Annotated in this window: 57 protein-coding genes (2 of these 57 running past the window's edge); 21 read left to right on the top strand and 36 right to left on the bottom strand. The window is 70.7% G+C overall.

Features of this window, described 5'->3' with window-relative positions; genetic code table 11:
• On the bottom strand, window positions 1–254 hold the beginning of the coding sequence (locus ACIA8D_RS16095; RefSeq protein ID WP_399232486.1) for an aldehyde dehydrogenase (NADP(+)). The gene continues 1,279 nt to the left of window position 1, outside the view; 254 of the gene's 1,533 nt are visible here — the first part of the coding sequence; its start codon is at window positions 252–254; its stop codon lies off the left edge, out of view.
• Between the two features lie 131 nt (window positions 255–385).
• Between ACIA8D_RS16095 and ACIA8D_RS16090 the strand changes: the two genes are divergently transcribed.
• The 5 genes from ACIA8D_RS16090 to ACIA8D_RS16070 all read left to right on the top strand — a co-directional run bounded on the left by ACIA8D_RS16090 (window position 386) and on the right by ACIA8D_RS16070 (window position 5,032).
• The gene (locus ACIA8D_RS16090) at window positions 386–1,168 is read left to right on the top strand and encodes an IclR family transcriptional regulator (protein ID WP_399232484.1); all 783 of its coding nucleotides are present in this window, start codon (window positions 386–388) and stop codon (window positions 1,166–1,168) included.
• A gap of 126 nt (window positions 1,169–1,294) precedes the next feature.
• On the top strand, window positions 1,295–2,755 hold the full coding sequence (locus ACIA8D_RS16085) for a peptidoglycan D,D-transpeptidase FtsI family protein (protein ID WP_399232482.1): 1,461 nt from the start codon (window positions 1,295–1,297) through the stop codon (window positions 2,753–2,755).
• A gap of 123 nt (window positions 2,756–2,878) precedes the next feature.
• A complete protein-coding gene (locus ACIA8D_RS16080; protein WP_399232480.1) occupies window positions 2,879–3,457 on the top strand; it encodes a SigE family RNA polymerase sigma factor in 579 nt (192 codons plus the stop codon).
• Window positions 3,454–4,110: a hypothetical protein gene (locus tag ACIA8D_RS16075; protein WP_399232478.1), complete on the top strand. Its 657-nt coding sequence runs from the start codon at window positions 3,454–3,456 to the stop codon at window positions 4,108–4,110. Before ACIA8D_RS16080 ends, ACIA8D_RS16075 begins: the two co-directional genes overlap by 4 nt.
• A gap of 94 nt (window positions 4,111–4,204) precedes the next feature.
• A complete protein-coding gene (locus ACIA8D_RS16070; RefSeq protein ID WP_399232477.1) occupies window positions 4,205–5,032 on the top strand; it encodes a pectate lyase in 828 nt (275 codons plus the stop codon).
• Between the two features lie 53 nt (window positions 5,033–5,085).
• Here ACIA8D_RS16070 and ACIA8D_RS16065 read toward each other — a convergent pair whose 3' ends face one another.
• Complete coding sequence (locus tag ACIA8D_RS16065; protein ID WP_399232475.1) at window positions 5,086–5,880, bottom strand: HAD family acid phosphatase; 795 nt, start codon at window positions 5,878–5,880, stop codon at window positions 5,086–5,088.
• Between the two features lie 242 nt (window positions 5,881–6,122).
• On the opposite strand from ACIA8D_RS16065, the gene ACIA8D_RS16060 reads away from it, so the two are divergent.
• A complete protein-coding gene (locus ACIA8D_RS16060) occupies window positions 6,123–6,359 on the top strand; it encodes a hypothetical protein (protein WP_399232474.1) in 237 nt (78 codons plus the stop codon).
• 13 nt (window positions 6,360–6,372) lie between these two features.
• Here ACIA8D_RS16060 and ACIA8D_RS16055 read toward each other — a convergent pair whose 3' ends face one another.
• The 14 genes from ACIA8D_RS16055 to ACIA8D_RS15990 all read right to left on the bottom strand — a co-directional run bounded on the left by ACIA8D_RS16055 (window position 6,373) and on the right by ACIA8D_RS15990 (window position 22,691).
• Window positions 6,373–7,482, bottom strand: coding sequence for a pectinesterase family protein (locus ACIA8D_RS16055; RefSeq protein WP_399232472.1), 1,110 nt, complete (start codon window positions 7,480–7,482; stop codon window positions 6,373–6,375).
• 179 nt (window positions 7,483–7,661) lie between these two features.
• Window positions 7,662–8,972, bottom strand: coding sequence for a polysaccharide lyase family 1 protein (locus ACIA8D_RS16050; protein WP_399232470.1), 1,311 nt, complete (start codon window positions 8,970–8,972; stop codon window positions 7,662–7,664).
• A 61-nt stretch (window positions 8,973–9,033) separates the two neighbouring features.
• Complete coding sequence (locus ACIA8D_RS16045; RefSeq protein WP_399232469.1) at window positions 9,034–9,870, bottom strand: rhamnogalacturonan acetylesterase; 837 nt, start codon at window positions 9,868–9,870, stop codon at window positions 9,034–9,036.
• A 115-nt stretch (window positions 9,871–9,985) separates the two neighbouring features.
• Window positions 9,986–11,356 carry an ABC transporter substrate-binding protein gene (locus ACIA8D_RS16040; RefSeq protein WP_399232467.1) on the bottom strand — a complete coding sequence of 457 codons (1,371 nt, stop codon included), beginning with the start codon at window positions 11,354–11,356 and terminating at the stop codon, window positions 9,986–9,988.
• The gene (locus ACIA8D_RS16035) at window positions 11,353–12,924 is read right to left on the bottom strand and encodes a family 43 glycosylhydrolase (protein ID WP_399232465.1); all 1,572 of its coding nucleotides are present in this window, start codon (window positions 12,922–12,924) and stop codon (window positions 11,353–11,355) included. Before ACIA8D_RS16035 ends, ACIA8D_RS16040 begins: the two co-directional genes overlap by 4 nt.
• Entirely contained in the window at window positions 12,921–13,796 is an 876-nt protein-coding gene (locus ACIA8D_RS16030; RefSeq protein WP_399232462.1) for a PmoA family protein, read from the bottom strand. Before ACIA8D_RS16030 ends, ACIA8D_RS16035 begins: the two co-directional genes overlap by 4 nt.
• Window positions 13,793–15,028, bottom strand: a complete 1,236-nt coding sequence (locus ACIA8D_RS16025; RefSeq protein WP_399232460.1) for a Gfo/Idh/MocA family protein — start codon at window positions 15,026–15,028, stop codon at window positions 13,793–13,795. The genes ACIA8D_RS16030 and ACIA8D_RS16025 overlap by 4 nt, the downstream gene beginning before the upstream one ends.
• 8 nt (window positions 15,029–15,036) lie before the next feature.
• Window positions 15,037–15,882, bottom strand: coding sequence for a carbohydrate ABC transporter permease (locus tag ACIA8D_RS16020; protein ID WP_399232585.1), 846 nt, complete (start codon window positions 15,880–15,882; stop codon window positions 15,037–15,039).
• A 77-nt stretch (window positions 15,883–15,959) separates the two neighbouring features.
• On the bottom strand, window positions 15,960–16,901 hold the full coding sequence (locus tag ACIA8D_RS16015) for a carbohydrate ABC transporter permease (protein WP_399232458.1): 942 nt from the start codon (window positions 16,899–16,901) through the stop codon (window positions 15,960–15,962).
• Window positions 16,902–17,075: 174 nt separating this feature from the next.
• Entirely contained in the window at window positions 17,076–18,830 is a 1,755-nt protein-coding gene (gene araD, locus ACIA8D_RS16010) for an L-arabinonate dehydratase (protein ID WP_399232456.1), read from the bottom strand.
• Window positions 18,827–19,753 (bottom strand): dihydrodipicolinate synthase family protein, encoded by a 927-nt coding sequence (locus ACIA8D_RS16005; protein WP_399232454.1) that lies wholly within the window; start codon window positions 19,751–19,753, stop codon window positions 18,827–18,829. The genes araD and ACIA8D_RS16005 overlap by 4 nt, the downstream gene beginning before the upstream one ends.
• The gene (locus ACIA8D_RS16000) at window positions 19,750–20,421 is read right to left on the bottom strand and encodes a GntR family transcriptional regulator (protein WP_399232452.1); all 672 of its coding nucleotides are present in this window, start codon (window positions 20,419–20,421) and stop codon (window positions 19,750–19,752) included. Before ACIA8D_RS16000 ends, ACIA8D_RS16005 begins: the two co-directional genes overlap by 4 nt.
• A gap of 168 nt (window positions 20,422–20,589) precedes the next feature.
• On the bottom strand, window positions 20,590–21,750 hold the full coding sequence (locus ACIA8D_RS15995; protein WP_399232450.1) for a hypothetical protein: 1,161 nt from the start codon (window positions 21,748–21,750) through the stop codon (window positions 20,590–20,592).
• Window positions 21,747–22,691, bottom strand: coding sequence for a 5-dehydro-4-deoxyglucarate dehydratase (locus tag ACIA8D_RS15990; RefSeq protein WP_399232448.1), 945 nt, complete (start codon window positions 22,689–22,691; stop codon window positions 21,747–21,749). The genes ACIA8D_RS15995 and ACIA8D_RS15990 overlap by 4 nt, the downstream gene beginning before the upstream one ends.
• 214 nt (window positions 22,692–22,905) lie before the next feature.
• On the opposite strand from ACIA8D_RS15990, the gene ACIA8D_RS15985 reads away from it, so the two are divergent.
• The 6 genes from ACIA8D_RS15985 to ACIA8D_RS15960 all read left to right on the top strand — a co-directional run bounded on the left by ACIA8D_RS15985 (window position 22,906) and on the right by ACIA8D_RS15960 (window position 29,115).
• Window positions 22,906–23,751: an NAD-dependent epimerase/dehydratase family protein gene (locus ACIA8D_RS15985; RefSeq protein ID WP_399232446.1), complete on the top strand. Its 846-nt coding sequence runs from the start codon at window positions 22,906–22,908 to the stop codon at window positions 23,749–23,751.
• A gap of 283 nt (window positions 23,752–24,034) precedes the next feature.
• Window positions 24,035–24,796, top strand: coding sequence for a DeoR/GlpR family DNA-binding transcription regulator (locus ACIA8D_RS15980; protein WP_399232445.1), 762 nt, complete (start codon window positions 24,035–24,037; stop codon window positions 24,794–24,796).
• A gap of 138 nt (window positions 24,797–24,934) precedes the next feature.
• Entirely contained in the window at window positions 24,935–26,311 is a 1,377-nt protein-coding gene (locus ACIA8D_RS15975; RefSeq protein WP_399232443.1) for an ABC transporter substrate-binding protein, read from the top strand.
• Complete coding sequence (locus ACIA8D_RS15970) at window positions 26,308–27,243, top strand: carbohydrate ABC transporter permease (protein WP_399232441.1); 936 nt, start codon at window positions 26,308–26,310, stop codon at window positions 27,241–27,243. Before ACIA8D_RS15975 ends, ACIA8D_RS15970 begins: the two co-directional genes overlap by 4 nt.
• Window positions 27,243–28,076: a carbohydrate ABC transporter permease gene (locus tag ACIA8D_RS15965; protein WP_399232439.1), complete on the top strand. Its 834-nt coding sequence runs from the start codon at window positions 27,243–27,245 to the stop codon at window positions 28,074–28,076. The genes ACIA8D_RS15970 and ACIA8D_RS15965 overlap by 1 nt, the downstream gene beginning before the upstream one ends.
• A gap of 49 nt (window positions 28,077–28,125) precedes the next feature.
• Window positions 28,126–29,115 carry a zinc-dependent alcohol dehydrogenase family protein gene (locus ACIA8D_RS15960; protein WP_399232438.1) on the top strand — a complete coding sequence of 330 codons (990 nt, stop codon included), beginning with the start codon at window positions 28,126–28,128 and terminating at the stop codon, window positions 29,113–29,115.
• Between the two features lie 67 nt (window positions 29,116–29,182).
• Here the strand turns inward: ACIA8D_RS15960 and ACIA8D_RS15955 are convergent, their stop codons facing one another.
• Window positions 29,183–30,124, bottom strand: a complete 942-nt coding sequence (locus tag ACIA8D_RS15955) for a PRC and DUF2382 domain-containing protein (protein WP_399232436.1) — start codon at window positions 30,122–30,124, stop codon at window positions 29,183–29,185.
• A gap of 248 nt (window positions 30,125–30,372) precedes the next feature.
• Window positions 30,373–31,623, bottom strand: coding sequence for a TerD family protein (locus ACIA8D_RS15950; protein ID WP_399232584.1), 1,251 nt, complete (start codon window positions 31,621–31,623; stop codon window positions 30,373–30,375).
• 145 nt (window positions 31,624–31,768) lie between these two features.
• On the opposite strand from ACIA8D_RS15950, the gene ACIA8D_RS15945 reads away from it, so the two are divergent.
• Window positions 31,769–33,262, top strand: a complete 1,494-nt coding sequence (locus ACIA8D_RS15945) for an amino acid permease (RefSeq protein WP_399232582.1) — start codon at window positions 31,769–31,771, stop codon at window positions 33,260–33,262.
• A 4-nt stretch (window positions 33,263–33,266) separates the two neighbouring features.
• Here ACIA8D_RS15945 and ACIA8D_RS15940 read toward each other — a convergent pair whose 3' ends face one another.
• Window positions 33,267–34,706 carry an alkaline phosphatase PhoX gene (locus ACIA8D_RS15940; protein WP_399232434.1) on the bottom strand — a complete coding sequence of 480 codons (1,440 nt, stop codon included), beginning with the start codon at window positions 34,704–34,706 and terminating at the stop codon, window positions 33,267–33,269.
• Between the two features lie 116 nt (window positions 34,707–34,822).
• On the opposite strand from ACIA8D_RS15940, the gene ACIA8D_RS15935 reads away from it, so the two are divergent.
• The 4 genes from ACIA8D_RS15935 (at window position 34,823) to ACIA8D_RS15920 (ending at window position 37,675) form a co-directional block, all read left to right on the top strand.
• A complete protein-coding gene (locus ACIA8D_RS15935; RefSeq protein WP_399232432.1) occupies window positions 34,823–35,587 on the top strand; it encodes an SDR family NAD(P)-dependent oxidoreductase in 765 nt (254 codons plus the stop codon).
• A gap of 176 nt (window positions 35,588–35,763) precedes the next feature.
• Window positions 35,764–36,003 (top strand): hypothetical protein, encoded by a 240-nt coding sequence (locus ACIA8D_RS15930; protein WP_399232430.1) that lies wholly within the window; start codon window positions 35,764–35,766, stop codon window positions 36,001–36,003.
• A gap of 50 nt (window positions 36,004–36,053) precedes the next feature.
• Window positions 36,054–37,208, top strand: coding sequence for a hypothetical protein (locus ACIA8D_RS15925; protein ID WP_399232428.1), 1,155 nt, complete (start codon window positions 36,054–36,056; stop codon window positions 37,206–37,208).
• Between the two features lie 20 nt (window positions 37,209–37,228).
• Complete coding sequence (locus ACIA8D_RS15920; RefSeq protein WP_385766068.1) at window positions 37,229–37,675, top strand: hypothetical protein; 447 nt, start codon at window positions 37,229–37,231, stop codon at window positions 37,673–37,675.
• 129 nt (window positions 37,676–37,804) lie between these two features.
• Here ACIA8D_RS15920 and ACIA8D_RS15915 read toward each other — a convergent pair whose 3' ends face one another.
• Entirely contained in the window at window positions 37,805–39,235 is a 1,431-nt protein-coding gene (locus ACIA8D_RS15915) for a hypothetical protein (RefSeq protein ID WP_399232425.1), read from the bottom strand.
• A 319-nt stretch (window positions 39,236–39,554) separates the two neighbouring features.
• On the opposite strand from ACIA8D_RS15915, the gene ACIA8D_RS15910 reads away from it, so the two are divergent.
• On the top strand, window positions 39,555–41,393 hold the full coding sequence (locus ACIA8D_RS15910) for an endonuclease/exonuclease/phosphatase family protein (protein ID WP_399232424.1): 1,839 nt from the start codon (window positions 39,555–39,557) through the stop codon (window positions 41,391–41,393).
• A gap of 30 nt (window positions 41,394–41,423) precedes the next feature.
• On the opposite strand, the gene ACIA8D_RS15905 is transcribed toward ACIA8D_RS15910, so the two are convergent.
• The 4 genes from ACIA8D_RS15905 to ACIA8D_RS15890 all read right to left on the bottom strand — a co-directional run bounded on the left by ACIA8D_RS15905 (window position 41,424) and on the right by ACIA8D_RS15890 (window position 43,401).
• Complete coding sequence (locus ACIA8D_RS15905) at window positions 41,424–42,173, bottom strand: SRPBCC domain-containing protein (RefSeq protein WP_399232422.1); 750 nt, start codon at window positions 42,171–42,173, stop codon at window positions 41,424–41,426.
• Window positions 42,174–42,287: 114 nt separating this feature from the next.
• A complete protein-coding gene (locus ACIA8D_RS15900) occupies window positions 42,288–42,953 on the bottom strand; it encodes a hypothetical protein (protein WP_399232420.1) in 666 nt (221 codons plus the stop codon).
• Window positions 42,950–43,105: a hypothetical protein gene (locus tag ACIA8D_RS15895; protein ID WP_399232418.1), complete on the bottom strand. Its 156-nt coding sequence runs from the start codon at window positions 43,103–43,105 to the stop codon at window positions 42,950–42,952. Before ACIA8D_RS15895 ends, ACIA8D_RS15900 begins: the two co-directional genes overlap by 4 nt.
• Window positions 43,102–43,401, bottom strand: a complete 300-nt coding sequence (locus ACIA8D_RS15890) for a hypothetical protein (protein WP_399232416.1) — start codon at window positions 43,399–43,401, stop codon at window positions 43,102–43,104. Before ACIA8D_RS15890 ends, ACIA8D_RS15895 begins: the two co-directional genes overlap by 4 nt.
• 136 nt (window positions 43,402–43,537) lie before the next feature.
• On the opposite strand from ACIA8D_RS15890, the gene dapA reads away from it, so the two are divergent.
• Entirely contained in the window at window positions 43,538–44,425 is an 888-nt protein-coding gene (dapA, locus tag ACIA8D_RS15885; protein ID WP_399232415.1) for a 4-hydroxy-tetrahydrodipicolinate synthase, read from the top strand.
• On the opposite strand, the gene ACIA8D_RS15880 is transcribed toward dapA, so the two are convergent.
• A complete protein-coding gene (locus ACIA8D_RS15880) occupies window positions 44,412–45,635 on the bottom strand; it encodes a WD40 repeat domain-containing protein (protein ID WP_399232413.1) in 1,224 nt (407 codons plus the stop codon). The two genes, dapA and ACIA8D_RS15880, sit on opposite strands and share 14 nt — an antisense overlap.
• Window positions 45,632–46,201 carry a SigE family RNA polymerase sigma factor gene (locus tag ACIA8D_RS15875; RefSeq protein ID WP_399232411.1) on the bottom strand — a complete coding sequence of 190 codons (570 nt, stop codon included), beginning with the start codon at window positions 46,199–46,201 and terminating at the stop codon, window positions 45,632–45,634. Before ACIA8D_RS15875 ends, ACIA8D_RS15880 begins: the two co-directional genes overlap by 4 nt.
• Window positions 46,202–46,320: 119 nt before the next feature.
• Here ACIA8D_RS15875 and ACIA8D_RS15870 point away from each other — a divergent pair, with 119 nt between their 5' ends.
• Together ACIA8D_RS15870 and ACIA8D_RS15865 are read left to right on the top strand one after the other, a co-directional pair.
• On the top strand, window positions 46,321–47,004 hold the full coding sequence (locus ACIA8D_RS15870; RefSeq protein WP_399232409.1) for an SMI1/KNR4 family protein: 684 nt from the start codon (window positions 46,321–46,323) through the stop codon (window positions 47,002–47,004).
• Between the two features lie 43 nt (window positions 47,005–47,047).
• Window positions 47,048–47,371, top strand: coding sequence for an SCO4225 family membrane protein (locus ACIA8D_RS15865; RefSeq protein ID WP_399232407.1), 324 nt, complete (start codon window positions 47,048–47,050; stop codon window positions 47,369–47,371).
• Window positions 47,372–47,441: 70 nt separating this feature from the next.
• Here the strand turns inward: ACIA8D_RS15865 and dapD are convergent, their stop codons facing one another.
• From dapD to sufB, 10 genes are all read right to left on the bottom strand, one after another.
• Window positions 47,442–48,434 (bottom strand): 2,3,4,5-tetrahydropyridine-2,6-dicarboxylate N-succinyltransferase, encoded by a 993-nt coding sequence (gene dapD / locus ACIA8D_RS15860; protein ID WP_399232406.1) that lies wholly within the window; start codon window positions 48,432–48,434, stop codon window positions 47,442–47,444.
• Between the two features lie 99 nt (window positions 48,435–48,533).
• Window positions 48,534–49,073 carry a TetR/AcrR family transcriptional regulator gene (locus tag ACIA8D_RS15855; protein WP_399232404.1) on the bottom strand — a complete coding sequence of 180 codons (540 nt, stop codon included), beginning with the start codon at window positions 49,071–49,073 and terminating at the stop codon, window positions 48,534–48,536.
• Between the two features lie 13 nt (window positions 49,074–49,086).
• Window positions 49,087–49,407, bottom strand: a complete 321-nt coding sequence (locus ACIA8D_RS15850; protein WP_399232402.1) for a DMT family transporter — start codon at window positions 49,405–49,407, stop codon at window positions 49,087–49,089.
• Between the two features lie 108 nt (window positions 49,408–49,515).
• Window positions 49,516–49,854, bottom strand: coding sequence for a metal-sulfur cluster assembly factor (locus ACIA8D_RS15845; protein WP_356388343.1), 339 nt, complete (start codon window positions 49,852–49,854; stop codon window positions 49,516–49,518).
• Window positions 49,851–50,309: a Fe-S cluster assembly sulfur transfer protein SufU gene (gene sufU, locus ACIA8D_RS15840; RefSeq protein WP_399232400.1), complete on the bottom strand. Its 459-nt coding sequence runs from the start codon at window positions 50,307–50,309 to the stop codon at window positions 49,851–49,853. Before sufU ends, ACIA8D_RS15845 begins: the two co-directional genes overlap by 4 nt.
• 19 nt (window positions 50,310–50,328) lie before the next feature.
• Window positions 50,329–51,585: a cysteine desulfurase gene (locus tag ACIA8D_RS15835; protein WP_399232398.1), complete on the bottom strand. Its 1,257-nt coding sequence runs from the start codon at window positions 51,583–51,585 to the stop codon at window positions 50,329–50,331.
• Entirely contained in the window at window positions 51,582–52,346 is a 765-nt protein-coding gene (sufC, locus tag ACIA8D_RS15830) for a Fe-S cluster assembly ATPase SufC (protein ID WP_385766119.1), read from the bottom strand. The genes ACIA8D_RS15835 and sufC overlap by 4 nt, the downstream gene beginning before the upstream one ends.
• Window positions 52,347–52,353: 7 nt before the next feature.
• Window positions 52,354–52,677 carry a non-heme iron oxygenase ferredoxin subunit gene (locus ACIA8D_RS15825; RefSeq protein WP_399232396.1) on the bottom strand — a complete coding sequence of 108 codons (324 nt, stop codon included), beginning with the start codon at window positions 52,675–52,677 and terminating at the stop codon, window positions 52,354–52,356.
• The gene (sufD, locus tag ACIA8D_RS15820) at window positions 52,677–53,861 is read right to left on the bottom strand and encodes a Fe-S cluster assembly protein SufD (protein WP_399232394.1); all 1,185 of its coding nucleotides are present in this window, start codon (window positions 53,859–53,861) and stop codon (window positions 52,677–52,679) included. Before sufD ends, ACIA8D_RS15825 begins: the two co-directional genes overlap by 1 nt.
• Before the next feature lie 73 nt (window positions 53,862–53,934).
• On the bottom strand, window positions 53,935–54,313 hold the 3' end of the coding sequence (gene sufB, locus ACIA8D_RS15815) for a Fe-S cluster assembly protein SufB (protein ID WP_399232392.1). 1,046 nt of this gene lie beyond the right edge of the window; 379 of the gene's 1,425 nt are visible here — the last part of the coding sequence; its start codon lies off the right edge, out of view; the stop codon is at window positions 53,935–53,937.

Genomic DNA, 54,313 nt, shown 5'->3' with positions numbered 1-54,313 from the left:
TCGCCGGTGAGCCGGACCGGGCCGAGCGCGGTCTCCGCGTCCGCCGCCTCGACGAGGTGGTCCTTGGCCTCTTCGAGGCGGTCGGCCGCGGTGCGCAGGAACGCGGCGCGGACGGTGCGGTCGGCGAGAGCGGCGCGGGCGTCCTGCGCGGCGCGCACCGCCTCGTCCACTTCCTGCGCCGTGGCCTCGTCCGCGACCTGCTCCCGCTGCTTCCCGGTTCGGGGGTCGACACTCCAGACTGGTGTTGCTGCCACGGCACATTCCTCCAGCTTTTCTCGCCGCGCACCCGGGTGAGCGACGAGCATCGTTCGATATACTGAACGCTGTCTCTGATGATGAACTACTCACCGAGACTATTTCTCGTCGAACGAAGGGGTCAAGGGCGATGTCGGCAGACGAGACGGGGGCCGCGGCAGGCGGCGGGCAGGTCAAGTCCGCGGTGCGCACCGTGGAGTTGCTCGAGTACTTCGCGGGCCGCCCCGGGATGCACTCCCTGGCCGCGGTGCAGGAGGCCGTCGGATACCCGAAGTCCAGCCTGTACATGCTGCTGCGCACGCTCGTCGACCTCGGCTGGGTGGAGACGGACGCCACCGGCACGCGGTACGGCATCGGGGTGCGCGCCCTCCTCGTGGGCACCTCGTACATCGACGGCGACGAGGTCGTGGCGGCGGCCCGCCCCACGCTCGACCGGCTCTCCGACGACACGACGGAGACCATCCACCTGGCCCGGCTCGACGGCACGAACGTCGTCTACCTCGCCACCCGTCAGTCGCAGCACTATCTGCGCCCCTTCACCCGCGTCGGCCGCCGGCTGCCCGCGCACTCCACGTCGCTCGGCAAGGCGCTGCTCGCCACCCACACCGACGAGCAGGTGCGCAAGCTGCTCCCGGAGACGCTTCCCTCGCTGACCGAGCACACGGTCACCGACCGTGAGCGGCTCATCGAGGAGCTGCACCAGATCCGGGAGCAGGGGTTCGCGGTCGACCGCGAGGAGAACACGTTGGGCCTGCGGTGCTTCGGTGTGGCGATCCCGTACCGTACGCCGGCCCGGGACGCGATCTCCTGCTCGGTCCCGGTGGCGCGGCTCACGCCCGCGCATGAGCAGATGGTCACGGACGCGCTCTTCGACGCGCGTGACCGGTTGACCCTGGCGACACGGAGGCTGTGACCCGGTCACGGGGCTCCGCCCCGGACCCCGCGCCTCAATCGCCGGCGGGGCTTGATTGATGAACGTACGGTGAGAAAACGCACGGTCAGGAACGATTCGCGCCGACTCGCTCGTCTTCCGTACGCGATGAACAAGACGATCAGGCGCGCCTCCGTCTTTACGCTGCTCCTCGTGTTCGCCCTGCTGGTCAGGGCGACCTGGGTGCAGTTCTATGACGGCCAGGCCCTCGCCAACAGCGACGACAACCGGCGGAAGACCATCTCGCAGTACGCGAATCCGCTCGGCGACATCATCGTGGGCGGAAAGGCGGTGACCGGCTCGACGAAGACGGGCGACTCCAGCGACCTGAAGTACAAGCGGACCTACACCGACGGTTCGCTGTACTCGGCGGTGACCGGCTTCACCTCGCAGGTGTACGGCGCCACGCAACTGGAGGGGATCTACCAGAGCGCGCTCGACGGCACCGACACCCAGCTGAAGAGCCCGCTGGACACGCTCACCGGCAAGAGCAGCGACCCCGGTGACGTGATCACGACGATCGACCCGGGCGTGCAGAAGGCCGCGTACAGCGCTCTCGGCGACAAGAAGGGCGCCGCCGTCGCGATCGACCCGGACACCGGCAGGATCCTCGGCATGGTGTCGACGCCGTCCTTCGACCCCTCGAAGATCAGCGGCTCCGGTTCCGAGGACGCCGCGGCCTGGCAGCAGCTCGCCAAGGACAAGGAGGCGCCGACCGTGAACCGGGCGCTCAAGCAGGCGCTGCCGCCCGGTTCGACGTTCAAGCTGGTGGTCGCCGCCGCGGCGCTGGAGGACGGCCTGTACTCGTCGGTCGACGAGAAGACCCACTCGCCGAACCCGTACAAGCTCCCCGGCACCAGCACGTACCTGAAGAACGAGAGCGCCTCCGCGCCCTGTGAGAACGCGACGCTGCGGACGGCGTTGCAGTACTCCTGCAACAACGTCTTCGGCAAGCTCGCCGCCGACCTGGGCAAGGACAAGGTCCGGGCGACAGCCGAGAAGTTCGGCTTCAACGACGCCAAGACGGATGTACCGGTGCGGGCCGGCGTGAGCAAGTACCCGTCGAAGATGGACGACGCGCAGACGGCCCTGTCCGGCATCGGCCAGTTCGACGTGACGGCGACGCCGCTGCAGATCGCGATGGTCTCCGCGACCATCGCGAACGGCGGCGAGCAGGCGTCCCCGCACATGGTGTCCCAGGTGACGAACGCCGACGGCGACGCGGTCAAGGAGTTCGCGGACGACGACAGCACCCGGGTGGTCAGCGAGCGGACCGCCTCGCAGTTGCAGTCCGCGATGCAGACCGTGGTCTCGGAGGGCACCGGCAGCAACGCGCGGATCGACGGCGCGACCGTCGGCGGCAAGACGGGCACGGCGCAGCACGGCGAGAACAACAGCCAGACGCCGTACGCCTGGTTCACCTCGTACGCGAAGGACGACTCGTCCGGCAAGAAGGTCGCCGTGTCGGTACTCGTCGAGCAGTCGAACGCGGCCCGCTCCGAGGTCAGCGGCAACGGCCTGGCAGCGCCGATCGCGAAGGCGATGATGGCGGCGGCGTTGAAGAACTGACGCTTCCTCAATCCCAGTTCCACCGAAGGGTGTCCGGTATCACGGACACCCTTCGGTGCGTCGTACGCAACGCTGGTACGCTCACGCCTCCCCCATCGGGCCGCCACTGTGAGGAGGGGTCGGGTGAGCACGGTCGATGACGCCGGGGACGATTCCGCTTCTGCCGAGTTCCACGCCTTCTTCGAACGGCACCACCGCGAACTCGCCCGGCTCGCCCACCTGTTGACGGGCGAGCCGGACGCCGCCGACGACCTCGCGGCGGACGCCCTGCTCGCGCTCTGGCACCGCTGGGACCGGGTGCGGGACGCCGAGCACCCGGTGGCGTACGCGCGCGGTGTCGTCGCCAACCTCGCGCGCACCCGGATCCGTAGCGCGGTGCGCGAGCGGCGGCGCGTGGCCCTCTTCTGGTCCGGCAGGCAGGACCGCACGGACGGGCCGGACGTTCCCGCGGTCGTCGACGTGCAGGGCGCGCTGCGCGAACTCCCCTTCCGCAAACGGGCCTGCGTGGTGCTGCGGCACGCCTTCGACCTGTCGGAGAAGGACACCGCGCTCACGCTCGGCGTCTCGGTCGGTACGGTGAAGAGCCAGACCTCGAAGGGCATGGCCGAGCTGGAACGACGGCTGGGGCACGGTGAGCCCGCATCCGGGCGCGTACGGTCGGTCGGCGCGCCGCTCGATGCCACGGAAGGGGGCCGTCGATGAGCGAGGAGGACGTGCGGCAGCGGCTGCGCGCGGCCGCCGACGCGCATCGGCCCGACCGGGCGCGGATGCTCGCCCGCGTCGAGCGCGGGATGCACGCGCCGGGGCGGCGGCCCGCGGTGGGCTGGGTACGGATCGCCGCGCTCACGGCGGGCGCCGCGGGGGCGCTCGCCGTCGGCGGTTTCGCGGTCGGCTCGGCGCTGCGCCCCGATCCGGGGCCGCAGCAGCGGCAGGTCGCGGTGGAGCCCGCGGCCGACCCGCTGTGGGCCGATGGCTCGGTGGACCCGGGGTCCAACGCGTACTGGGCACAGTCCAACGTCACGTTCAAGACAAGGCGCGAACTGACGTCTCTCACCGTCGAGTTGCGCGTGGCGCAGACCGGGAAGGTCAACAGCACGGGCCACTGGCGCTCGCTGCCCGCCGGCGACTTCAAGGAATCCGTCGCCGAACGGGACGGGTTCCTCGTGTACCGGTGGGCGCTGAGGCCGGGGCGTACGGTTCCGGTGGGTCAGCATGTGTTCGCCGGGCAGTACAACCACGCCGAGGGCGGCCGGGACGCGGGCGCGGACGAGTACTCCGTGAGCGGGCGGACCGGTGGCGGCCAACGAGTTTCCGCGGGCGGGGACTTCGCGCCTGTTTCCGGGCATCGGGGTTGACGTCTCGGGGCTCTGCCCCGGCCCCCGCGCCTCAATCGCCGGCGGGGCTCGGTTTGGGCGGCAACCCTTCCCCGGTCGGTGACCACTGAAGGGCATGACCAACACAACGCGACACACTCATCGCCGCCGCACCACCCGCCGCAGAGCCCTGCTCGGTGGGCTCGGGGCGCTCACGCTCACCGGGGGCGCGCTCATGGCGAGCGGCATGCTCGGGACGGCTGGCGCCGCGACCGCGTGGCCCTCAGCCACCGGCACCCAGGCCGTCAGCAGTTCCATCTCCGTCTCGGGCACGTACGACGGCGGGCTCAAGCGGTTCTACGGCTCCGGGGACCTCGGCGGCGACGGGCAGGAGGAGGGGCAGGACCCGATCTTCAACCTGAAGGACGGCGCCACCCTCAAGAACGTGATCATCGGCTCCCCCGCCGCCGACGGAGTGCACTGCGCGGGCAGTTGCACGCTCCAGAACGTGTGGTGGGAGGACGTCGGCGAGGACGCGGCCACCTTCAAGGGCAAGTCGACGTCGTCCGTCTACACGGTGTACGGCGGCGGCGCGAAGAAGGCCGACGACAAGGTGTTCCAGTTCAACGGCGCGGGCAAGCTCGTCGTCACCAAGTTCCAGGTCTCCGACTTCGGCAAGCTGGTCCGCTCCTGCGGCAACTGCTCGACGCAGTACAAGAACCGCAGCATCACCATCAACGACGTCGACGTGACCGCGCCGGGCAAGTCGATCGTCGGCATCAACTCGAACTACGGGGACACGGCCGCCCTGCGCAACGTCCGCATCCACGGCGACAGCAGCAAGAAGATCAAGCCGTGCGTCCGGTTCGAGGGCAACAACACCGGCGCCGAACCCAAGGAACTGGGCAGCGGCCCCGACGGCACGTACTGCCGGTACACGGCGTCCGACCTGACGTACGACTGAGCCGACAAAGTCCGTGGGGTGCGGCGCGGCCGCACCCCACGGACCTCCTGGCCTCAGTCCACGTAGTACGTCGGGTTCGGGAGCTTGTACGTCCTGTGCGCGTACCCGCCCTCCAGGTCCGAGAACTGGTCGCCGAAGTTGCCGACGATGTCGTAGCCGCGCGACTCGATGTGCTTGCGCGTCGCCGACTTGTACTGCACCGTCGTGCAGTTCCAGGCGGCGGCCGTGGCGCAGCCGGCCAGGTACGCGGGCGGGTTCGCCTTGTCCTTGAGGAAGACGTGGTCCGCGTCGAGGTTGACGTCGATGCCGACCTTCTTCAGGTTCTGCACGGCGGCGGAGCGCTGCGTCTCACCGAGCCCCGAGTTGTAGAAGACCTCGACGCCCTTGGACTCGGCGTACTGGATGAGCGCGGGCGTGCCGAAGACGGCGGGGCGGTTCGCCTTGCCCACATACTCCTTCCAACTCGCGTCGTTGTAGACGTAGTTGGTCTTCTTCTCGTAGTCGAGGCTGAGCAGCAGCGTGTCGTCTATGTCGAAGACGATCGCGGGCCTGTCGCCCTTGCCGTGGTGCTGCCGGGCCGCCGCGGCGATCTGCCGCTTCGCGCCCTTCTCGATACGGGCGAGGTCATCGGCGTACGGGCTGTCGGGCGAGGCCTGCCAGACGCCGTCGGCGTCCTGCTTCGCGCCGTAGTAGGTGTCGATCTCCTTGGTGAGCAGGCCGATGTTGTGCGGCTCGGCCGTGGCCTTGTCGCCGGTGGAGCCCGCGTCGGCGGAACCGGCGGTGACGACGCCGGCGAGTACGAGGGAAGCGACCGTCGCGGTGGCGGCGGCGAGATGGCGCTTGCGCATCGGTGACGTGATCCAATTCTGGCCGTGACGGCCGCGGAGGCCGTCGGGGACGGGGGATTCGTGCAGGTGGATGCATGTCTACGCGCATCACATGAGTCCCGCGACCGGCTTTACCCGATCGATACCCGACGCCGATATGGCCGCACCATTGCTCCTGCATGGCGCCTTGTTGACCGTGCCTTGAAGGGGCCCCTTCTAGGGTCGGAGGAAGCGCTTCGACCCACAGAATGCAGGTCCCCACCGTGACCGTGCCCCCGACGAGTCTTCTCCCCCTCGCCGCCGGCGACCGCGCCACGTCGCCGGTCCTCCTCGGCTTCTTCGCCGTGGGCGGGGTCGTCGCCATATCGGCCGGGCTCGGTTGGGCGTTCGACCTCCGCGGCCTGGCGCCCGTGGGCTACCTCCGCGTCCTGGGCGCGGCCCTGACCCTCACGGGCCTGGTGCTGCTGTTCGTCACCTACGCCTTGTGGCACCTGGGCTGACGGGCGGAGCGGCTCACGCCCACGGGCGCCACTCCCCCAGATACGTCTCCCGTGTGTGCGTGGCCGCCTGCTCCGCGGTGAGCTGCGGGCGGTTCCCGGGGATCGTCGCCTTGGCGCCGGGGCCGGTGTTCCGGTACTCCGCGAACCGCTGGTCCTGCCACGGGAAGCTCTCCGACATGTTGGCGTAGGGCTCGGCCGCGTCGATGCCGCGGCCGAGCCGCGACTCGCGGACGACCAGGGCGGGCCTGGCCGTCGTGTCGGAGCTGGGCACCCAGGGGCGGGCCAGCTTGTAGTACGCGTCCGGGGCCGTGGAGCCGATCCGGCCGCGGACGACCAGGAAGCCGAGCCGGTTGGCGCCCGCCGTCGACGGCGCGAACACGAAGCCGTACGGGGCGGAGGTGAGGTCCGTGCGGTCGAGCGTGCGGAAGTCGCAGCGCTCGAAGACCGCGGTGCCGCGCCCGAAGACGAAGTCGACGTCGCCCTCGACGTAGCAGTCGTGGAAGTACTGGCGGGAGAAGGCGGTCAACGCGGGCGAATCGGCGTACAGCGTGTCCTGGTGGCCGAGGAAGCGGCACCGGTGGAACGCCGAGCGGTCGCCCGTCACCTTGACCGCGACGGCCTGCGTTCCGGTGATCCCCGGGTGGTCCGCGCGCAGCCAGTCGTTGGCGAAGGTGAGGTGGTGTGCGGTGAAGCCGTCGGGGCGCAGGGTGACGGTGGCGCTGCCGGTGGTGCCGTACGTGCCGGAGCCATCGGGCTTCGGGGTGCCGGCGGCGTTGTCGTACACGATGACCGTGTCGCGGGGGTCACCGGTAGCGCCGATCCAGGTCGTGCCGGTGGCCGTGGCCGGGACGGTCACCGTTTCCCGGTAGGTGCCGGGGGCGAGCACGAGGGTGTGGCCGGGGGTGGTTGCGGCGGATGTCGCGGCTTGCAGGGTGAGGTGGTCGCCGGCGCCGCGGGGGTCGACGTAGAGGGTGGTCGGGGTGAGGCGGGATCGGGGTGAGCCGTAGCGGCCGAAGGGGGTTCGGCGGGGTGGTGTGATGGCGCTTGATGGGGTGCTGGCGGCGGCGCTCAAGGCGAGCGCCGCGCCGGCGATGACGCTCCGTCTTGGGATGCGGGTGGGCATGGTGCGGCTCCTGGGAATGTGGCCGGCGATCGGGGCACACGTCGCGGGGCTCCGCCCCGGACCCCGCGCCTCAATCGCCGGCGGGGCTTGAGATGGGCAACCGGCGCCGGGGCAGGTGAATTGCTCAGCCGAACCCGGGGGCAAGTGAAGTCCTCAACCGGCGCCGGGCATCGCAGGGCTCAGCGGAGACGGTCCGGGCCGGCGCCCCGCGCCACCACCCGCGGCACCGACTTCGCCGGGTCCACGTGGCCTCGCAAGGTCGGCTTCCAGCCCGCTCCCTCGCGGAGGGGGGTGTCCGCGTGGTCCTTGTTGTAGGCCGCCACGAGGTCGACCGGCTTGCCGTTCACGTGGTTGCCGGTGGCCGTCAGGGGATAGTCGTTCCAGCGGTGCAGGACGGCGCCCGCCGACATCCCCTTGGGCAGCGTGAACGCGTTCTTCTCCGCGTAGAGCTGCGACTCGAAGCCGATGCCGAAGGAGTAGGCGTAATCGACTTTGCCCACATACGAGTTGTTGTAGACGTCGACCTGCCCGAACCGGACGCGCGGGGCCCGCTCGACGAGGTTCTTGAAGAGGTTGTGGTGCAGGGTCACGCGCAGCTTGCCGCGGTCCGTGGCCGCCGCGCCGTCGCTGTTGCCGATCATCAGGGTCTTGTCGTGGTCGGCGAAGACGTTCCAGGAGGCGGTCACGTAGTCGGCACCCTTGACGATGTCGAGTTCGCCGTCGTGCTGCTGGTAGATGCGGCCGTAGTAGGTGGGGAGAGCGGAATCCGGGTGGTCGCCGTCGGTGAACTCGTTGTGGTCCAGCCAGACATGGGTCGAGTTGTAGACGACGGCCGCGTCGTACTCGGAGTTCCAGTTGCCGGTGTCGCCGTCCGTCGGGTCCCACTGCGGGAAGCAGTCGAGCGGGGACTCCAGGGTGAGGCCGCGCACGATGACGTTGTCGACGCCGTTGATCTGGAGGCTGCCGCCGACGATGCCGGGGTTCTTCCCGACGCCGATGATCGTGGTGTTGGCGGGCACGTTCGTCTTGATGGCCTTGGCCTGGGCCACCGCCGACGCGGCCCGCAGGTCCTCCTGCGCCCCGCTGACCTCCTTGTCGTAGCCCCAGACCTTCGGGTCGTAATCGGCGAGGTACCGGTCGAAGTCGTAGCCGTCGGCGGCGAAGTCGGCGCAGGTCGCGCCGTCCGCGTCGAGGGTGCCCTTGATCTTGACGATCTTGGGTGCCGCGCCGCCGTCGGCGAATGCGGCCTTCAGTTCGGCCCAGGTGGTGACGGTGTAGACGTGTGCGGCGTCGGCAGTGGCGCCGCCCGTGGTGCCGGTGGTGGCCGCGCCCCAGCCGTCGCCCTTGGCGAGGGGCTGCCGGGCGAGGTCGCGGCCATGGGGCTCCGCCGCGCCCGCGGCGGTGACCGTGCCGGTGACGGCGAGGACGACAGCGGTGCAGCCTGCGGCGACGACCGCGTATCTCTGCTTGCTCTTCCTGTGTGCGCTCACTGTGCGGCTCCTGGAGGACGGTGTCGAGGAATCTCGGGCGGGGGATGTCAGGCGAGGATTGTCAGGCAGGGGTGGTCCCGGCGAGCCAGGTCAGCCGGGACTGCCAGGCCGGGTCCAGTTCGTCGAGGGCGCCGGGCCCGTCGCCGGTGCGGCGCACGTCACGGGCGCGCAACACCTTGCGGCCGAGCAGTTCGGTGGCGACCAAGCGGGCCACCGCGATCGCGCCCGGCGGGTTGAAGTGCGTGTTGTCCTGCTCGGTCGCGGTCCAGTTGAAGTACGTCTTCGTGGCCTCGACGCCGAGCTTCTGCCACAGGGCCAGGGACAGCGCCTGGATGTCGAGCAGCGCGACGCCCTCCCGTTCGGCGAGGGCGCGCATCGCTGCCGGGTAGTCGCCGTGGGTGGGCAGGGGGTTGCCGCCCGCGTCGAACTTTCTGCGCTCGACGGCGGTGGCGAGCACCGGGCGGGCGCCCCTGGCCCGCGCCCCGTCGACGTACAGCTTCAGGAAGTCCTGGTACGTCGACCAGGGCTCGGTGTAGCGCGTGGTGTCGGCGCTCTTCTCGTCGTTGTGCGCGAACTGGATCAGGAGGAGGTCGCCGGGGCGGATCGCGGCGAGGATCGCATCCAGGCGGCCCTCGTCGGCGAAGCTCTTCGAACTGCGGCCGTTGACCGCGTGGTTGGCGACGCGGACACGGTCGGCGAGGAAGAACGGGAGGGCCATGCCCCAGCCGGTCTCGGGCTTGGCGTCCAGGTACTTCTGGGCGGCGGTGGAGTCGCCCGCGATGAAGAGGGTCCGGCGGTCGTCGCGGCGGGCGGTGGCCGCCGGGGCCGGGGCGGCGAGGGCCGCGGCGAGCGGCAGGGAGGCGAAGGCGGCCAGGGCGGTTCTTCGGGTGGTCGACACGTCGAGGTGCCGTCCTTTCAGAGACCAGGGTGTGGTGGGGCCGGCGACGGGAGCCGCGGGGCACGAGGCGTCCCGCCGCCGGCCCGGTCAGAGGTGAACAGGCATTCGGTGACCGCTAGTTGGCCTGCTGCTTCCATTCGGCCTGCGCCTTGTTGAGCTGGTCGGCGAGCGAGTCGAGGAAGGTCTTCGCCGTCGTCTTGCCGAGCATGACCTTCTGGAAGTCGTCCTCGTTGTCGGCCTTGGAGATGGTGTTCCAGTCCGGCAGGTAGTACGGCAGCTGCACGATCTTGGTGGAGCCGGACTGCAGGGCCTCGGCCGCGAGCTTCGTCGGCTCGGACTTCTGCACCCAGTCGTCCTTGGCGGCCTCGGTGTTGGCCGGGATCTGCTTCGCCGACTCGTTCCACTTGCTGTTCTCCGCGTGCGAGGCGGCGAACTCCATGAACTTCCAGGCGGCCTTCTTGTTCTTGCTCGCCTTGAACAGGCCGAGCCCGTCGACCGGGTTGGAGACCTGGACGCGGGTGCCGCCCGGGCCCGTCGGGTTGGGGATGCCGCGGAACTTGGTGCCGAAGGCCTTCACGTGGTCCCCGTAGGAGCCGAGGTTGTGGCTCAGCATGCCGATCTTGCCGCTGTCGTACTGCGCGACCATCTTCGTGAAGTCGTTGTTGACGTCGGCGGCCGGCGTCGACTTCTTGTAGAGGTCGGCGTACTTCTGGAGCGCGGCCACGTTCTTGGGGTCGTTGACCGTGGTCTTCTCGTTGTCCGCGTCCCAGAACGAGGTGATGCCGCTCTGCCCGTACGTGGCGTCGAGGGCCTGCGCGATGGAGCCCTCACCGCCGCGGATGGTGTAGCCGAACTCGTTCTTCCCGGTGTCGGTGAGCTTCGCCGCCGCCTCGAAGAACTTGTCCCAGGTCGTCGGCGCGCCCAGGCCCGCCTTCTTGAACAGGTCGGTGCGGTAGTAGAGGACGCCGTTGTTGGCGGAGGTCGGCAGCTCGTAGAGCTTGTCGCCCGCGCCCGCGGACTTCACGGACTCCATGAAGGCGTCGTTGAGCTTCCCGTTGAGCGGGCTCGTGGCGATCCGCTCGTCGAGCGGTTCGAGGGCGCCCTGCGCGGCGATCCCGGCGAGCATCGCGGTGCCCACGCCGCCGACGTCGGGCAGTCCGCCGCCCTGGATGGCGGTGTCGTACTTGGACTGCACGTTCTCGGCGGGGATGCCGACGTACTTGACCTTGATGTTCGGGTTCTGCTTCTCGAAGTCCTTGATGATCTCCATCCAGACGTCGCGGCGCACGGCCGTGTTGTTGTCCCAGAAGGTGATCTCGCCCTTGCCGGAGCCCTCGTTCCCCTTGTCGCCGCCCGCCCCGCTGCCGTCGTCGCCGCAGGCGGTGACGGTCAGGGCGAGGACGGTGCTGATGGCGACGGCGGTGCCGGTGCGCAGTGCGGATCTGCGGATGCCGCTGCGGGTTCCTCTGCGTGCACTGATGGTCATGGTCGGCTCTCTTCTTCTGGATCCAACTGGAGGGTGGTGCTGCGAAAGTGCGTGAACCGTGCGGCGCCGGCGGCCTGACCACCGGGCGGCGCCGCCGCGAACAGGCCGAGCAGGGCGCCGACCCAGCGCCAGGGCTGGGCGGCGAACACCTGGCCCGAGCGCCGGAAGCCGTCTCCGGTGTCGACGAAGAAGCGGCAGCGGGCCCCGTCGGCGATGTCGACGCGCAGCCGCGCCGTCGCGCCGGGCGCCGCGCGCGGATGGGCGGCGTCGCGTTCCGCGTCGGCGGTGGTCTCGGCGAACCGGTGCACCACATGGACCGCGCCGTCCGCCCCGCGTTCGAGGCCGATCCATGTGTATGCGTCACCGAGCACGGCAAGTCCAGCGCGGGCGGCGGGAGTTGTGGCGTCGAGCCGGAGGTCGACCTCCACGCGGCTCGGCAGGAGCGGCAGCCGCTGGGTCAGCAGGTGGGGTACGCGGCGCAGGTCGCGCACCCCGTCGGCGGAGCGCACGCAGGTCAGCAGCAGCCCGTCTCCGCCGTGCGAACTCGTCCAGTCCGCCTCGGAGTTTGCCGTCCACTGCCACTGCGGGCCGAAGCGCCCGCCGGGGAAGTCGTCGTCCGTCGCGGGCGCCGTCACCGGCCGCGGCGGGAGCTTCGGCTTCTCGTGCACGTCGACGGGGGCGCCGTCGTCGCCGATCACCGGCCACCCGGAGGCGTCCCAGCGCATCGGCTGCAAGTGCACGACCCGCCCGTACGGGCCGCGCTGCTGGAAGTGCAGGAACCAGTCGTCGCCCGCCGTGGTGCGCACCCATCCGCCCTGGTGGGGTCCGTTGACGTCGGTGTCGCCCTGTTCGAGCACGACCCGTTCCTCGTAGGGCCCGAAGAACGAGCGGGAGCGGAAGGCGCCCTGCCAGCCGGTCTCGACGCTGCCCGCGGGAGCGAGGATCCAGTACCAGCCGTCGTGCCGGTAGACCTTGGGCCCCTCCAGGGTGAACCAGCCGGGAATGCGGTCCCCGTCGATCAACACCGTTCCTTCGTCGAGGAGTTCGCTGCCGTCGGGTGCCATGCGGTGGCCGGTGAGGCGGTTCTTGATGCCGGCGCGGGACTTCGCGTAGGCGTGCACGAGGTACGCCTCGCCGGTCTCCTCGTCCCACAGCGGGCAGGCGTCGATGAGGCCCTTGCCCGCCTTGATGAGGTGAGGGGCCGACCAAGGCCCTTGGACGGTCTCGGAGTTGACCTGGTACACGCCGTGGTCGGGGTCGCCCCAGAAGATCCAGAAGCGGCCGTCGTGGTGGCGGATCGACGGGGCCCACACGCCGCAGTCGTGGCGCGGGGTGGCGAAGGCCTCGGCGGGTTCGAGGCGGTCGAGGGCGTGCCCGACGAGCGTCCAGTTGACGAGGTCGCGGGAGTGCAGCAACGGCAGGCCGGGGACGCGGCCGAAGCTGGAGGCGGTCAGGTAGAAGTCGTCGCCGACGCGGACCACGTCGGGGTCGGACCAGTCGGCGGCGAGCACCGGGTTGCGGTACGTGCCGTCGCCCAGGTCACCGGTTCTGCGCGGCGTGCGGCTCATGCGGCCACCGCCTTGCGGACGAGCGTCGCGGCGCGTTTCCGGTCGAGCGTGCCGTCGGCGACGACCGTGACCACGCGGCGTACGGCGGTGTCGCCGGGGCCGATGGGCAGCCGGGCGGCGGAGGCGAGCGAGGAGCCGACGCCCGGGTACTCGTCGGTGCGGACGAACCACGGGTCGCGGCGGGTCTCGGCGGTGGCGCCCGCGAGGACGAGGGTCCAGCCGTCGCCCGCCATGGCCAGCCAGTCGGCGGGGCGGCCGTGTACGGCACTCTCACCCTCGGCGGCGGCGGTGAACACGGCCGGGGCCGCGACCTCCTTCGGAGCCCGCCAGAAGAAACCGCCGTACGCGGCGCCGGGACGCCCGTTGGTCGCGGGGCTGCCGATGCTCAGCGCGGCGTCCGCCGGGTTGGTGAGCGAGAACGTGAAGTCCAACGCCCAGGCATCGTCGCACAGTTGGGTGACGGCGACGGTGCGGCGCTCACGCAGGACGGGCACGCAGCCGTCCGCGATCCAGTCGAGGTCCTCCACGAACCCGTCCGGGTCGCACAGCTTGAACGCGCGGTGCCGCTGCTCGCCGTGGTTGTCGAGCTCGGTCGGCCCCCGGCCCTCGACGTAGGTGCGCCCGCCCCAGAAGTTGCGGCCCTCGACGTCCGGCACGGCGACGCCGACTCCGAGGTGGTGCGGGTGGTCGGCGGGCGCGAACTCGGTGACGGGGGTGCCGGCGAGCGTGGTCACCGGGTGCAGGAAGGGGCGCGGCGAGAGGCGGCGCGCGTCCTCCCCGGCGTACGGTCGGATCTCGTAGCGGGCGACGGGGCGGCCGGCGCAGTTCAGCGTCAGCGGGGCCGTGGCGAGGCCGTGCAGGGTGCGGGTCATGACGATACCTCCGTTCCGGGGCGGGCCCAGGACGCGCCGAGCCCGGCGAAGCCCGTGAGGCCGTCGGCGCTCGCGGCGACGAACCCATCGGCGCCGTGCACCACCCGGCGTACGGTGCCCGGCCGGTCGGCGGGCACCTCGCTCCACGCGTCGGCGGGCAGCGCCAGCGGGTCGGGGGCCAACCGGATCGCCTCGACCACGCGCATGAACGCGCCGGTGACGGCCGGCGGCACGAGCAGCGGCGTCTCCCCGTCGGTGGCGAGGTGGTCGACGAGGTTGGCCAGGAGGTCGGTGCGGCCGTGCACGGACTCCTCGGGGCCGCGGCCCGCGCGCTGCACGAGGACGCGGTCCTGCTTGTACCAGAACGTGATCCGGCCGCGGCTCCCGTGCACGACGACGTACGGCTCGTCGGGCCGCTCGGCGCACAGCGTCGCCGCGACGGTGACGCGCGATCCGGTGCGGGTGGTCAGCTCGACGTACGAGGTGTCGTCGGCCTCGATGGCGTTGGCGCGGTACAGCTCGGTGCGGATGGTGGTGAGGTCGGCGCCGCCGGTCGCGCCGTCGAGGGCGAGGGAGGTGGCGACGGCGTGAGCAAGGGGGTTGGTGAGCACGCCGTCGACGACGTCGACCGTCCGGCCGGTGCCGTCGGCGGCGGGGAGGCGGCGGCGACCGGCCCAGGGGGCACGCCGGTAGTAGGCCTCGTCGCGGGCCCAGGCTCCGGCGGCGCCGACGCCGAGGGGCTCGCCGATGGCGCCGTCGCGTACGAGATCTCGTACATGAGACACCGCATGCGAGCCGAGCGACTGGAAGCCGACCTGGCAGGCGATGCCCGCCGCGGCGACCCCGGCCGCCATCCGCTCGTACTCCGTGTACGACGGCGCGGGCGGCTTCTCCAGGAGCAGGTGCACGCCCCGCTCGGCGGCGACCAGGGCGAGCTGCGTGTGCGTCGGGATCGGGGTGCAGATGATCGCGATCCGGGCGCCGGTGCGGTCGAGCAGCTCCCCGAAGTCGGCGCTCTGCACGAGGTCGCCGGTCTCGAACCCGTCGAGTTCCGCCCCGTCCAGCGGCCGCAGCTCGCACACTCCGACGAGCCGCACCCGGCCCGCCTCCGCCAGGCCCCGCAGGTTGTTGAGGTGCCAGCGGCCGTGTCCGCGCGCGCCCGCGAGGACGACGGGAACGGGTTCGTGCATCGGGCCGCTGTTGTCCGTCCGCGTGATCGATTTGATCTTCATGGTGCTTGTCATCCCTTCACCGCCCCCGCGCTGAACCCCGTGACGAGCCATTTCTGAATGAAGGCGAAGACGATCACCACGGGCAGCGCGGCCACGACACCGCCGGCAGCGAGCGCGCCCAGGTCGACGGAGTCCGCGCCCATGAGGGTGGCCAGCCCGACCGGGATCGTCTGCTTGTCCTGGTTGGAGAGGAACATCAGGGCGAACAGGAAGTGGTTCCAGCTGTGCACGAAGGCGAAGGAGCCGACCGCGATGAGGCCGGGGCGCAGCAGTGGGAGGACGACGGCGCAGAACGCGCGGAAGCGTCCGCAGCCGTCGACCCAGGCGGCCTCCTCCAGCGAGTACGGCACGTTCTTGATGAAGCCGCTGATGAGGATCATCGTGAGCGGCAGCTGGAAGACGGTCTCGGCGATGATGACGCTGCCGAGCGAGTTGATCAGCCGCAGGTTGGCGAAGATCTGGAACAGCGGGACCAGCATCAGGGCGCCCGGAATGAACTGCGAGCACAGCAGCGCGAGCATGAAGCCCCGCTTGACCCGGAAGTCGAAGCGGGCGAGCGCGTAGCCGCCCGCCAGCGCCACGACTGTCGTCATCAGCATCGAGGCGAGTCCGACGAGCAGGCTGTTCTGGAAGAAGACCGCGAAGGACCGCTCGTTCCACACCTTGTCGAAGTGCTCGAAGGTGAGCGGCCACGGCACCAGGGAGGTGGATCCGGCGGGCCGGAACGCGAAGAGCAGCATCCAGTAGAAGGGGACGAGCGTGAAGAGGAGGTAGACACCGAGCGGCACATAGATCTGCCAGCGCGGGATGTGCTCCCAAGACGGACCTTCGCTCCCCTTCTTGGAGGGGCGCAGCGCGGCGCGGTGCCGGCCGCCTCCGGGAGCGGTGGCGGGCGCGGTCGTGGTGGCGGTCAATTCGGCTTCCTTGACGGTCACTTGTCCTCGCCCCCGAACTTGCTCAGGCGGAGATAGATCATCGAGCAGAACAGGAGGATCACGAAGGCGATGGACGTCAGCGCGGACGCGTAGCCGAAGTCGTGGCTGTCGACGGCGATGGAGGCGATGCGCAGCGGCAGGGTGGTCGTCTCACCCGCGGGTCCGCCGCCGGTGAGGGTGTAGAGCAGGTCGACGTTGTTGAACTCCCAGACCGCGCGCAGCAGCGTGGACAGGATGATCGCGTCCTTGAGGTGCGGCAGCGTGATGTGGAAGAACTGGCGCAGCCGGCTCGCCCCGTCGACCTCTGCGGCCTCGTACAGGTCCTTCGACACCGACTGGAGGTCGGCGAGGATGAGGATCGCGAAGAAGGGGACGCCGCGCCAGAGTTCGGCGGTCACGACGGCGGGGAACACGGTCGCCGTGTCGGACAGCCAGGACGTGCCGTACGAGCCGATCCCGATGTCGGCGAGGTAGCGCGTGATGCCGGTCTGCGAGTTGTAGAGCAGCATCCAGACGGCCGAGGTGAGCACGCCGGAGACGGCCCACGGGGAGAAGACGAGGGCGCGGGCCATGCCGCGGCCGACGAAGGTCTGGTTGACGACGAGCGCGAGCCCGAGGCCGAGCAGCAGTTGCAGCACCACCTGGACGACGACCCACTGGAGGCTGAAGCCCAGCGTCCGCCAGAAGTCCGGGTCGTTGGTGAACGCGGTGACGAAGTTGTCGAGTCCCGCGAACCCGTTGCGCCACGGCTTGGTCGGGTTGAAGTGCTGCACGCTGTAGTAGAAGACGCTGATGACGGGATACGCGATGAAGCCCAGCATCAGCAGCCCGGCGGGCGCGATCAGCAGATACGGGAGCCTGCGCGGGGTGGCTGACTTGCGGCGCCGGGGCGGCGACGCGCCCTGCGGTGCTTTGGCCACGGCTGCGGCTTGGGCCATGACGGGAACTCCGTTCTCGGTGGCTCAGGTCGGTGCTTCTTGCTTCTTCACGGGGCGTGTTCACGGGGCGTGTTCACGGGGCGCAGAAAGCGCTTGCACGGGGCACGTATCGAAACGCTTCGCAGACGGTGTTCGGGGTGTCGGCCATGAAGACCGGCGATGGTGCGGGGTGGCTCAGCTCGCGTACGGGTCCTGCACCGTGCCGGACCGCGCCAGGAAGGCGAAGTCGCAGCCGGTATCGGCCTGGGTGATCTGCTCGTCGTAGAGCACGCCGTAGCCGCGCTGGTGACGTTCGGCGGGTGGCGCCCATTCGGCTCTCCGCCGTTCCAACTCCTCGTTATCCACGTCGAGTTGGAGCGAGCGGGCAGCGACGTCGAGCGTGACGGTGTCGCCGCTGCGGACCAGCGCGAGCGGTCCTCCGACGTGCGATTCGGGTGCGATGTGCAGGACGCACGCCCCGTAACTGGTGCCGCTCATCCGGGCGTCGGAGAGCCGCACCATGTCGCGCACGCCCTGCTTGAGCAGGTGGTCGGGGATGGGCAGCATGCCGTACTCGGGCATGCCGGGCCCACCCCTGGGGCCCGAGCCGCGCAGCACCAGGACGCTGTCGGCTGTGATGCCCAACTCCGGGTCGTTGATGGTGCGTTGCATGGTCTTGTAGTCGTCGAAGACCACGGCCGTGCCGGTGTGCTTGAGGAGCCGTGGCTCGGCGGCGATGTGCTTGATGACGGCGCCGTCGGGGCAGAGGTTGCCGCGCAGGACCGCGACGCCACCCTCGGCCGCGACCGGGTTCGTACGGGGGCGGATCACGTCGTCGTCGTGCACCTCGGCGCCCTCGATCTGGTCGCCGAACCGCCCGTTGACCGTGGGACGTTCGAGGTGCAGCAGGTCGGTGATCCGGGAGAGGAACGCCGGCAGGCCACCGGCGAAGTGGAAGTCCTCCATCAGGTACGTCTGGCCGCCCGGCCGCACGTTCGCGAGCACGGGAACGGTGCGCGCGATCCGGTCGAAGTCGTCGAGGGCCAGCGGAACGCCGGCCCGCCCGGCCATGGCGATGAGGTGGATGACGGCGTTGGTGGAGCCGCCGAGCCCGAGCACCGTGGTGACCGCGTCCTCGAATGCCTCGGGGGTGAGGATCCCGGAGGGCCTGAGCGCGGTCCAGGCCAGGTCGACGGCACGGCGCCCGGAGGCGGCGGCCATTCGCTCGTGCGCGGAGTCGACGGCCGGGATCGAGGAGGCGCCCGGCAGGGTCATGCCGAGGGCCTCGGCCGCCGCGGTCATGGTGGACGCGGTCCCCATGGTCATGCAGTGACCGGGCGACCGGGCCAACCCGCCCTGGAGTTCCCGCAGTTCGCAGTCGGTGAGGTTGCCCGCGCGGTGCTCGTCCCAGTACTTCCACATGTCGGTGCCGGAACCGAGGGTCTCGCCGCGCCAGTGACCGGGCAGCATCGGCCCGGCCGGCACGAAGAGCGCCGGCACGTCGGCGGAGGTCGCGCCCATGAGCAGGGCGGGGGTCGACTTGTCGCAGCCGCCGAGCAGCACCGCCGCGTCGACCGGGTAGGAGCGCAGCAGCTCCTCGGTCTCCATGGCGAGCAGGTTGCGGTAGAGCATGGGGGTCGGCTTCTGGTACGTCTCCGAGAGCGTGGAGACGGGGAACTCGAGCGGGAAGCCGCCCGCCTGCCACACGCCCCGCTTCACGGCCTCGGCGCGCTCGCGCAGGTGCACGTGGCAGGGGTTGATGTCGGACCAGGTGTTGAGGACGGCGACGACGGGGCGGCCCTTGTACTCCTCGGCCTCGTAGCCGAGTTGGCGCATCCGGGCGTTGTGCGACCAGGTGCGCAGCTGGCCTTCGGTGCCGTACCACTGGTGGGAGCGGAACTGCTCGGGGCTCAGCCGCCGGTCGCCGGGCGGTCTCCGGTCGGTGCTCATATGGACCACCCCGCGGCGATCTCGGCGACCTCGGCGCGTGCCGCCTCCGGCAGTTCCTTGCTCGGCGGGCGGACGTCGCGGCGGCACAGGCCGAGCGATGCCAGGGCCTCCTTGACGACGGTGACGTTGTTGGCGGAGGCGTCGGCGCCGCGGAGTTCCTCGAAGCGGCGGATCTGCTCCCACACCTTCATGGCGGCGGCGTGGTCGCCGGATCGAAGCGCTTCGATCATGGACAGCGAGACGCTCGGCGCGACGTTCACGAGCCCCGAGGTGAAGCCGGTGGCGCCCGCGGAGAAGTAGGAGGGCGCGTACGGCTCGGCGAGCCCGGCCACCCAGACGAACCGGTCGAGGCCCGCGTCCCGGGCGAAGCCGGCGAACCGTGCGGCGTCCGGCACCGCGTACTTCACGCCGATCACGTTCGGGCAGGCGGCGCCGAGCTCGGCGAGCCGGGCACCGGGCAGCGCCGCGTTCCTGAGGTAGGGGACGACGCCGAGCTCGGGCACGGACCGCGCGATGGCCCCGTGGTAGTCGACCCAGCCGACCTCGGAGACGTAGGGGTGCACGGGCTGGTGGACCATCACCATGTGGGCGCCGTGCTCGCGGGCGTGCCGGGCGGCCTCGATCGCGGTCGGCACGTCATGGCCGACGCCGACCAGGACGACGCCCCGCTCCCCCACCTCTTCGAGGGTCAGCTCGGTGACGCGGCGGCGCTCCTCGGGGGTGAGGGCGTAGAACTCTCCGGTGTTCCCGTTCGGCGTGAGGGTGCGCACCCCGCTGTCGAGCAGGCGCCGCAGCAGGGCCCGGTACCGGCCCTCGTCGACGGATCCGTCCTCGGCGAACGGGGTCACCGGGATCGCGACCACGTCCGCGAGCGCGGCGCGCTGGGTCTCGAACGTGGCCGGCGTGACCGATGTGGCAGTCATGAGTGGTGCTCACCCTTTTCTTCCCGGTCCTCCCGCACGTCGGGGAAGGCCCGCTCGACGAACGACGCGATGTGGTCCCGCAGCGCGCGCGAGGCACCCTGGGCGTCCCCCGCGAGGGCGAGCTCCAGGATCTCCCGGTGCTCGGCGGCCTCCCGGTCCCACGAGGGGTCGGCGGCCCACGCCACGGCGGACACCAGGGCGGCCTGGTCGCGGACCTCGTCGAGCATCCTGCCGAGCAGCGGGTTGCCGCAGGGGAGGTAGAGGGCGCGGTGGAACTCCCGGTTGGCGAGGGAGCGCTGGGCGGTGTCGCTCGCGGTGGCGGCGCTGTGCAGGGCGTCGCGGGCGGCGTCGAGGGAGGCGCGGCGGCGCACGGTGCGGCGCAGCGCCTCCGGTTCGAGCAGCAGCCGCACGTCGTAGACCTCGCGGGCCATGTCGGCGTCCACCATGCGCACCGTGACGCCCTTGTACTGGCTCATCACGACGAGTCCGGTCCCGGCGAGGGTCTTGAGCGCCTCGCGCACCGGGGTCTTGGAGACCCCGAACTGGGCGGCGACATCGGTCTCCACCAGGGCCTGACCGGGCCGCAACTGCCCAGTCAGGATGCGGTGCTTGATCTCCTCCAGGACGTACTGGGTGCGGGAGGGGATCGGCGTGGGCACAGAGGTCATGCGGGCCTCTCGTATGGCGTATCGCGTCTCATATATGACGTACGAAGTACGACGCGTTGAAGCTAGAAGCGCGGACTTGTTTCGTCAACGCTTCCGGCGAAAGAAGTTCACACACCTTCCATACGTCTTACGGAAGTTGACCATCCGCTCTTCCTCGCCGACTGCCGTTCAGAGCTCCGCGACCGCCCCCGCCACCGCCGCGAGGTCCCCGTCCGACGCGAGACCCGCGTGGTACAGCCGCAACTGCGTCGCCCCCAGGTCACGCGCCGCGCGCGCGTCCTCCGCGAGGGTGGCGGGGCTGCCGCCCATGCCGCGTACGACGGTGAGGTTCGCGGCGACGACACCGCTCCCCTGTTCCGCGAACGCACGCACCAGGCCCGCGCCGCCCGTGCAGGGCACGACGACGCCGTCGGCGACGGAGAGGATGTGCCCCGGGTCGACGCCCGCGTTGGCGCCGCAGTGGTACGAGACGGGGTCGGCGTGCAGCAGCACCTGGAAGCCGGCGGGGGCCGCGGCCCGTACCGCCGTCACGGCCGCCTCCTGGAGGGTGCGGGCCGTGGTGTCGCGGTACGCGCGCGTGGCGGCCGCGGTCTCGGCGCCGAGCAGCTTCTCGACCGTCGCCCAGCCGTCGTCGGTGCCGTCGCCCCGCCATCCGGGTTCCAGTGCCGTGCGGACGGCGGACGCCAACTCGACTGGATCCAGGCCGTGTTCGGCGTACCCCTCGCGGCACGAAGGGCAGAAGCACAGTGACATCAGGTACTGCCCGGCCTCGCCGAGCCCGACGCCGCCGGTCTTGTCGTGGGCGTGCAGGTGGGCGAGGCCGTACCAGCCGAGCGATTCGAGTTCGGTGCCGCGCGCGCCCGGACGGGTGGCCGCCTCCGCCGCCAGCCCGACGAGGTACGCGCGCGTGGCGGGCTGCGCGATGCACGGCGCCCAGGGATAGCGGTCGCCGTAGGCGTTGACGACGGAGGTGTCCGGATGCTCGGCGCCCATCCGGGAGTTGTGGGCTAGCACGACCCAGGTGTGGACGTCGAGCCCCGCGCCCGCGAGGGCCTCGGAGGCCGCACCGAAGGCGTCACCGGGGGCCCAGTCACCAGCCTCGTACGGCCTCAACTCCCTTACCTGCCAGCGGTGTTGGTCGAGGGGGTACAGCACGGCCGCGTGCTCCGCCGTCACGATGCGGTGGCGCGGGTGGCGGGGCGTCAGTGCGCGCGTGGAGTGGTAGGCGGCGGCGAGGGTGACCTGCTGGACGCCGAGGTCCGCGATGCGGCGGGCGGCGTCCGGATCGCCGTTGACGTCCCAGGGGTAGACGAAGGCGGATGTCCTCACGCGTCGGCTCCTTCCAGCAACTTCGCGCCCTGCTCGATGAGTTCGGCGAGGCGCCCGATGTGTTCCCCGCTCGGCTCGTGCAGCGGTGGCCGCACCCCGCCGACGTCGAGCCCGCCGAGGCGCACCCCCGCCTTCACGAGGGAGACCGCGTACCCCCGCCCCTGGTTGCGGAGCTCGACGAGGGGGCGGTAGAAGCCGTCGAGGAGCCGGTTCACCGTGGTGTCGTCGCCCGCGTTCAGCGCCGTGTGGAAGGCCTGCGCGAGCTCGGGCGCGAAGGCGAAGGCGGCGGAGGAGTAGAGGGTGATGCCGATGCCGCGGTAGGCGAGGCCGGTGAGTTCGGCGGTGGGAAGCCCGTTGAAGTACAGGAAGTCCGCCGCCCCGTCCGTGCGTACGGCGCTGACGATGCGCTGCATCAGGTCCAGGTCGCCGAGCCCGTCCTTGAGCCCGATCACCTTGGGGTGGCGGGAGAGCGCGACGACCGTCTCCGGGGTGAAGACCGCGTTGTCGCGCTGGTAGACGACGGTGTCGAGGGAGGTCGCGTCGGCCAGTTCCGTGTAGTGCCGCAGCAGTCCCTCCTGGCCGGCGACGACGAGGTAGGGCGGCATCGCCAACAGGCCGTCGGCGCCCGCCCGTTCGGCCGCGCGCGCATACCGGACAGCGAGCGCGGCGCCGTATCCGGCGCCCGCGACGACGGGCACCCGGCCCGCCGCCGCCTCGACCGCGGCGGCGACGCAGTCCTCGAACTCCTCGGGCGTGAGGGCGTGGAACTCCCCGGTACCGCAGCAGGCGAACACGGCGGCGGCCCCGGCCTCGACGCCGCGCCGCACGTGCGCGCGGTAGGTGTCGAGGTCCACGGAGCCGTCGGACCCGTACGCGGTGACGGGGAAGAACAGCGGCCCGCTGGGAATGTTGAGGCGAGCGGCGAGAGGAACTGAGGTCACGAGCTCTCCCTGGACGTGCACACCGCGCGATGTGCACGTTTGTGATTCGCGTTTACATTTCTGAACAATGCCACGGTAGGACGGCCCTCAGCGGCCGGTCAAGCACGCAAAACACGCGAACTCACTCTGCTCGCACGCCTCTTGACTGGCCACCCGACGCTTCATAGCGTGTCCACGAATGTGAATGCCGCTCACGCAACCGGAGATCACACGCATGCCAGTCCCTTCCCGTTCCCGCACCATCCTGCTCACCGGCGCGGCCGGCGGACTCGGCACCCTGATGCGGGAGCTGCTGCCCCAGTACGGCTACGAGCTGCGCCTGCTCGACGTCCGCCCCATCGAGGACGCGCCCGACGCGATCGTCGCCGACCTCAACGACACGGACGCCCTGCGCGAGGCGGTGCGCGGTGTCGACGGCGTGCTGCACCTCGCCGGGATCTCCCTGGAGTCGACCTTCGACAAGATCCTCGACTCCAACATCAAGGGCACGTACCACCTGTACGAGGCCGTACGCGAAGAGGCCGCGTCCCGCCCGGACGGCACCGCCCCCCGCGTCGTCTTCGCCTCCTCCAACCACGCGATCGGCTACACGCCGCGCCCGCGCGTGGAGGACGGCGATCCGCTGGTCCCGGTCGCGACGCCGCGCCGCCCCGACACGCACTACGGCCTGTCGAAGTCGTTCGGCGAGGACCTCGCCCAGTTCGCCTGGGACAAGTACGGCATCGAGACCGTCTCCGTGCGCATCGGCTCCTGCTTCAAGGAGCCCACGGACGTCCGCATGATGTCGGTGTGGATGAGCCCCGCCGACGGCGCCCGGCTCTTCCACGCGGCCCTGACCGCCGGGAAGGTCGGCCACACAGTCGTCTACGGCTCGTCCGCCAACACCCGCGTCTGGTGGGACCTCTCCAGCGCCCGCGCCCTCGGCTACGAGCCGCAGGACGACTCGGAGGTGTACGCGGAGAAGCTGCTGGCCGAGCACGGCCCGCTCAGCGACGACAATCCGGCGCACCAGTACATGGGCGGGCGATTCATCAACGACCCGCCGATCTGGCCCCACTGAGCACGGCACTTCGAGGCGGGACCGGGCATGACATTTCGCGGCGGGCGGGCACCGAACGGGCCCGCCCGCCGCCTTGTTCGGTCATCCGCCCCGCCCGAACCCACATGATCCCCCGCTCCCCCGCAGGTCCGCGCCGGACCGCACGCCCCGCGAAACGGGCAGGAACGGGCGGCATCGGGCCCGCTCCAGGCCTGTTCACCTCGGCGTACCCCCGGTAGAACTTCCGGTGCGGGTCCTTCCGGGCCCGAACGGGCAGTGACGGGCACGGAGGAGGTCGGCGGGCATGAGCGCGGAGGAACGACAGCGGGAGATCGTGCGGGCCGCGCGGCACTCCGGGTCCGTCGACGTCACCGAGCTCGCGGACGCGCTCGGCGTCGCGAAGGAGACCGTGCGCCGCGACCTGCGGGCCCTGGAGGACCACGGCCTGGTGCGGCGCACACACGGCGGGGCGTATCCGGTGGAGAGCGCCGGGTTCGAGACGACGCTGGCGTTCCGCACGACGATGCACGTGCCGGAGAAGCGGCGGATCGCCACGGCCGCCGCGGAGCTGCTCGGCGACGCAGAGACGGTCTTCGTCGACGAGGGCTTCACGCCGCAGCTGATCGCCGAGGCGCTGCCGCGCGATCGGCCGTTGACCGTCGTCACCGCCTCCCTCGCCACCGCGGGCACGCTCGCGGAGAACGACAACACGACCGTGATCCTGCTCGGCGGCCGGGTCCGCGCGGGCACGCTCGCGACCGTCGACCACTGGACGTCGAAGATGCTCGCCGGCTTCGTCGTCGACCTCGCCTACATCGGCGCCAACGGCATCTCCCGCGAGCACGGTCTGACCACCCCGGACCCGGCCGTCAGCGAGGTGAAGTCGCAGGCCATCAGGGCGGCGCGGCGCACCGTGTTCGCGGGCGTGCACACCAAGTTCGGCGCGGTCAGCTTCTGCCGCTTCGCGCCGGTCGGCGCCCTTGAGGCCATTGTCACCAGCACCCAGCTGCCCGCGTCCGAGGCCCACCGCTACTCGCTGATGGGCCCGCAGGTCATCCGCGTCTGATCCACCCCCGTACGACTCCCCCGGTACGCAGGTGGGTTCCGCACACCCGTAGACGTACCGCTTCATCCCGGTTAATCCCTTCCATTCCCCCTCCCTTCCCCTCCCTCCCCCTTCCATCCCTTACGTCCAGGAGCATCGATGCGAACCCAGAGCCGACGCAGGCCGCCGGGCCCCCTGCTCGTGATGGCCGCCGCAGGGACGCTGCTCACCACCCCTCTCCTGTCCGGCTGCTGGGCCGGCGCCGGCGGGGCCGGCAGCGGCGGTGACTCCCTCAACGTCCTCATGGTCAACAACCCGCAGATGGTCGAGTTGCAGAAGCTCACGGCCAAGCACTTCACGCGGGAGACCGGCATCAAGGTGAACTTCACGGTGCTGCCGGAGAACGACGTCCGCGACAAGATCAGCCAGGACTTCGCCAACCAGGCGGGCCAGTACGACGTCGCGACGCTCTCCAACTACGAGATCCCGATCTACGCCCGCAACGGCTGGCTCCGCTCGCTCGGCCCGTACGTCAGCAAGGACAAGGCATTCGACCAGAAGGACATCCTCGCCCCGATGCGCGAGTCGCTCACCGGCGACGACGGGAAGCTCTACGGCGAACCGTTCTACGGCGAGTCGTCCTTCCTGATGTACCGCAAGGACGTCTTCGCCAAGAAGGGCCTGAAGATGCCCGAGCACCCGACCTGGCAGCAGGTCGCGGACCTCTCGGCGAAGGTGGACGGCGCCGAGAAGGGCATGAAGGGCATCTGCCTGCGCGGCCTGCCCGGCTGGGGCGAGTCGATGGCGCCGCTGACCACCGTCGTGAACACCTTCGGTGGCACCTGGTTCGACAAGGACTGGAAGGCCCGCCTCGACGACAAGGGCTTCAAGGACGCCACGAAGTTCTACGTCGATCTCGTGCGCAAGCACGGCCAGTCCGGCGCCGCCCAGTCCGGCTTCGCCGAGTGCCTCAACAACCTCACCCAGGGCAAGACCGCCATGTGGTACGACGCCACCTCCGCGGCGGGCTCCCTCGAAGCCTCCAAGTCCCCGGTCAAGGGCAAGATCGGCTACGTCTCCGCGCCCGTCGAGAGGACGAAGTCCAGCGGCTGGCTCTACACCTGGGCGTGGGGCCTGCAAAAGGCCTCACCCAACCCGGACAAGGCCTGGAAGTTCATCTCCTGGGCGTCCGGCAAGGAGTACGAGAAGCTCGTCGGCGAGAAGTTCGGCTGGGCCAACGTGCCGGCCGGCAAGCGCGCCTCCACGTACGACATCCCGCAGTACCGCGAGGAGGCCGCGCCGTTCCAGGCCCAGACGCAGGCCGCCATCGAGAACGCGCGGCCGGGCGACCCGGGAGTGCAGCCGCGGCCCGCGCCCGGCATCCAGTTCGTCGGCATCCCCGAGTTCACCGACCTCGGCACCAAGGTCTCGCAGGAGATCAGCGCGGCCGTCGCCGGACGCCAGTCGGTCGATTCGGCCCTGGCCAAGTCCCAGAAGCTCGCCGCCGAGATCGCGAAGGAGTACGAGGGCCGATGACCACGACCACCGCTCCGGCGCCCCCTGCCGCCCACGCGCCGGCCACCCCGAACACACCGAGCAGGCTGCGCGCCTGGGCGACCCGCGCGCCGCTGCTGCCCGCCCTGGTCTTCATGATCGTGGTCACCCAACTCCCGTTCGTGGCCACGCTGGTGATCTCGTTCTTCGACTGGAACGCGCTGTACCCGGACGCCCGCCATTTCACCGGACTGGGCAACTACTCCGAGGTCCTCACCGACCCGGATCTGCGCAAGTCCGTCCTGACCACGATCGTCCTCACCGTGTCGGTGGTCGTGGCGAGCCTCGTCATCGGGCTCTGTCTCGCGCTGCTGCTCGACCGGCGCTTCAAGGGCCGCGGCCTGGTCCGTACGCTCCTGATCGCGCCGTTCCTGATCGTCCCGGTCGCTGCGGCACTGCTGTGGAAGCACGTCCTCTACAACCCCGAATACGGGCTGCTCAACGGCCTGTTGCACTACGTGGGCGGGCCCCAGCCCGACTGGATCTCGAACACCCCGCTGCTCGCCGTGGAGCTCTCGCTCGTCTGGCAGTGGACGCCGTTCATGATGCTGATCCTGCTCGCGGGACTGCAGTCGCGCTCGGCCGAGCAGATCGAGGCCGCCCGCGTGGACGGCGCGGGGGCATGGCAGATCTTCCGCCATCTCACGCTGCCGCACCTGCGCAGGTATCTGGAGCTCGGCGCGCTGCTCGGCTCGATCTACATCGTGCAGAACTTCGACGCCGTCTTCACCATCACGTCCGGCGGCCTCGGCACCGCGAACCTGCCGTACACCGTCTACCAGTCCTTCTACCAGGCCCACGAGAACGGTCTCGCCTCGGCGGCCGGTGTCCTGGTCGTCATCGGCTCCATCATCATCGCGACGTTCGCGCTGCGCGTCGTGTCGTCCCTGTTCCGCGAGGAGGTGTCACGCTGATGACGTTCTCAACGTTCCTGCGCAGCAAGGGACTCGGGCTGCTCGCGTGGCTGGCCGGCATCGTCTTCTTCCTGCCGATCGCCTGGATGGCGCTGACGTCCTTCCACTCGGAGGCGGACGCCGCCACCAACCCGCCGTCCTTCGCCGCCGCGCTCACCCTCGACGGCTACCGCGACTTCTTCGGCGCGGACGGCGGCGCGAGCCCCTGGCCCGCGCTCATCAACTCGACGGTGGCCTCGCTCGTCGCGACGCTGTTCGTGCTGGTTCTCGCGCTCCCGGCGGCGTACGCGCTGTCGATCCGCCGGGTCCGCAAGTGGACCGACGTGCTGTTCTTCTTCCTGTCCACGAAGATGCTGCCGGTGGTGGCGGGCCTGCTCCCGATCTACCTCTTCGCGAAGAACACCGGCTTCCTCGACAACATCTGGCTGCTCGTCATCCTCTACACGTCGATGAACCTGCCGATCGCGGTGTGGATGATGCAGTCGTTCCTGGCGGAGGTGCCGGTGGCGGTGATCGAGGCCGCGCAGATCGACGGGGCACGCCTTCCGACGGTCCTGACACGGGTGGTGGCCCCGATCGCGCTGCCGGGGATCGCCGCGACCGCCCTCATCTGCTTCATCTTCAGCTGGAACGAACTCCTCTTCGCGCGGGTGCTGACCGGCGTCGTCGCCCAGACCGCACCCGTCTTCCTGACCGGCTTCATCACCAGCCAGGGCCTGTTCCTGGCGAAGGTGTGCGCCGCGTCCCTCGTGATCTCCCTGCCGGTGCTCGCGGCAGGGTTCGCCGCCCAGGACAAGCTCGTCCAGGGCCTGTCCCTCGGAGCGGTGAAGTGAACCGAACGAGCAGCTGCTACAACTCCCGTACGTGCTTTGGAGGTTGTCCATGAAGGCCGCGATCGTCGAATCGGTGGGCAAGGTCGTCGTCGGCGAGGTGCCGGACCCGACACCGGGCCCCCGCGACGTGATCGTCGAGGTCGCGGCCTGCGGGCTCTGCGGCACCGATCTGCACATCCTGCAGGGTGAGTTCGCCCCCACGCTGCCGGTGGTGCCGGGCCACGAGTTCGCGGGCACGATCGCCGAAGTGGGCTCGCAGGTCACGGAGTTGAGGGTCGGCGACCGGGTGGCGGTCGACCCGTCCCTGCACTGCCACGAGTGCCGCTACTGCCGGGCAGGACGGGGCAATCTGTGCGAGCGGTGGGCGGCGATCGGGGTGTCGACGGCGGGCGGGGCCGCCCAGTACGCCGTCGCGCCGGTCGCCAACTGCGTGCCGCTCCCCGACCACGTACAGACCCAGGACGCGGCGCTCATCGAGCCGCTGTCGTGCGCGGTGCGCGGCTACGACGTCCTCCAGTCACGGCTCGGCTCGCACGTGCTGATCTACGGATCGGGCACGATGGGCCTGATGATGCTGGAGCTGGCCAAGCGGACGGGCGCGGCCTCGGTCGATGTCGTCGACCTCAATCCGGACCGCCTGGCGACGGCCCAGCGCCTGGGTGTCTCGGCGTCCGCCGCGAACCCGGACGAGCTGGAGCGCCCCACCGGCTGGGACGTCGTCATCGACGCCACCGGCAACGCGGCGGCGATCCAGGACGGCCTCGGCCGCGTCGCCAAGGCGGGCACGTTCCTCCAGTTCGGCGTCGCGGACTACGCGACGCGCGTGGAGATCGACCCGTACCGCATCTACAACCAGGAGATCACCATCACCGGCTCGATGGCGGTCCTGCACAGCTACGAGCGGGCGGCGGAGCTGTTCGCGGGCGGCGTCCTCGACCCGTCCGTCTTCATCAGCGACCGTCTTCCGCTCGACAACTACCCGCAGGCGCTCGACCAGTTCGCGTCGGGCGTGGGCCGGAAGATCGTGGTGGTGCCCTGACGCGTCCCCGGCACACGGCAGTGCGGGCCCGCGCCTTCCGGCCGGGCCCGCACGCCGTCCGCCACGGTCAGTGCCGCGGCCCGCGACGACCCCGGCCCTCGCCGGGCATGCCGTCGTCCTTCGGGCTGTCGAACTCGATCTTCTCCTTGCGGACGGTGTCGGAGACCTCCTTCGTCTCCGTGACCTTCTCGGTCTCGAGGCGGACACGCTCGACCGGGACGGTCTCCTTGCGGACGACCGCACGCTCCGCGTGCAGCGTCACCTCGGTCTCCGCCTCGCTGATCGATGCCTTCCCGCCGTCGCCCTCACGGATCGGTTCGCGCACGACGCGAACCTCCTCGTGGGAGACGGGCACCGACGTGGTGACGTTCTCCGTCTCCACCGTCTTGCGCAGGTGCGCCTGGCCGACCTCCTGCTCCTCGACGCCCACGCGCAGGCGTTCCTCGGAGCGGATCATCTCGTCGGCCTTGCGGTCGCCTTCGGCGTCGGCTCCGGCTCCGGAGCGCATCGCCGGCTCCCGGGCGCCGGCACCCGCGCCGGCCATGCCCGCGGCGCCAGCACCGGCGCCGGCTCCAGCCATGCCCGCGGCACCCGCCGTGCCCGCCGACCCGGCCGTACCCGCCGTGCCCATCCGGCCGGTGTCCGCCCGGCCCGGCCTCTGGGGCTGGTTGCCGGCGGCGCCCGTCCCGGGGCGCGTCATGCCGTAGTGCGTGTACAGCTCGTTCTTCTCGTCCTCGTCGAGATGCTGGTCGGCGTCGACCCGCGGCGCGTCCTTCACCGCTTCCTTCGTGTACCGCACGTTGAGCCGGTCGGTGTCGTGCGTGGCACCCCTCAACGGCACGAAGGTCTCCTTCATGCCGAAGAGCCCCGTCTTGACCGTCACCCAGTCGGCGTTGCCGGTCCTGTCATCGAGGTAGACCCGCTCGACGCTGCCGATCTTTTCCCCGGTGCGGTCATAGGCGGTGAGCCCGACAAGGGCATCCGGGTTGCTGATCTCGCCCTGCGTCATGCGTGATCACTCCCTTCGGGACATGGAGGCGGCTGGTGGCCGCCGGTTGGGCCATGTGCCTCGGGTCCATCGCGCGCCGGACCCGGGGAGTTCGCAACAAGGGGCTTCACTTGGTGTAGCCGACTTGCCTGGTGGGAGAGCCTTTGCGGCTCCATGGAGGGCCGCGGCGCCCAGGGCGGCGATTACGCCGCCTGCGGCCATACGGGTGAACTGTTGGCATTCACAACAGTTCACCCGCGCTCCCCGTCCTACAGCGCCTTCGCCGCCGGCTTCACCATCCCGCGCACGGTGCGCGACTTCACGAACTCGCCCATCGCCGTCATCTCCCACTCGCCGGAGAACTGCTTGATGAGCTTCGCCATCATCACGCCCGTCTGCGCCTCCGCGTTCGTGAGGTCGAAGCGGACCAGCTCCTCGCCGGTCGCCGCGTCCATGAGGCGGCAGTACGCCTTGGCGACCTCGGTGAACTTCTGGCCCGTGAACGAGTTCACGGTGAAGACCAGGCCCGTGACCTCCTGGGGGATGCGGCCCAGGTCCACGACGATCACCTCGTCGTCGCCCGCGCCCTCGCCCGTGAGGTTGTCGCCGGAGTGCTTGATGGCGCCGCCCACGATCGAGAGCTTGCCGAAGTAGCAGCTGTCGACATGGTTGCGCTGCGGTCCGTACGCGATGACCGACGCGTCGAGGTCGATGTCCTTGCCCCGGTAGGCGGGCTCCCAGCCGAGACCCATCTTGACCTGCGAGAGCAGCGGCTTGCCGCCCTTGACCAGGGACACCGTCTGGTTCTTCTGGAGGGAGACACGCCCCTTGTCGAGGTTGATCTTGCCGGAGCCGGGCGCCGGGGCGGGTGCGGCCGCCGCGGGTGCGGCAGCGGCCGGTGCGGCGGCCTGCGCGGGCGGGGGCGGAGCCATCCGCGGGTCGACCGGAGGCGTCGTCGGCGCGGGCATCCCGGCCGGCGGCGCGGGCGGGGCCTGGGCGGGGGCGGGCGCAGCGGCCGGGGCCGCCGGCTCCTCCACCGACACCCCGAAGTCCGTGGCGATACCCGCAAGCCCGTTCGCATACCCCTGGCCCACCGCGCGCGCCTTCCACGCGCCGTTCCTCAGGTACACCTCCATGACCACCAGCGCCGTCTCCGTACCGAGCTGCGGCGGCGTGAACGTGGCGAGGACCGAGCCGTCGTCCGCGCCGCGGATCGTGGCCGTCGGCTCGACGCCCTGGAACGACTGGCCCGCGGCGTCCGGGCTCGCGGTGACGACGATCTTCTCGATGCCCGGCGGCACGGCGGCCGTGTCCACCGTGATGGAGTCCGGCGCGGTGCCGCCGCCCGACGTGTACGTCACGCCGGGCCCCGAGGGCTGGTTGTAGAAGATGAAGTCGTCGTCCGAGCGCACCTTGCCGTCGGCGGTGAGCAGCAGGCCCGATACGTCGAGCCGCACGGGCGCCGTGACGTCCACCGTCACGCGCTGAGCGGTGAGCGGGATGTTCGAGCCGGGAGTCATTGCGGTCATGCCTGGGGTAACGAGCGACTCCGCTTTACCGTTCCCTTACCCGGGACTTTTGCAGAGGACTTTTCCCGCCCCCGCACGCCTGCGGCGCGTAGCTGCGACGCCAGGCATTTAATTTGCGAGAGTGCCCGTCGTGAACATGCACAAAGGGCACCAAACCGGACCACCCGGGGAAGACCCCCACCTGGACGACCCGATCACCGCCGAGGGGGTCACCGACGCCGGTGACCTCGGGTACGCCAAGAGCCTCCAGCCGCGCCACATCAGCATGATCGCGATCGGTGGGGCGATCGGCACGGGGCTCTTCCTCGGCGCCGGCGGCAACCTCGCCAAGGCGGGACCCGCCCTCGCGTTCGCCTACGCGATCTGCGGCGTGTTCGCCTTCTTCGTGGTGCGGGCCCTGGGCGAACTGGTCGTGCACCGGCCCTCCTCCGGCTCCTTCGTCAGCTACGCGCGCGAGTTCCTCGGCGAGCGGGGCGCGTTCGTGGCCGGCTGGATGTACGTCCTGAACTGGTCCTCGGCCGGGATGGCCGACATCACGGCCGTCGCGCTGTACGTGCACTACTGGTCGATGTTCACGACGATCCCGCAGTGGGTGCTGGCCGCGGTCGCCCTCGCGATCGTGCTGACCGTCAACCTCATCTCCGTGAAGAGCTTCGGTGAGATGGAGTTCTGGTTCGCCATCGTGAAGGTCGCGGCCCTGGTGCTGTTCCTGCTGATCGGGATCTTCTTCCTGGTGACGGGCAAGCCCGTCGACGGGAACTACGACCCGGGCATCTCGCTCATCAGCGACAACGGCGGATTCTTCCCGCTGGGCGTGCTGCCCGTCGTCCTCATCACGCAGACCGTGGTCTTCGCGTACGCGGCGGTCGAGATGGTCGGTGTGACGGCCGGCGAGACCGCGGAGCCAGAGAAGGTCGTGCCGAAGGCCGTGAACTCGATCATGTGGCGTGTCGGCATCTTCTACGTCGGCTCGGTCGTGATGCTGACGCTGCTGCTGCCCTGGACGGCGTACTCGGCGGGCGAGAGCCCGTTCGTGACCGTCCTGTCGAAGATCGGGATCCCGGCGGCCGGCGGCATCATGAACCTGGTGGTGCTGACCGCCGCGATGTCCTCGCTCAACTCCGGGCTCTACACCACGGGCCGCATCCTGCGCTCGATGTCGATGGCGGGCTCGGCCCCGTCGTTCACGGCCCGGATGAGCGGCAGCCACGTCCCGTACGGCGGGATCATGCTGACGGCGACGGTGGCGCTGTTCGGGGTCGCGCTCAACGCCTGGCTGCCGGAGGACGCGTTCGCCATCGTCACGAACATCTCCTCGCTCGGCGTCATCTCCACCTGGGTGATGATCATGCTCTGCCATCTGGTGTTCGTGCGGGAAGCCCGCAAGGGCCTCGTGCACCGGCCGTCGTTCCGGCTGTGGGCCTCGCCGTGGATCGAGCTGACGACGATCGCGTTCCTGCTCGCCGTGATCGTGATGATGTGGTTCGACAAGGACGGCGCGGGCCGGGACACGGTGCTGATGCTGATCCCGATCGCCGTGTGCCTGACGATCGGCTGGTACGCGGTGCGCGGGCGGGTCCACCGGATCGCCGCGGAGCGCGAGGCGCCGCCGGTGGACCCGCTCGAGTGAGCCGTCAGCCCTGGCGCTTCCAGGGGCCCTTGATCGCCAGCATGATGCCGGGCGTCTGGATGTTGGCGTAGAGGGTCGAGCCGTCGGGCGAGAAGGTCACGCCCGTGAACTCGCTGTACTCCGGCTCCGCCTCGGTACCGATGTTGAGCTCGTTGCGCGCGAGCGGGTACGTACGGCCCCGCTCGGTCGCGCCGAACAGGTGCTGGATGCCCTCGCCGTCCTCGGCGATGACCAGACCGCCGTACGGGGAGACGGTGATGTTGTCCGGACCGTCGAAGGCGCCGTCCTTCGACGGGTCGGGGTTCACGCCGAGCAGCACCTTCAGGGTGAGGGTGCGGCGCTTGGGGTCGTAGAACCAGACCTGCCCGTCGTGCGCGACGGGGCTCTCCTCGCGGGCGTACGAGGAGACGACGTAGGCGCCGCCGTCACCCCACCACATGCCCTCCAGCTTGCGGGCGCGGGTGATCTCGCCGTCCTTGAACTGCTTGCGCGTGGAGACCGACTTGGCGTCGCGGTCCGGGACGTCGACCCAGTCGACGCCGTACGTCGTGCCGAGCTTCGTGGCGCGCGAGAGGTCGTCGACGAAGCGGCCGCCGGAGTCGAAGCAGCGGGTCGCCTGGAGCACGCCCGCGTCGTCGGCCAGCGTGCGCAGCTTGCCGCGGCCGTGCTCGAAGCCCTTCGGCGGCACCCAGCGGTAGAGGAGGCCGTTGGGGCCCGAGGCGTCCTCGGTGAGGTAGGCGTGGCCGCGCTTGGGGTCGATGACGACGGCCTCGTGGGCGTAGCGGCCGAACGCCTTGATGGGCTTCGGGGACCGGTTCGCACGACGGTCCGCCGGGTCGACCTCGAAGACGTAGCCGTGGTCCTTGGTGAAGCCGTTCTTGCCGGCCTTGTCCTCGGTCTCCTCGCAGGTCAGCCAGGTGTTCCACGGGGTGTGCCCGCCCGCGCAGTTGGTGGCGGTGCCGGCGATGCCGACCCACTCGGCGACCTCGCCGCCGCGGCGCACCTCGACGACGGTGCAGCCGCCGGCCGCCATCGGGTCGTAGACGAGGCCCCCGGTCAGCGGCACCGGGTGCGGCCAGTCGGCGCGGGCGCCCGCCAGCTCGTGGTTGTTAACGAGCAGCGTGGCGCCGCGCGGGCCCGCGAAGGTGGCGGTGCCGTCGTGGTTGGAGGGCGTGAACTCGCCGGACTCCAGTTTGGTCTTCCCGCTGTACGTGATGATCTTGTACGAGAAGCCCTCGGGCAGCGCGAGGATGCCGTCGGGGTCGTCGACCAGCGGGCCGTAGCCGATGCCCCTGTCCTTGCCCTTGAGGACGTCGACGGAGGCGTCGTCGGTGGCCGCGAGCGCGTTCGGTGCGGTGGCCAGGGAGCCGACGGACCCGGCGAGTGCGATGCCGGCGCCGGTGGCCGCGGATCGTCTGGTGAAGTCCCTGCGAGTGAGCGACATGCTGGCTGTCTCCCGTAATGATCGATGAGAGTGAACGGGCCCTGTTTTCGGCCATACGTTCTCGCTCGCGTATAAACGGCGGTTGAACACCGTCCAACGCCAAGGGGCCCGCTTACATGACTTCCGTGAACCTGGAACCGTCCGATCGCCGCGTCCTCGTCTCCGGGGCCTCGCGCGGCCTGGGCCGGGCACTGGCCCGTGCCTTCGCGGCGAACGGGGACCGGGTGGCCGTGCACTACGGCTCGCGGGAGGACGAGGCGCGGGCCACCCTCGACTCGCTGACGGGCGAGGGACACGTCCTCGTCGGCGGCGACGTCTCCGACCCCGAGGGCGCGGCGTCCGTCGTCGAGCGCGCCGCCGAGGGCCTCGGCGGCATCGACGTCCTGGTCAACAACGCGGCCGTGAACACCCCGCATCCCCCGGCCAGCACCCCGTACGAGGAGTGGGTGCGGCAGTGGCAGAGCCACGTCTCCGTGAACCTGCTCGGCACCGCGCACCTCAGCCACCTCGCCGCGCAGCGCATGATCGGGCAGGGCACGGCGGGCCGGATCGTCAACATCGGTTCGCGCGGCGCGTTCAAGGGCGAGCCGGACCACCCGGCGTACGGCGCGACGAAGGCGGCCGTGCACGCGCTCGGCCAGTCCCTCGCGGTGGCGCTCGCGCCGCACGGGATCGGGGTGGCCTCGGTCGCACCCGGCTTCATCGAGACGGAGCGGGTGGCGCACCGGCTGACCGACGAGGTGCGCGCGCAGAGCCCGTTCGGCCGCGTGGCATCGCCCGAGGAGATCGCGGAGGCCGTCCTGTGGCTGGCCTCCCCGACCGCGCAGTGGGCCTCCGGCACCGTCCTGGACCTGAACGGCGCCTCGTACCTGCGTACATGACACGGGCACGGGCCCCGCACACCCCTCGGCGGGCCCGGCGGAATCTTCGTAAAGAAGGTCAACAGGCGCATCTCGCACCCAATCCCAAGATTTCACGCAGAACGCCTTGACCGGCCCCCCGAGCGGCAATAGACAGACGGCAGCAGACCGTTCGAAGGTCGGAGGGTGGCGAGCCGATGGACGTACGCCAGGCACGCGGCCTCCATGAGAGCCGGCTGATGAGGCTGGCCAATGTCACCGGAGTCGGGACCGGGAAGGACGAGCACTCGGGCGAGGACTTCATCGTCGTCTTCGTGACCCGCAAGGTGCCCCGCGACCGGCTCCGTGCGGAGGACGTGATCCCCGAAGCGCTCGACGGGGTACCGGTGCGTGTGCTCGCGATCGGCGACGTGCACGCCCAAGGCGACGAGCACTGAGGACTCCCCCGCACTTCAGCGGCAAGTCAGGGGAATAGAGGTGGTCTGGCGTGCGCCAGCCCGAATTGATGCGCGGACCGGCCGGCGGGCAGCTCAGCGACAGCTCCCGGCAGCAAGCGACCAGCGACTTCCTGCGGCGCGAGGCGCCCCTTGCCAATGTGGTCGGCTTCGGCCACGGCGTGAAATGGTCGAACGGCGAGCCGACGGGCGAGGAGGCCGTCCTCGTCTTCGTGACCCAGAAGGTGCCCGAATCGCTGCTTCCCGAACGGGATGTGATTCCGCGTCAGATGGACGACGGCACCCCCACCGACATCGTGGCCGTCGGCCACATCTCCGCCCAGCGCCGCCAGAGCCGCCCCTCCGGGGCCCGCTCCGAGGAGGTCACGTACGGCCCCGACGGCGGCATCGCCCAGCAGCTTTCCGGCGTCGGCCAGCCGCTGCTCGAGGAGCTCGGCGGGCTCGGCGCGTTCGAGCCGCAGCAGCTCGTGCGCCGGATGCGGCCGTGCCCCTCCGGCTTCTCCGTGGGCAACGTGTCCATCACCGCGGGCACCCTCGGCAGCGTCGTCCACGACTTCCTGCCGGGCGCCACGGTGGACCCGCCGGGCCCCGGGCTCGGCACCCCGGCGAAGTTCTACATCCTCTCCAACAACCACGTCCTCGCCGACTCCAACCGGGCCCAGCTGGGCAGCGCCATCGTGCAGCCCGGCCGGTTCGACGGCGGCACGGACCCCGCGGACCGCATCGCCACGCTGTCCCGCTTCATCACCATCCAGTTCGCCCCGCAGACGCCGCTGGAGCGGCAGAACAACGTGGTCGACGCCGCGCTCGCCGAGGTCCAGTTCCAGGACGCCACGCGCGAGCAGTACTTCAGCGGGGCGCCGCGCGCCTGGCGCCGCAAGGCGAACGTCGCGGTCGGCGACCTGGTGAAGAAGACGGGCCGTACGACGAACGTGTCCTTCGGCCGGATCGTCTCGGTCGACGCCACGATCGACGTCAACTACGGCACGGCGGGCACGGCCCGCTTCAAGGACCAGATCCTCACCACGAACATGTCCGCGGGCGGCGACTCCGGCTCGCTCGTGACGTCCTACGACAACGTGGCGGTCGGCCTGCTGTTCGCGGGCTCCTCGACGGTCACGGTCGAGAACCACATCGAGAACGTACGCGCGCTGCTGCGCGTCGAGGTCTCCGAGCAGTTGGCATAGGAGGAGGTGACGGAGACACCATGACCACTCAGGCACGCAAGGGCAAGGGCCAGACCCGCTCGGAACACCGCTTCCACAACCCGCAGGGCGCGGAGGTCAAGACCCGCGACGAGGCGTTCGCCGCGCAGCGCGAGGTGTCCGCGGAGGCGCTGACGGTCGACTGCAAGCTGGAGCTGAACAACGGCTCGGTCACCTTCGCCATCACCGCGAAGATCAACCCGAACACGCACCCCTTCGTGGTGACCGGCGGTCAGATCACGTCGGGCATCTGCGGCGCCCCGTGGGACATCACGGGCGGCTTCATCGGTGACACCATCCGCCTGGACGCGAAGCGGGCGGGCCAGGGTTCCTGCGCCTCCACGATCACGGTGGTCGGCGAATTCCAGAACCCACCGTCGTACCGCGGCACGTACGGCTTCGACGGCGCGTCATCGTCCTTCAAGCACACGACGCGGTATCTCTGCTGACGCGTCGACGGCACGCACAATCCCGGCTCCCGCGTCCAAGCGGGAGCCGGGACTATCAAGCCCCTGCGGCGATTGAGCAGCGGGGTCCGGGGCAGAGCCCCGCGACCGCAACCCCGACGCCGCGCACCATCAACTCCCGTTGGCGGACCGCGCCTTGAAGGCTGCCTTCCGCGCCTCCTTGGCCACCTTCTTGTCGGGGTGAAGGCGCCCCATCGCCTCCAACACATCGGCGGTGGCCGGATGTTCGACCCGCCACGCCGCCGAGAAGAACCCACTGTGCTGCGCCGCGAGCCCCTCCACCAACGCCTGCAGCTCCTCCGAGTTCCCCTCGATGGACAACTGCGCGGCGATCGTGTCGACGGTCAGCCAGAACACCAGGTCCTGCGACGGCGCCGGCACATCCGCGAACCCGTGCTCGGCCAGCCACACCCGGGCAAGCCCACCCAGCTCCGCGTCCGCCAGGACCTCACGCAGCGCCGGCTCCGCCTCCGCACCGACCAGCGAGAGCGCCTGCTGGCACCGCAGCCGCCGCAACGGCGCCCACTCGTCGGCGCCGCGCGCCGCGCCCAGCAACTCCCGTGCGGCGGCGAGCGGTTCGCGCCGCGCGAGCCACTGCTCGATCTCGACCTGCGCCGCGGCCTGCGGGAACGCGGCCGTACCGTCGAGCAGCGCGTCGGCACCCTTGTCGGCGAGGTCGCCGACGGCCGGGGCGTCCACACCCGCGTCGAGCATCCGCGCCCGCACGCCGTACAGACCGAGGGGCGTGAGCCGCACCATCCCGTAGCGGGAGACGTCGGAGTCGTCGACCGGCTCGGCGACCTGCTCGTCGGCGTCGGCCATCAGCGCCTCGTCGACCGGCTGGAACTCCACCAGGCCGATCGGGTCGAGCAGCCGGAACTGGTCGTCGAGCCGCATCATCGCGTCGGAGACCTGCTCGAGGACGTCGTCGGTCGGCTCGCCCATGTCGTCGGGGACGATCATCGACGCGGCCAGCGCGGGCAGCGGCACGGCCTCCTCGCCGGCGCCGCCCTCGCTGACGGTGAGCAGATACAGGTTGCCGAGCACACCCTCCAGGAACTCGGACTCCGCCTCGGGGTCCCAGTCGAGCTGCGAGAAGTCGATCTCGCCACCCTCCTCCATGGCGCCGACCAGGTCGTCGAGGTCGGGCACGCTGGCGTCGGAGAGCACGGTGTCGAGCGCGCCCAGCCACACCGTGAGCACGTCGGCGGGGCCGCCGGAGGTGAGCGTGCCGAGCTCCTCACCGACCGTGACGGTGCCCTCCTCCTCGTCCACGATCTCCACGAGGCCCGTGTCGACGGCGATGCGCCAGGCCTCGCTCGCGTACGCGGCGCCGTCCTCGTCATCGGTGAGCGCCAGCTCGGCCGCGGCGGCCGGCAGCTGCTCCTCGGCGAGTTCACCGCCCGCGTCGACCCGGGTGTCGGGGCCGGCCCAGCGGGCGAGCTTCACCGCGCGGGACAGGAGGGGGGTGGCAAGGGCGTCCCGCGCCAGCTCCGCTTCGGCGGGCAGCCGCACCGGCGGCAGGGGGGAGCTGTCTGACATCGGCTGGTTCTCCTCGGGGACGTACATGGGGCCTACGTTGCGACCGCCCAGCCTAGAGCCTGCCCGGCGGATCCTGCTGGAGTCGCGGGCCCTGGCACGCACATCTGCGGCGTTGTCGTCAATCACCATCGCTCCGCGATGCCTCAATCCTCCGCCGGGCAGGCTCTAGACGGATTGACACCCATGCTGCCGGGTTCACGTACCGGTCGACTCCCCCTCATGTCCCCGACATCCGCGAAACCTTGACAACTCGCGGGCGCAGGACGGAAATTGACGCGCGTAGAAGGCGCCGCACGCCTCTTCCGACAAGGAGTCGAACATGAAGCCGAGCAAGTACGTGCTGTCCCGGTCGCGCCTCGCCGCCCTGACCGTCGCCTGCGCGGCGGTGTCCGGCACCCTCGCCACGCTCCCCGCCCACCCGGCCGCGGCCGCCGATGTCGCCATCCACGACGTCCAGGGCGCCACCCGGATATCCCCGCTCGCCGGTCAGCAGGTCACCGGCGTGACGGGGGTGGTGACGGGCGTCAGAACGTACGGCTCGTCCCGCGGCTTCTGGTTCCAGGACACGAAGCCGGACGCCGACCCGGCGACCAGTGAGGGCGTCTTCGTCTTCACGAGTTCCACTCCCACCGTGCGGGCCGGTGACGCCGTCACCGTCTCCGGAACGGTCTCCGAGTACGTGCCCGGCGGCGCCTCGTCCGGCAACCAGTCGCTCACCGAGCTGACGAAGCCGACCGTGACCGTGAACTCCTCGGGCAACCCCGTGCCGGTCACCGCGATCAGCGACAAGTCGGTCCCCGCCACGTACGCGCCGCAGGGCGACCCGGCGGCGAACGGCTCGGTCAACAAGCTGCCGCTGCGCCCGCGCGCGTACGCCCTCGACTACTACGAGTCCCTGGAGGGCCAGAACGTACGCGTCGGCTCCTCTCGGGTCGTCACCGCGTCCGACGCGTACGGCGAGCTGTGGGTCACGGTCAAGCCGCACGAGAACCGCACCAAGCGCGGCGGCACCCGGTACGCCTCGTACGAGGACCAGAACGGCGGCCGCCTCCAGATCCAGTCGCTCGGCGCGCTCGCGGACTTCCCCGCGGCCGATGTCGGCGACACCCTGGCCGGCACCACCGAGGGCCCGCTCGACTTCAACCAGTACGGCGGATACACGCTGGTGGCACGGGAGTTGGGGAGCCTGAAGCAGTCCGGCATCGAGCGCGAGACGACCCGCGCGCAGAAGTCGGGCGAGCTGGCCGTGGCGACGTACAACGTCGAGAACCTCGACCCGTCCGACGCCACCTTCGACGCGCACGCCGCCGCGATCGTCGACCGGCTGCGGTCGCCCGACATCGTGTCCCTGGAGGAGATCCAGGACAACAACGGCGCGAAGAACGACGGAACGGTCGCCGCCGACGCGACGATGGGCAAGCTGATCGACGCGATCGTCGCCGCGGGCGGGCCGCGCTACGACTGGCGTTCGATCGACCCGGAGAACAACAAGGACGGCGGCGAGCCGGGCGGCAACATCCGCCAGGTCTTCCTGTTCAACCCGGACCGGGTGTCCTTCACCGACCGCCCCGGCGGCGACGCCACCACCGCGGTCGGCGTGACCCGTGAGAAGGGCCGGGCGGCGCTCACCGCCTCCCCCGGCCGCGTGGCGCCCGCCGACCCGGCCTGGGCGAACAGCCGCAAGCCGCTGGCCGGCGAGTTCACGTTCCGCGGCAAGCCGGTCTTCGTGATCGCCAACCACTTCGCGTCCAAGGGCGGCGACCAGGGCCTGACCTCCCAGTACCAGCCGCCCGCGCGCTCCTCGGAGACGCAGCGGCACGCGCAGGCGACGCTGGTGAACGCCTTCACCAAGGACATCCTGAAGGCGCAGCCGGACGCGGACGTGATCACGCTCGGCGACATCAACGACTTCGAGTTCTCCGGCACGGCGCAGCGTCTGGAGGCCGGCGGGGCGCTCTGGTCGGCGATCAAGTCCCTGCCGAAGCAGGAGCGTTACTCGTACGACTACCAGGGCAACAGCCAGGTCCTGGACCAGATCCTGATCAGCCCGTCGATCCGGGCGAAGGACGCGTTCGCGTACGACAGCGTGCACATCAACAGCGAGTTCCACGACCAGATCAGCGATCACGACCCGCAGGTGCTGCGCTTCCACCCCTGAGGACGCGGGCGGCGGGCGGCGGGCGGCGGGCTAGTCGAAGATCCGTGCCAGCCAGTCGCCCCACTCGATCTCGTTCTGCACGGCGTCGGCGTCCGGCGCGAAGTCATGGACGCTGACGCCCACGGGCGCACCCCAGTGCCCGCGTCCGAAGAAGCGGTAGAGGGCGTCCTCGGTGCGCAGGCCGAGGAACTGGGCGTCGCGGTAGTCGAGCACGGCGTCCAGGGTCTGTCCGACCGGGCCCTGGACCCGGACCCGGGCGCCCTCCGTCGCGTCGGCGGGCAGGTCGAGCGCGCGGCCGACGGCGGTGAGCGCCTCGCGGTTCGCGGAGGCCGGGGGCCCGTCGAGGGTGGCGAAGGCGACCGGGCGGCCCGCGAAGTGGGTCACGTACTGGCGCAGTGTGTGCAGGTAGAAGTCGGTGTGCTTGTCGCAGGCGTCGTACTGCTCGTCCCAGTGGTCGCTGAAGATGCCGCTGTGGACGTAGCGGACCCGGGCGCGGCTGCCGCCGTCGCGCGGCTCGATGGTCCAGTCGAGCTGGTTCAGCGGCTGGCCGGGCGGCAGGGCGGCCGGGTCGTCGGAGCGGACGGTGAGCCGGCGCGGCGGGTTCCAGACGGTCAGCACGGAGTGGAAGGGGCCCTTGCCGCCCTCCTTGGGTTCGTACTCCATGGGCCACAGCCAGCCGGCCGCCCCCAGCGTCACGGCGTCCCACATCCGCTGGGGCCCGGCATCGACCTCGAATTCGCGCGCGACCTCGAACGGCTTTCCGCCGCCGGGTTCGCTCATGACCGCCGCCTTCGTCGCATGGTTCCACGGTCCCCCGGAAGCCGCTCCTCGTCCAGGCGAGCGGCCTCGGCCCGCGCCGCCCGGACGGCTGCGCCCCTCCGCTGCTTCTCTCCGCTACTTCTCCCCGCCCATCGCCCGCCCCAGGCGCGCCAGCTGCCCCTGGAACCAGTCGAGCCGGGCCTGGAGCAGCGCCGCCTCCGCGGCCAGCTCGGGCATTCCGGGGGCAGGCCCCCGCGGCCCCGCTCCCGGTGCGGCGCGCACCCGCAGCCCGTCGCCCGCGAGCCGGGCGAACGCCTCCAGCGTCCACCGCGGCCTCCCGCCCACGCACCCGGCGCACGCCGCCTCAAGCACCAGCCGCCCGGCCCGCCCCCACCCTGCGTCGGCGAGCACGGTGGCCTCGGCGCCGCACGGGCACGGCCCGACGGTGACGGCGCGCACCCGCTGCCGCCCGTAGCGGAACCCGCGCTCGAACCGGATGTAGGGCCCGAGGACGGAGACCTCGAGCAGCACCGCCCTGCGGTGCCCGGCCTCGACCAACAGCCCTTCCGCACACCGGCGTTCGTGCACGCAGTGGAATCCGCAGTCGCAGCGCCGGTGCGGCGCGCGGTGCCGCCGCCCGTACACGCAGCGCGCTTCGTCGAGGACCTTGTAGGGCGCGGCGGCGCCGAGCGAGACCCCCAGGAATCCGGCGCTCCCACCGTCCGCGGCGAGCACGGGGTGAGCGATCTTGTATCCGGTGGGCGGCTCCGTCGGACGCTCCTGGGGGAGCCGCAGCCTCATGGCGCGGTCGGTACCTCGGCGGGCTCCGGCGCGGCGTCGTGCGTGACGGCCTCGACCGTCAACTCCCGCTCCTGATCGTCCACTTCGGGCCGGCCGGTGTCCCGCGGCGCTTCTTCGGCGATTCCGGTGGCGAGTGCCTTGCCGAGCCTCATGGTGCCTCCCCTGAACGGCCTTCGGCGATCCGGTTGCGGGTCACCGGCCTCTCATGGTGGCGCACCCGACCCGATTTGGCACCAGTGCGTTCGGCGTCCTGCATGAGCAGGGCGTGCTCGTCGGCCACCAGGGCCTCGGCCACGGCCACCGCCCGCTCCCCCGCGAGCCGCAGCCCGGCCTGCGACCAGGGCGCGGGTGCCGGGTGCCGGCGTCGCCACCAGACGGCGCACGCCGCGTAGATCCCACTCGCACACATCACTGCGGGCGCGGCAAGCGCCATCACCACGTCTCGCACCACACGCACCTCGCGAACGGACCAGCATCTTCACTGCGGTTCATCGGGTTTCCGCCGCGACTCTTCAGCGGTGCTTCGCACCACCTCGTAGCAGAATTAAGTGGAGCTACGCCGCACCCGGACCGACACTCCCGTCATGACCGACGCAACCCCACGCCCCTCCCCCTTCAACCGCGCCCTGTGCGCCATGGTCACGCCCTTCACACGGACGGGGGCGCTCGACCTGGCCGCCGCCCGGAAGCTGGCCGACCACCTCGTCACCGAGGGCTGCGAGGGCCTCGTCCTGTCCGGGACGACCGGGGAGTCGCCGACCACGACGGACGCGGAGAAGGCGGACCTCGTACGGGCGGTGCGCGAGGCGGTCGACGGCCGAGCGAAGGTCGTCGCCGGCATCGGCACGAGCGACACCCGGCACACCGCCGACCTCGCCCGCCAGGCCCAACAGGCGGGCGCCGACGGCCTGTTGGCCGTCACCCCGTACTACAGCCGCCCGCCACAGGACGCGATCGAGGCCCATTTCCGCACCGTCGCCGACGCCACGGACCTCCCCCTGATGCTGTACGACATCCCGGGCCGCACCGGCACCCGCATCGAGCCCGAGACGATGATCCGGCTCGCGGGCCATCCCCGGGTCGTCGCCGTGAAGGACTGCGCGTACGACCTCCTCGGCACCCAACGCGTCATGTCCGAAACGGACTTGGCGTACTACACGGGCTGCGACGAATACGTCCTGGCGCTGTACGCACTGGGCGGCGCGGGCTACGTGTCGACGGTCTCGAACGTGGCGCCCGCCGCCTTCCGCGCCGTCATCGACGCCTACGACGCGGGCGACACGGCGGAGGCGGCCCGCCGCCAGCGACTCACCGTCCCGCTCACCCAGTTGATGATGAACGCCGGACTGCCGGGCTCGGTCACCGCGAAGGCTCTCCTCGACAGCCCGGTCCGCGCGCCGCTGCGACCCGCCGACCAAGAGGCGGCCGACGGGCTGCGGGCGGCGCTCGATGAGCTGCTCAGCGCGTCGTGAACTGGGGCGACCAGCGCCCCGGATAGTCCGCCGACGCCTTGCGGAAGTCGCTGAGCTGGACGACCTTGTCGCTGCCGACCGTCACCAGCAGCAGCTGGTTGCGGAACTCGCCCTTCCCACCGCACTTCTTGGGGTCGCACCCCCAGGCGACGAGCCGCTTGTCGTCGGCCCAGGCGAGCAGTTGCTGCGCGGGCAGCTTGTCGACGAGTTCACCGGTCCGCGCGTCGTTCACGGCGACGGCGATCGTGTTCTTCCCGCCCGCGAAGTCCCCCGCGGCGAGCTTCCCGTCGGGCGAGAGCCCCGCCTCGGCGTACATGTTCCAGTGCCGCAGCTTCGCGGGCGTCGGCACCTTCCGGCCGTCGAGGGCGTAGGTCTGGGGGGCGCTGTCCGTCATCGACGTCGTCACCACGAGGTCCCCGCCGGGCGCGAACCGGAAGTCCTCCCGCGCGTTGTGCTCGAACTCCCCGCCCTTCAGCGGCACCTCCGCCCAGGTCCCCTTCCCGCTCGCCACGTCGACGACGGAGAACCCGGTCCTGGACGGGTGTCCCTGACTCGGCTCCTCCGGACCGCTGCCGTCGCTGGAGGGCCGGTCCTTGTAGAGGTGGTCCGGGTCGGTCTTGTACGTCGTCACGACGAGCTTGCGGCCGTCCGCGGAGTAGTCGACACCGGCGGCCCCCTGGGGCACCGGGATCCAGCGCGTCACCTTGTTGGTGGCCAGGTCGAGGATACCGACCCGCTTGGCAGGCAGCTTCTTCTCCAGGACGGCGGCGGTGCGCAGGCCGGGCGCGACGCTCAGCCAGGACCATGCCGTGGTCTTCCGGTAGGTCCTGGTCGTCGGGTCGAGCACCCCGTACGTACGGACCAGCTTCCCGTCCCCGTCGGCGTACTTGACCGGCTTGTACGTGGCGAACGAGGCGAGCGCCGTGCGTCCCGCCGCGATGACGTCCTTGGGCGGCGACTGGTCCGGGTGCGCGAGGACGTCGGCGGAGCCGGTCACCTCCGCGGGCGGGGCGTCCTCGCCGTCGTCGATCCGCGGCACCAGTACGGCGGCGGCGACCACCGCCGTCGCGGCCACGAACGCGCCCACGGCCGTGCCGGTCCTGCGCCTGCGCCGCACCGCCAGGACCCGGTCGGCGAGGTCGACGGGCGCGGGCCCGACGGCGTCGGCCTGCTCGCGCAGCGCCTCCTTGAGCATGGCGTCGACGTTCACGGGCGCACCTCCGCCGGCGCGTAGTCGTGGGAGGACGGCGGCCGGTCGTCGCCGTCCTGTGCCAGTTCGGGAGCGAGCCCGCGCAGCTTGGCGAGCGCGCGGTGGGTGGTGGAGCGCACGGTGCCCACGGAGACGCCGAGTGCCCGGGCGACGTCCGCCTCCGGCAGGTCCTCGAAGTACCGCAGCACCAGCACGGTGCGCTGCCGCGCGGTGAGCCGGGCGAGCGCGGCCCGCAGCACGACCCGCAGTTCGGCCTCGGCCGTCCCGTCCCCCGCCGCGGCACCGTCCGGCACCCTCCCGTAACTGACCTCGCGCTTCGGCCACTTCAGCCGCCAGCGGCTGATCTGCTGCCGGTAGAGGGCCTGGCGCACATACGCCTCCGGGTCCTCGATCCGGTCCCACCGCCCGGCCACCTTGATCAGCACGCTCTGCAGCAGATCCTCGCCCGCGTGCCGGTCCCCGCCGCTGAGCAGCACGGCCGTCCTCAACAGCACGGACGAGCGGTCGGCCACGAACTCCCTGAACCGCTCCGCCCCCGCACCGTGCTCCTTCCGGACCGCATTCATCGCCACCTTCTCTTCCCCCCGGGCTTCCCCCGGCTGTCCCCGCTGTCACCCGTGATGACGAGCGCGGGCGCCGGCCGCTATGCCTGCCCGGCGAGAATTCTTCCGTGTAGCTTCCCCGGGTGGACAACGGCAGAGAACCGATCGACGAAGCGACCATGCGCCGGCTGATGGCAGTGCAGCAGGAAACGGCGGAGCAGCGGCAGGTGCGGGCCGCGTGGGAACGGATCGAGTCCTGGCTCGGCGAGCACGCCCCCGGCTCGCTCGCGGCGCTGCGGCCGAGCCCGCGGGCCGGCGAGGTCCAGGAGCTCGCCCGGCGCATCGGCGTCCGGCTCTCGCCGAGCCTGATCGCGCTGTGGTCGCTGCGCCCCGGTGCGTACGAGGAGCTGCCCTGGGCGGCGTTCATGCTCGACGAGATGGCGCTGCTGCCCCTGGACCGGGTCGCCGAGGTGTACGAGTTCCACATGAGCGTGGCCCAAAGCTCCGGCATCGACGAGGACAAGGAGGGCGCCGTGCCGCACTGGCGGGCGGCCTGGGTCCCCCTCTGCACCCACGGCCACCACGAGGTCCACCCACTGCTGTACGTGGACCTGGAGACAGGCCGTGTCTGCTTCTGGTCGAGGTACGGCGACCGCGATCCCCGCTACGAGTCGGTGACGGACTACCTGGAGGAGATGGCCGACCACCTGGAGTCTCCGCACCTGATGGGCGGCCCGGATCCGGGCACGCGGGACATGCGCGTACTCGTCTGGGACAGCATCGAACCAGGTACGCGTACTCATGACGGGACCCCGGACCCGGCGTGACCATGGGGGAAGAACGGCACCATCACCCACGGGGAGACGACCGATGAATGCCCGCACCCTTCTGCGCCTGACCGTGACCAACCCCGCGTCGGCGATCTATCTCGGCCTGGTCGGTGCGTCCGTCGTGTTCACCGGCGTCGTCGTGCTGACGTCCCCCGACCCGGGCTTCGTCGGGGTCTGGCCGTTCTTCTTCACGGCCCCGACGTCCCTCGTCGCGGTGGGGATCATCAGCGCGGCCGCAGGCACGGACGCCCCCATGTGGCTGCTCGCCGTCGGCATCGCCGTGAGCGCCCTGCTCCAGTCGCTGGCCCTCGGCGCGACCCTGGAGGCCCTGCGCGGCCGCCGCCGCCTCGGCACCACCCACTGACCCGCCCCCCACACACGAGCGCCCTCCCGTGAACCACGGGAGGGCGCTCACCTGTACCGGTCGCCGCAGGCTAGTTGTGGCTGTGCAGCACCTCGTTGAGGCCGCCCCAGACCGCGTTGTTCGGGCGGGCCTCGACCGTGCCGGTCACCGAGTTGCGGCGGAAGAGGATGTTCGAGGCGCCCGAGAGGTCGCGGGCCTTGACGACCTCGCCGTCGGGCATCGTGACGCGGGTGCCCGCCGTCACGTACAGACCGGCCTCGACCACGCACTCGTCGCCGAGCGCGATGCCGACGCCCGCCTCGGCGCCGACGAGGCAGCGCTCGCCGATGACGATGCGGACGTTGCCGCCGCCGGAGAGCGTGCCCATGGTGGAGGCGCCGCCGCCGATGTCCGAGCCGTCGCCGACGACGACGCCCGCGGAGATGCGGCCCTCGACCATCGACGTGCCGAGCGTGCCGGCGTTGAAGTTCACGAAGCCCTCGTGCATGACCGTGGTGCCCTCGGCGAGGTGCGCGCCCAGGCGGACCCGGTCCGCGTCGGCGATGCGCACGCCCTTGGGGGCGACGTAGTCCGTCATGCGCGGGAACTTGTCGACCGAGGTCACGGCCAGGTGCAGGCCCTCGGCGCGGGCGTTCAGGCGGGCCGTCTCCAGGTTGTCGACGGCGACCGGGCCGAGCGAGGTCCAGGCGACGTTGGCGAGGAGGCCGAACACGCCGTCCAGGTTCTGGCCGTGCGGCTTCACCAGGCGGTGCGAGAGCAGGTGCAGGCGCAGGTAGGCGTCGTGCGCGTCGAGCGGCTTGTCGTCGAGGGACGCGATGACCGTGCGGACGGCCACGGTCTCCACGCCGCGGCGGGCGTCGGGGCCGATGGCCTTCGCCGCGCCCTCGCCGAGCAGCTCGACGGCCTTCTCGGCGGAGAGCTTCTCGGTCCCGGCCGGGCCGGGCTCAGCGACGAGCTCGGGCTTCGGGAACCAGGTGTCGAGCACGGTGCCGTCGGTCGTGATGGTGGCGAGACCGGCGGCGACGGCGCCGGTGGTGCGGGAAGCAGTGGTGGTGTCGGTCATGGCCCAAACCTAATCGGCGCGGGCCCGCGGAGGCGAACCGGTCCGCGCCCCCGTCTCACGTGCCGGGCGCCCACCCGCCCGTACCCGGACAAGCCGCGCTCAGGGGATCAGCCGCGCCAGCATCTCGCGCGTGTACCCGGCGTCGTACTCGCCGCCCGTGAGCAGCACTTGGAGCGAGATCCCGTCCATGAGCGCGACCAGGGCGCGCGCGGTGACCGGGTCGGTGCGCCGGGCGACGACCTCGGCGAGCTCCTCGCACCACTCGGCGGCGACGGGCCGCAGCGCCGGCCTGCGCAGCGCGGCCAGGTACAGCTCGTACTCCAGCTCCACGCCGTCCCGGTCCCCGGCCAGCCACTCGCCGAGCACGGCGGCCAGCTCGGCGGGCAGATCGCTGTCCGGGGCCTCGATGGCGTGGTGCCCCGCGACGACCTTCGCGAAGCCCTCGTTGGCCTGCCGCAGCGCGGCCACCATCAGCTCGTCGAGCGTCTTGAAGTGGTACGTGGTCGAGCCGAGCGGCACGTCGGCCTCGCGGGCGACGGAGCGGTGGCTGAGCCCGCCGATGCCCTTCGAGCCGACGACCCGGATCGCGGCGTCGATGATCCGCTGGCGGCGCTCGGGATCGTAGCGGCGGGTCCCCATCAGCAGTCCTCCATCAGTGCGCCCCGCCCAGATTGAGCAGCACGACGCCCCCGATGACGAGGACGATCCCGCCGACCTTGGCGAGCGTGAGCCCCTCCCCCAGGAACAGCATGCCGATCGCGGCGATGATCGCCGTGCCGGTGCCCGCCCAGATCGCGTAGGCGGTGCCGATCTGCACGGTCTTCAGCGTCTGCGCGAGCAGCGCGAACGCGACGATGTAGCCGGCGACGGTGAGCAGCGAGGGCCAGAGCCTGCTGAAACCCTCGCTGTACTTCATGGCGGTGGTGGCCCCCACCTCGGCGGCTATGGCGCCGGCCAGCAGCACGTATCCCATGTGTACGAGTGTACATAACGGAAGCAAAAGGAAAGCCCCTCCGGTGATTGAGGAGCGGGGTCCGGGGCAGAGCCCCGGCCTTTCAATCGCCGGAGGGGCTTGATCAGCTCACACGTTGAAGCCGAGCGCCCTCAGCTGCTCGCGGCCGTCGTCCGTGATCTTGTCCGGGCCCCACGGCGGCATCCAGACCCAGTTGATCCGCAGCTCGTTGACGATGCCGTCGGTCGCGGACTTCGCCTGGTCCTCGATGACGTCGGTGAGCGGGCAGGCCGCCGACGTCAGCGTCATGTCGATCGTCGCGATGTTCGCGTCGTCGATGTGGATGCCGTAGATCAGGCCCAGGTTGACGACGTCGATGCCCAGCTCGGGGTCGACGACGTCGTAGAGCGCCTCGCGGACCTCGTCCTCGGAGGCCGGCTTCATCTCCACTGCCGTGCTGTCACTCATGCCGTCTTCGCCTCCTCCGCGAAGGCCTGGGCCGTCGCTTCCTTCCACGCCATCCAGCTCAGGAGGGCGCACTTGACTCGGGCCGGGTACTTGGAGACCCCGGCGAACGCGACCGCGTCCTCCAGGACCTCCTCCATCTCGTCGTCCGGCTCGATCTGTCCCTTGGACTGCATCAGCTCCAGGAAGGTCTCCTGGATCCGCCGCGCGTCGGACAGCTCCTTGCCGACCAGCAGATCGTTGAGGACGGACGCCGAGGCCTGGCTGATGGAACAGCCCTGCCCCTCGTACGACACGTCCTCGATCTTCTCGCCGTCGTACTTCACGCGCAGCGTGATCTCGTCACCGCACGTCGGGTTGACGTGGTGCACCTCGGCGTCGCCATCCCGCAAGCCCCGCCCGTGCGGGTGCTTGTAGTGGTCCAGGATGACTTCCTGGTACATCGAATCCAGCTTCATGCGATTCCTCGCCAACCCCTCAACCGAAGAAGTTCCGTACGTGCTCCAGGCCGTCGACCAGCGCGTCGATCTCGCCGGGCGTGGAGTACAGATAGAACGACGCTCGCGTGGTCGCAGGAATTCCGTACCGCAGGCAGACCGGCCGCGCGCAGTGGTGGCCGACCCGGACCGCGATGCCCTGCTCGTCGAGGACCTGGCCCACGTCGTGCGGGTGGATGTCGCCGAGCGTGAAGGAGATCGCGGCGCCGCGCTCCTCGGCCGTGGTCGGGCCGATGATCTTCAGGTCGGGGACCTCCTGGAGCCGCTTCACCGCGTACGCGGTGAGCGCCTCCTCGTGCTGGAGGACCTTGTCCATGCCGATCGAGTTGAGGTAGTCGATCGCCGCGCCGAGGCCGACGGCCTCCGCGATCGGCGGCGTACCGGCCTCGAACTTGTGCGGCGCGGGGGCGTACGTCGAGGAGTGCATCGACACCGTCTCGATCATCTCGCCGCCGCCGAGGAACGGGGGCAGATCCTCCAGGAGTTCCTGCCGTCCCCACAGCACGCCGATGCCCGTCGGGCCGCACATCTTGTGGCCGGTGAAGGCCACGAAGTCGGCCTGCAGCGCCTGCACGTCCAGCGGCATGTGCGGCGCGGCCTGCGAGGCGTCGATCAGGACCAGGGCACCGACCTCCTGGGCGCGGCGCACGATGGCCTCGACCGGGTTGTGGGTGCCCAGGATGTTCGACACGAGCACGAAGGAGACGATCTTCGTCTTCTCGGTGATGACCTCGTTGATGTTGCTCAGGTCGAGACGGCCGTCGTCCGTCAGACCGAACCACTTCAGCTTCGCGCCGGTGCGCTGCGAGAGCAGCTGCCACGGAACGATGTTGGAGTGGTGCTCCATCTCCGTGATCACGATCTCGGTCTCGTGGTCGACCTTGTACGGCTCGTCGGCCCAACCGAGCATGTTGGCAACGAGGTTGAGCGACTCCGAGGCGTTCTTCGTGAAGATGACCTCGTCGCGGCTCGGCGCGTTGATGAACGCGGCGACCTTGTCGCGCGCGCCCTCGTACAGCGCCGTGGCCTCCTCGGCCAGCACGTGCACGCCGCGGTGGACGTTGGCGTTGTGCCGCTCGTAGTACCCCGTCATGGCGTCGAGGACCTGGCGCGGCGTCTGCGAGGTCGCCGCGTTGTCCAGGTACACGAGGTTCTTGCCGTCGTGAAGCACCCGGTCGAGGATCGGGAAGTCCTTGCGGATCGCCTCGGTGTCGAGGAGGCCCGGCAGCTGTGTCACGCGGATGCGCCACCCTTCACGTACTTGTCGTAGCCCTCGGCCTCGAGCTGGTCGGCCAGCTCGGCGCCGCCGGACTCGACGATGCGGCCGCCCGCGAACACGTGCACGTGGTCGGGCTTGATGTAGCGCAGGATGCGCGTGTAGTGGGTCACCAGGAGGGTGCCGACCTCGCCGTTCTCACGGACGCGGTTGATGCCCTCGGAGACGATGCGCAGGGCGTCGACGTCGAGGCCGGAGTCGGTCTCGTCGAGCACGGCGATCTTCGGCTTGAGGAGCTCCAGCTGGAGGATCTCGTGGCGCTTCTTCTCACCGCCGGAGAAGCCCTCGTTCACGTTGCGCTCGGCGAAGGACGGGTCCATGGAGAGCTTCTCCATGGCCTCCTTGACCTCCTTGACCCAGGTGCGCAGCTTGGGGGCCTCGCCGCGCACGGCCGTGGCCGAGGTGCGCAGGAAGTTGGAGACGGAGACACCGGGGACCTCGACCGGGTACTGCATGGCCAGGAAGAGGCCGGCGCGGGCACGCTCGTCGACGGACATCTCGAGGACGTCCTCGCCGTCGAGGGTGACGGTGCCGGAGGTGATCGTGTACTTGGGGTGACCCGCGAGCGAGTACGCCAGGGTCGACTTGCCGGAGCCGTTCGGACCCATGATCGCGTGGGTCTCGCCCTGCTTCACAGTCAGGTCGACGCCCTTGAGGATCTCCTTCGTGGCGTTGTCCGCCTCGACGGTGACGTGCAGGTCCTTGATTTCAAGCGTTGCCATGGGGACTTCAGTTCTCCTGGGTGAGGGAGACGAGAACGTCGTCCCCTTCGATCTTCACGGGGTATACGGGCACAGGACGGGTGGCCGGGAGGCCGGACGGCTTGCCGGTGCGCAGGTCGAACGCGGACCCGTGCAGCCAGCACTCGATCTGGCAGTCCTCCACCTCGCCCTCGGAGAGCGAGACATTCGCGTGCGAGCAGATGTCGTTGATCGCGAACACCTCGCCCTCGGTGCTCACGATGGACACGGGCGTGCCGTCGATCTCCACCCGCTTCGGGGTGTCGGTCTCCAGCTCGGCGAGTCCACAGGCACGGACGAATGCGGGGGGCATCAGACCGAAGCCTCCAGCTCGGTCTCGATCTTCTCGAGCAGGCGCTCCTCGATGTCCGGGACGCCGATCTGCTGGACCAGCTCGGCGAAGAAGCCGCGCACGACGAGGCGGCGGGCCTCCTCGGCGGGGATGCCGCGGGACATCAGGTAGAAGAGCTGCTCGTCGTCGAAGCGGCCGGTGGCGGAGGCGTGACCGGCGCCGACGATCTCGCCGGTCTCGATCTCCAGGTTCGGCACCGAGTCGACACGGGCGCCGTCGGTCAGAACCAGGTTGCGGTTCATCTCGTACGTGTCCGTGCCCTCGGCCGCGGCCTCGATGAGGACGTCACCGATCCACACGGCGTGCGCGTCGTCGCCCTGGAGCGCGCCCTTGTAGACGACGTTCGACTTGCAGTGCGGGGTGTTGTGGTCGACCAGGAGGCGGTGCTCCTGGTGCTGGCCCGCGTCGGTGAAGTACAGGCCGAACAGCTCGGCCTCGCCGCCGGTGCCCGCGTAGTTGACGCGCGGGTTGAGGCGGACGACGTCGCCGCCGAAGGTGACGACGACCGACTTGAAGGAGGCGTCGCGGCCGACGAGCGCGTTGTGCTGCGCCACGTGCACGGCCTTGTCGTCCCAGTCCTGCACGGAGACGACGGTCAGCTTCGCGCCGTCGCCCAGCAGGTAGTCGACGTTGGCGGCGAGCACCGCGTCACCGGTGTGGTCGATGACCACGACGGCCTCGGCGAAGGCGCCCAGCTCGATGACCTGGTGGCCGTAGGCGGTACCGCCCTCGCCGTGCACGCGGATGCGAATCGGCTCGGAGAGGACCGTCTCCTTGGGCACGGAGACGACGGACGCCTTCTCGAACGCCGAGTACGCCTGCGCGGCGACGCGGTCGACGGGCTTGCCGGCCTTGCCGACGCGCGCGTCGTCGCGGCCGACCAGCTCGACGTTGACGCCCTCCGGGGCCTCGATGTCGACCTTCACGCCGTCACCGGTCGCGGTGGCGGTGCCGTCGTGCAGACCGCGCAGCCGCTCCAGCGGCGTGAACCGCCACTCCTCCTCGCGGCCGTGCGGGACCGGGAAGTCCTGCACGTCGTAGGAGGGCGGCGCGCTCATGCGCGTGGCAACGGTCGACTCGGCGGCGACCGCGACGGCGCCCGCGGTCGTCGAGCCTGCCGGGATGGTGGTGGGAGCCTCAGCCATGGCTGTCGTGGTGCTCGCTTTCGTTTACGTAAGTGGCTTGATGGGAGCGGCGGTTGGCGACCCTGGAGGGGTCTTAACCGACCGCGCCCTCCATCTGGAGCTCGATCAGCCGGTTGAGCTCGAGCGCGTACTCCATGGGCAGCTCCTTGGCGATCGGCTCGACGAAGCCGCGCACGATCATCGCCATGGCCTCGTCCTCGGAGAGGCCGCGGCTCATGAGGTAGAAGAGCTGGTCCTCGGAGACCTTGGAGACGGTCGCCTCGTGGCCCATCGACACGTCGTCCTCGCGGACGTCCACGTAGGGGTACGTGTCGGAGCGCGAGATCTGGTCGACGAGCAGGGCGTCACAGAGCACGTTCGACTTGGCGCCCGGGGCGCCCTCGCCGATCTCGATGAGGCCGCGGTAGGAGGTGCGGCCGCCGCCGCGCGCGACGGACTTCGAGACGATGTTG

This window comes from Streptomyces sp. NPDC051684 (genome assembly GCF_044453445.1).
Taxonomy (GTDB): domain Bacteria; phylum Actinomycetota; class Actinomycetes; order Streptomycetales; family Streptomycetaceae; genus Streptomyces.
Note: the sequence above shows the minus strand (reverse complement) of the source record. Positions and strands in the feature narration are given on the sequence as shown.

Excerpts from the sequence above, each read along its gene's own strand:
- ACIA8D_RS15845 (WP_356388343.1), bottom strand. The coding sequence starts at position 49,854 with ATGAGTGACAGCACGGCAGTGGAGATGAAGCCGGCCTCCGAGGACGAG.
- ACIA8D_RS16070 (WP_399232477.1), top strand. The coding sequence starts at position 4,205 with ATGACCAACACAACGCGACACACTCATCGCCGCCGCACCACCCGCCGC.
- dapD (WP_399232406.1), bottom strand. The coding sequence starts at position 48,434 with ATGACCGACACCACCACTGCTTCCCGCACCACCGGCGCCGTCGCCGCC.
- ACIA8D_RS16000 (WP_399232452.1), bottom strand. The coding sequence starts at position 20,421 with ATGACCTCTGTGCCCACGCCGATCCCCTCCCGCACCCAGTACGTCCTG.
- ACIA8D_RS16085 (WP_399232482.1), top strand. The coding sequence starts at position 1,295 with ATGAACAAGACGATCAGGCGCGCCTCCGTCTTTACGCTGCTCCTCGTG.
- sufC (WP_385766119.1), bottom strand. The coding sequence starts at position 52,346 with ATGGCAACGCTTGAAATCAAGGACCTGCACGTCACCGTCGAGGCGGAC.
- ACIA8D_RS16065 (WP_399232475.1), bottom strand. The coding sequence starts at position 5,880 with ATGCGCAAGCGCCATCTCGCCGCCGCCACCGCGACGGTCGCTTCCCTC.
- ACIA8D_RS15970 (WP_399232441.1), top strand. The coding sequence starts at position 26,308 with ATGACCACGACCACCGCTCCGGCGCCCCCTGCCGCCCACGCGCCGGCC.
- ACIA8D_RS16035 (WP_399232465.1), bottom strand. The coding sequence starts at position 12,924 with ATGAGCCGCACGCCGCGCAGAACCGGTGACCTGGGCGACGGCACGTAC.
- ACIA8D_RS16090 (WP_399232484.1), top strand. The coding sequence starts at position 386 with ATGTCGGCAGACGAGACGGGGGCCGCGGCAGGCGGCGGGCAGGTCAAG.
- ACIA8D_RS15965 (WP_399232439.1), top strand. The coding sequence starts at position 27,243 with ATGACGTTCTCAACGTTCCTGCGCAGCAAGGGACTCGGGCTGCTCGCG.
- ACIA8D_RS16040 (WP_399232467.1), bottom strand. The coding sequence starts at position 11,356 with ATGACCATCAGTGCACGCAGAGGAACCCGCAGCGGCATCCGCAGATCC.
- araD (WP_399232456.1), bottom strand. The coding sequence starts at position 18,830 with ATGAGCACCGACCGGAGACCGCCCGGCGACCGGCGGCTGAGCCCCGAG.
- ACIA8D_RS15895 (WP_399232418.1), bottom strand. The coding sequence starts at position 43,105 with ATGAGGCTCGGCAAGGCACTCGCCACCGGAATCGCCGAAGAAGCGCCG.
- ACIA8D_RS15905 (WP_399232422.1), bottom strand. The coding sequence starts at position 42,173 with ATGAGCGAACCCGGCGGCGGAAAGCCGTTCGAGGTCGCGCGCGAATTC.
- ACIA8D_RS15865 (WP_399232407.1), top strand. The coding sequence starts at position 47,048 with ATGAATGCCCGCACCCTTCTGCGCCTGACCGTGACCAACCCCGCGTCG.
- sufD (WP_399232394.1), bottom strand. The coding sequence starts at position 53,861 with ATGGCTGAGGCTCCCACCACCATCCCGGCAGGCTCGACGACCGCGGGC.
- sufU (WP_399232400.1), bottom strand. The coding sequence starts at position 50,309 with ATGAAGCTGGATTCGATGTACCAGGAAGTCATCCTGGACCACTACAAG.
- ACIA8D_RS15910 (WP_399232424.1), top strand. The coding sequence starts at position 39,555 with ATGAAGCCGAGCAAGTACGTGCTGTCCCGGTCGCGCCTCGCCGCCCTG.
- dapA (WP_399232415.1), top strand. The coding sequence starts at position 43,538 with ATGACCGACGCAACCCCACGCCCCTCCCCCTTCAACCGCGCCCTGTGC.
- ACIA8D_RS15850 (WP_399232402.1), bottom strand. The coding sequence starts at position 49,407 with ATGGGATACGTGCTGCTGGCCGGCGCCATAGCCGCCGAGGTGGGGGCC.
- ACIA8D_RS15955 (WP_399232436.1), bottom strand. The coding sequence starts at position 30,124 with ATGACGCAGGGCGAGATCAGCAACCCGGATGCCCTTGTCGGGCTCACC.
- ACIA8D_RS16015 (WP_399232458.1), bottom strand. The coding sequence starts at position 16,901 with ATGGCCCAAGCCGCAGCCGTGGCCAAAGCACCGCAGGGCGCGTCGCCG.
- ACIA8D_RS15945 (WP_399232582.1), top strand. The coding sequence starts at position 31,769 with ATGCACAAAGGGCACCAAACCGGACCACCCGGGGAAGACCCCCACCTG.
- ACIA8D_RS15950 (WP_399232584.1), bottom strand. The coding sequence starts at position 31,623 with ATGACTCCCGGCTCGAACATCCCGCTCACCGCTCAGCGCGTGACGGTG.
- ACIA8D_RS15940 (WP_399232434.1), bottom strand. The coding sequence starts at position 34,706 with ATGTCGCTCACTCGCAGGGACTTCACCAGACGATCCGCGGCCACCGGC.
- ACIA8D_RS16030 (WP_399232462.1), bottom strand. The coding sequence starts at position 13,796 with ATGACCCGCACCCTGCACGGCCTCGCCACGGCCCCGCTGACGCTGAAC.
- ACIA8D_RS15915 (WP_399232425.1), bottom strand. The coding sequence starts at position 39,235 with ATGTCAGACAGCTCCCCCCTGCCGCCGGTGCGGCTGCCCGCCGAAGCG.
- ACIA8D_RS15920 (WP_385766068.1), top strand. The coding sequence starts at position 37,229 with ATGACCACTCAGGCACGCAAGGGCAAGGGCCAGACCCGCTCGGAACAC.
- ACIA8D_RS15960 (WP_399232438.1), top strand. The coding sequence starts at position 28,126 with ATGAAGGCCGCGATCGTCGAATCGGTGGGCAAGGTCGTCGTCGGCGAG.
- ACIA8D_RS16075 (WP_399232478.1), top strand. The coding sequence starts at position 3,454 with ATGAGCGAGGAGGACGTGCGGCAGCGGCTGCGCGCGGCCGCCGACGCG.
- ACIA8D_RS15975 (WP_399232443.1), top strand. The coding sequence starts at position 24,935 with ATGCGAACCCAGAGCCGACGCAGGCCGCCGGGCCCCCTGCTCGTGATG.
- ACIA8D_RS16055 (WP_399232472.1), bottom strand. The coding sequence starts at position 7,482 with ATGCCCACCCGCATCCCAAGACGGAGCGTCATCGCCGGCGCGGCGCTC.
- ACIA8D_RS15985 (WP_399232446.1), top strand. The coding sequence starts at position 22,906 with ATGCCAGTCCCTTCCCGTTCCCGCACCATCCTGCTCACCGGCGCGGCC.
- ACIA8D_RS15980 (WP_399232445.1), top strand. The coding sequence starts at position 24,035 with ATGAGCGCGGAGGAACGACAGCGGGAGATCGTGCGGGCCGCGCGGCAC.
- ACIA8D_RS15900 (WP_399232420.1), bottom strand. The coding sequence starts at position 42,953 with ATGAGGCTGCGGCTCCCCCAGGAGCGTCCGACGGAGCCGCCCACCGGA.
- ACIA8D_RS15825 (WP_399232396.1), bottom strand. The coding sequence starts at position 52,677 with ATGCCCCCCGCATTCGTCCGTGCCTGTGGACTCGCCGAGCTGGAGACC.
- ACIA8D_RS15930 (WP_399232430.1), top strand. The coding sequence starts at position 35,764 with ATGGACGTACGCCAGGCACGCGGCCTCCATGAGAGCCGGCTGATGAGG.
- ACIA8D_RS15875 (WP_399232411.1), bottom strand. The coding sequence starts at position 46,201 with ATGAATGCGGTCCGGAAGGAGCACGGTGCGGGGGCGGAGCGGTTCAGG.
- ACIA8D_RS16005 (WP_399232454.1), bottom strand. The coding sequence starts at position 19,753 with ATGACTGCCACATCGGTCACGCCGGCCACGTTCGAGACCCAGCGCGCC.
- ACIA8D_RS15855 (WP_399232404.1), bottom strand. The coding sequence starts at position 49,073 with ATGGGGACCCGCCGCTACGATCCCGAGCGCCGCCAGCGGATCATCGAC.
- ACIA8D_RS15935 (WP_399232432.1), top strand. The coding sequence starts at position 34,823 with ATGACTTCCGTGAACCTGGAACCGTCCGATCGCCGCGTCCTCGTCTCC.
- ACIA8D_RS16025 (WP_399232460.1), bottom strand. The coding sequence starts at position 15,028 with ATGAAGATCAAATCGATCACGCGGACGGACAACAGCGGCCCGATGCAC.